Genomic DNA, 57,671 nt, shown 5'->3' on the forward strand with positions numbered 1-57,671 from the left:
GCGCAAAGGCAAGCAGCTGGAAATCTTCCAGGCGATCAACACCGCGCAGGCGGATGAAGTGCCCCAGTTCACGCCAGGCCCGCGCCAATGGCTGCTTGAAAAGCAATAACCGCTGCGACACAGATCCAAATGTGGGAGTGGGCTTGCCCCCTCCCACATTTTTAATCGAGTTCAGCCCTTCAGGATCGCTGCATAGCCTTCGCGATAAGTCGGATACGTCGGCTTCCAGCCCAGCGCCTTGATGCGCGCATTGCTGCACTGCTTGCTGCCCGCACGCCGCACACTGGCGTCCTCGGACCACTCCGTCACGCCCAGATACTCGCGCAACCAACCCACCACCTCGGCCAATGGCGCCGGCGCATCGTCGACCCCGATATAAACCTTGTCCAGCGAACCGCCCTGCTCCACATACCGCAACAAAAACGCCAACAAGCCCGCCGCGTCATCGGCGTGAATCCGGTTGCCATATAAAGGCGGGTCGACGGCTACGCGATAACCCTGCCGAACCTGTGTCAGCAGCCACTCGCGGCCCGGGCCATAAATGCCGGTCAGCCGCACGACGCTCGCGGGGATGCCACCATTGAGTGCCACTTGCTCGGCTTCGAGCATGACTTGGCCGGAATAACCCTTCGCCTGTGTTTCAGAGGTTTCGTCGACCCACTCGCCATTCTGCTGCCCATATACGCTGCTGCTGGACACAAACAGCAAATGCCTGGGCGTCTGGCCGTAATCGCCCAGCCACTCCAGCACATGCTGCAACCCCTGCACGTAGGCAGCGCGGTAACCGGTCTCATCGTGGTCGGTGGCCGCAGCGCAGTACACCAGGTAATCCACCCCGCCGATCGGCCAGGTATCGGGACAGGCTTTATCGAACAGATCACCGGCGATGCCGATCACGCCGGCGGGAAGGCGCGAAATATCGCGGCGCAGGCCATGCACCTCCCATCCTGCGGCCAGCAATTGGCTAGCCAGCCGACTACCCACATCGCCGCAACCGGCAATCACAACAGAAGGCGCAGACATCATAAAACTCCATTCTCAAAGGCGCAGATTAGCCGCGCGAGAGGATCAACGGCCAGTAAAAAGCGAAATAAAGTAACAGTGCCACTTTAGTTAACAAGAATTACTTGCAATAATAACCACCCATTTGTCCTCGACCCACAGGGGTCTGGCAGGACGATCACCCATTATTTTCTCTCAGGTCCGGCCAGCATGACACGTCATACAAACCCCGCTTCGCCAACCAAGCCTCACAGCCCATCCCGCGCCTGGCGTGCGATTGCTGCGATGCTGTTCAGCGTACTGCTGGCGCCGACCGCCGCCTTCGCTGATGCCACCGCACCTGCCGCGCCAGCCGCTGCCGAGCAGAATACCGCCACCCCGGCTGCGCCAACCGACCCGGCCCAGGCTGCAGCTCCTGCCGACGGCACTGGCGTAGTGCTGGAAGAAGACAACACCCTGGGCATGGCCCATGACCTGTCCCCGTGGGGCATGTACCAGAACGCCGACGTGGTGGTGAAAGCCGTGATGATCGGCCTGGCTATCGCCTCTATCATTACCTGGACCATCTGGATCGCCAAAGGCTTCGAGCTGCTGGGCGCCAAGCGTCGTCTGCGCACTGAAATCGTCCACTTGAAGAAGGCCGCCACCCTCAAGGAAGCGAGTGAAACCGCCACCAAGAAGGGCACCCTGGCCAACCTGCTGGTGCATGACGCCCTGGAAGAAATGCGCCTGTCGGCCAACACCCGCGAAAAAGAAGGCATCAAGGAACGCGTCAGCTTCCGCCTGGAGCGCCTGGTGGCCGCGTGCGGTCGCAACATGAGCAGTGGCACCGGCGTGCTAGCGACCATCGGTTCCACCGCCCCCTTCGTCGGCCTGTTCGGTACCGTGTGGGGCATCATGAACAGCTTCATCGGCATCGCCAAAACCCAGACCACCAACCTCGCCGTGGTTGCTCCCGGCATCGCCGAAGCCTTGCTGGCTACGGCCCTGGGCCTGGTTGCCGCGATCCCAGCGGTGGTGATCTACAACGTCTTCGCCCGTTCGATCGCCGGCTACAAGGCCCAGGTATCGGACGCGTCGGCAGAAGTCCTGCTGCTGGTCAGCCGCGACCTCGATCACCTGCCTACCGAGCGCAGCTCGCAACCGCACATGGTGAAAGTGGGGTAATCGGCCATGGGCCTGCATTTGAATCAAGGCGACGACGAGCTCGTCGAGAATCACGAAATCAACGTCACGCCGTTTATCGACGTGATGCTGGTGCTGCTGATCATCTTCATGGTGGCGGCACCGTTGGCTACCGTGGACATCAAGGTTGACCTTCCCGCGTCCAGCGCCAAGCCGGCGCCACGCCCGGAGAAGCCGATTTTTCTCAGCGTGAAGGCCGACCAGCGCCTGTTCCTGGGCGAAGAAGAAGTCAAGGCTGAAACCCTGGGGCCGGTGCTCGATGCCAAGACCCAAGGCAAGAAAGACACGACGATCTTCTTCCAGGCCGACAAGGGCGTGGACTACGGCGACCTGATGAGCGTGATGGACGCCTTGCGGGCAGCCGGCTACCTCAAGGTAGGCCTGGTCGGACTTGAGACGGCAGCCAAGAAATGATCACGACGCGCCACAAACTGACGCGTTATGGCAGCAGCCTCGCAGTCGTGCTGGGCGTGCATGCCGTCGCGATCATCATCGCGCTTAAATGGTCCGCGCCGCAGGCGATCCCGTTGCCTCCGGCCGCGATGGTCATCGACCTGGCGCCCCTGCCGGCGCCACCGCCGCCGCCTGCACCGCCCAAGGTCGTTGCGCCACCGCCACCACCGGTCGAAGAGCTGCCGCTGCCGAAGTTGGCCGAGGCGCCCAAGCCGACGATCCAGGTGCCTAAGCCGGTCAAGCCAAAGCCCAAGCCACAACCGCCTAAGCCGGTGGAGAAGAAGCCCGAGCCGCCCAAGGAGAAACCTTCCGAGGAGCCACCGAGCGACACGCCGCCGAGCAACGCGCCTGCGCAGAAATCCGCCCAGCCCGCTCCGGGCCCGTCGGCGCAACAGCTTGCCGCCCAGGCCTCCTGGCAAAGCACCCTGCTGGCGCACCTGCAGAAGTACAAGAAGTACCCGCCGGGCGCCCAGCAACGTGGCAAGGAAGGCATGAACCGCTTGCGCTTCGTGGTCGATGGCGAAGGCAATGTGCTGTCCTACGAGTTGGAGGGCCGCTCCGGCAACGCCGACCTGGACCGCGCCACGCTGGAGATGATCCGCAAGGCTCAACCCCTGCCCAAACCACCGGCCGACCTGTTGAAAAACGGCAGTGTGGAGCTCGTCGCACCGTTCGTTTACAACATCGATAAACGTCGCCGCTAGCAGGGCAATGTGGAAGGGGGCTGGCTCCCTTCCACATTCAGCGGCAGCGAATCAGCAAAATTACCGACAGTCCTCGCTCAATCCCCAGCAAAGTTCTGATAACGTGCGTCTATCGATTGCAGCCGGTATGCTTGGCCCGCAACCTCATGGACGCCCGCTATGACTCTTACAGAATTACGCTACATCGTGACCCTCGCCCAAGAACAGCACTTCGGCCACGCGGCCGAGCGTTGCCACGTCAGCCAGCCGACGCTGTCGGTGGGCGTGAAAAAGCTCGAAGACGAACTCGGTGTGCTGATTTTCGAGCGCAGCAAGAGCGCCGTGCGCCTCACCCCGGTGGGCGAAGGCATCGTTGCCCAGGCCCAGAAGGTGCTGGAACAAGCGCAAAGCATTCGCGAGCTGGCCCAAGCCGGCAAGAACCAGCTGACCGCACCGCTCAAGGTCGGCGCCATCTACACCGTCGGCCCGTACCTGTTCCCCCATCTGATCCCGCAACTGCACCGCGTCGCGCCGCAGATGCCGCTATATATCGAAGAAAACTTCACCCACGTGCTGCGCGACAAACTGCGCAACGGCGAGCTGGACGCGATCATCATCGCCTTGCCGTTCAACGAGGCGGACGTGCTGACCCTGCCGCTCTACGACGAGCCGTTCTACGTACTGATGCCCGCCTCGCACCCATGGACCCAGAAGGAAACCATCGACGCCGGCCTGCTCAATGACAAGAGCCTGCTGCTGCTCGGTGAAGGCCACTGCTTCCGCGACCAGGTGCTGGAAGCCTGCCCGACCCTGACCAAAGGCAACGACGGCGCCAAGCACACCACGGTGGAATCCAGCTCCCTGGAGACCATTCGCCACATGGTCGCGTCCGGCCTGGGTATTTCGATCCTGCCGTTGTCGGCGGTAGACAGCCATCACTACGCCCCCGGCGTAATCGAAGTGCGCCCACTTACGCCGCCGGTGCCCTTCCGTACCGTGGCAATCGCCTGGCGCGCCAGCTTTCCACGGCCAAAAGCCATCGAGATCCTCGCCGACTCGATCCGCCTGTGCTCGGTGGCCAAACCGTCTGCTGCGAGCTGAGTAACGGTATGACTGAGCTGTCGCAGGTGCCGGTGACGGCACTCAAGGGTGTCGGTGAGGCCATGGCCGAGAAACTCGCCAAGGTCGGCCTGGAAAACCTTCAGGACGTGCTGTTCCACCTGCCGCTGCGCTATCAGGATCGCACCCGCGTCGTGCCCATCGGCCACTTGCGTCCCGGCCAGGACGCGGTGATCGAAGGCACCGTCAGCGGCGCCGACGTGGTGATGGGCAAGCGCCGCAGCCTGGTGGTGCGCCTGCAGGACGGCACCGGTGGCCTGAGCCTGCGCTTCTACCATTTCAGCAATGCGCAGAAAGAAGGCCTCAAGCGCGGCACCCGCGTGCGCTGCTACGGCGAAGCGCGTCCGGGGGCCTCGGGCCTGGAGATCTACCACCCGGAGTACCGCGCCATTACCGGCGATGAACCGCCGCCGGTGGACACCACCCTCACGCCGATCTACCCGCTGACCGAAGGCCTCACCCAGCAACGCCTGCGCCAGTTGTGCATGCAGACCCTGACGATGCTCGGACCGCAAAGCCTGCCCGACTGGTTGCCGCTGGAGCTGGCCCGCGATTATCAGCTGGCGCCTCTGGCGGATGCGATTCGCTACCTGCATCACCCGCCGGCCGACGCCGATGTCGACGAACTCGCCCTCGGCCACCACTGGGCGCAGCATCGCCTGGCCTTCGAAGAACTGCTGACCCATCAACTGTCCCAGCAGCGCCTGCGCGAAAGCATGCGCTCGCTGCGCGCACCGGCGATGCCCAAAGCCACGCGCCTGCCCGCGCAATACCTGGCCAACCTGGGCTTCGCACCGACCGGCGCGCAGCAACGCGTCGGCAACGAAATCGCCTACGACCTCAGCCAGCAGGAACCGATGCTGCGCCTGATCCAGGGCGATGTGGGCGCGGGCAAGACCGTGGTCGCCGCCCTCGCCGCCTTGCAGGCCCTGGAAGCCGGTTACCAGGTCGCGTTGATGGCGCCCACGGAAATTCTCGCTGAGCAACACTTCATCACCTTCAAACGCTGGCTCGAGCCGCTGGGGCTGGAAGTCGCGTGGCTGGCCGGCAAGCTCAAGGGCAAGACGCGCGCAGCAGCGCTGGAGCAGATTGCCGGCGGCGCACCGATGGTGGTGGGCACCCATGCGCTGTTCCAGGATGAAGTGCAGTTCAAGAACCTGGCCCTGGTGATCATCGACGAACAGCACCGCTTTGGCGTGCAACAGCGCCTGGCCCTGCGCCAGAAAGGCGTGGGTGGGCGCATGAACCCGCACCAGTTGATCATGACCGCCACGCCAATCCCGCGCACCCTGGCGATGAGTGCCTACGCCGATCTCGACACCTCGATCCTCGACGAACTGCCGCCCGGCCGTACGCCGGTCAACACCGTGCTGGTCACCGACACGCGACGCGTCGAGGTGATCGAACGCGTGCGCGGCGCCTGCGCCGAAGGCCGCCAGGCGTACTGGGTGTGTACGCTGATCGAAGAGTCCGAGGAGCTGACCTGCCAGGCCGCCGAAACCACCTATGAAGACCTCACCAGTGCCCTGGGCGAGCTCAAGGTCGGGCTGATCCACGGCCGTATGAAACCTGCCGAAAAAGCTGCAGTGATGGCCGAGTTCAAGGCCGGTAACCTGCAATTGCTCGTGGCCACCACCGTGATCGAGGTCGGCGTGGACGTGCCCAACGCCAGCCTGATGATCATCGAGAACCCCGAACGCCTGGGCCTGGCCCAACTGCACCAATTGCGCGGCCGTGTCGGGCGGGGCAGCGCCGCCAGCCACTGCGTGCTGCTGTATCACCCGCCGCTGTCGCAGATCGGCCGCCAACGGCTGGGCATCATGCGCGAAACCAACGACGGCTTTGTCATCGCTGAAAAAGACCTCGAGCTGCGCGGCCCGGGAGAAATGCTCGGTACCCGCCAAACCGGTTTGCTGCAATTCAAGGTCGCCGACCTGATGCGCGACGCCGACCTGTTGCCCGCAGTGCGCGATGCGGCGCAGGCGCTGCTGGAACGCTGGCCTGAGCATGTCAGCCCGCTGCTCAACCGTTGGCTGCGGCACGGGCAGCAATACGGCCAAGTGTGACAGCCGACTCACTTATCCGACCTACACCTCTACCAAGCTGGTTATACTCCAATGAATGAAAAAAATTGGATCAGGCCATGTCAGAAGTTGCCCTCGCTACCGCCCCACTGACCGCCCCGCCGGTCATTCGGGCGTTGCTCGCAAAGCTCGCCATCCCCTACACGGAAGTCGCTGAACAGACGGGCCTGAACCCTGCGCGAAAGGTCCAGGCGGTACTGCTCGAAGATGCCGTTGGCGCGCTCATGGTGCTGTTCCCCCAAAGCCAGTTGCTCGACCTCAACCGCCTTACCGAGCTCACCGGTCGCCGCCTCACCGCTGTGGCGCCGGAGCGCGTCGAGCGCATGCTGGGCAAGCATGAGCTGAACCTGCTGCCGGGCCTGCCGCCGCTCACCAGTTCGCCGTGCCTGTATGAAGGCAGCCTGCTCAACGAGCCGAGTCTATTGGTGCATTCGGGCGAAGCCGGGTTGCTGCTGGAAATCGCCAGCGAGCACTTCAAGACCATGCTGACCAAGGCCAGTGCGGCTCAGTTCGGCGAGCCCCTGAGCAACATTCGCCCCAACCTCGACCGCCCCAATGATGATCGTGAGGAAATCACCCAGGCGATGCAGGCATTCACTGCCCGCCGTATTCAGCAACGCCTGGAAGCGACCATCGAGATTCCGCCACTGGCCGACACCGCGCAGAAGATCATCAAGCTGCGTGTCGACCCCAACGCCACCATCGACGACATCACCGGCGTGGTGGAAACCGACCCGGCCCTGGCCGCCCAAGTAGTGAGCTGGGCGGCGTCGCCCTACTACGCTTCGCCGGGCAAGATCCGCTCGGTGGAAGACGCCATCGTGCGCGTGCTGGGCTTCGATCTGGTGATCAACCTGGCGCTGGGCCTGGCCCTGGGTAAAACCCTGAGCCTGCCCAAGGACCGCCCGCATCCGTCCACGCCGTACTGGCACCAGTCGATCTACACCGCCGCCGTGATCGAAGGCCTGACCCGCGCCATGCCCCGCGCCCAGCGCCCGGAAGCCGGCCTCACCTACCTGGCAGGGTTGCTGCACAACTTTGGTTACCTGCTGCTGGCCCATGTGTTCCCGCCGCACTTTTCGCTGATCTGCCGCCACCTGGAGGTCAACCCGCACCTGTGCCACAGCTACGTGGAACAACACCTGCTGGGCATCAGCCGCGAGCAGATCGGCGCCTGGCTGATGCGTTACTGGGACATGCCGGACGAACTGTCCACCGCCCTGCGCTTCCAGCATGACCCGAGCTATGACGGGCAGTACGCCGAATACCCGAACCTGGTGTGCCTGGCCGTGCGCCTGTTGCGCAGCCGAGGAATCGGTTCCGGGCCGGATGAAACCATCCCGGATGCACTGCTTGAGCGTCTGGGCTTGAGCCGGGAAAAGGCTGAAGACGTAGTCGGCAAGGTGCTGGATGCCGAAGTGTTGTTGCGCGAACTAGCCTCGCAGTTCAGCCAGCACTGAATCTGTCGACAGTCACACCGCTATCGGGGGCAAGCCCCCTCCCACACTTAACCGAGTTCCAGCTGTGGAATGCGGTCGAATGTGGGAGGGGGCTTGCCCCCGATGAATCCACCTCGGTTTAACTGAACGCTTACTTCTTTTTCTTCGGCTTGGCTGGCGCAAAGCCAAACAACTGTCCGTTCGGCTAGAAACAGAAACGTCTTACAAGGCGTTGAGGTTGCCGCTAGGACACTCAATCTCTAGTCTCAGTGCACCGTTGCACAATCAGCGGTCGGGCGTCGCGGCCCGTATTTCTTCAGACGCAAAAGCGTCATCGTGTCCTTTCAGTTGGCGCTTTTTTGTCGTCTACTGTGCGGCGCTATGGCGGCTGTGCGCGGGATACCTTCGGGTATGCCGATGTTCTGGAGAGTCGGTCCGCGAACCTGCGTACAGCTGCCACCCCCATCGCGTCGCGGCGATCAATGGCAGCTCCTTTAATATCTCCGGAGTTTCACCATGATCAAACCCACCCCAAATCCCCCAATCGATCCAGCACCCAGCGTGCTATTCACCGTGAAAGACGGCATCCCCACGCAAGACCTACTGGTCAACCTCAGCGAAACACTGGCCTCGGCCAATGCGCTGAGTTGCGACCTGGCCTTTGACCTTGAAGGACCGAAACGAGAGGAACTGCTGGGCGTTACGCAGTTAATCGAACTGGCACAGTTGCTGGCTGATCGAGTACTCACTGTCTCGGGGCAAGTAAACCCATGAGATGTCGGGCAGTACGCCGAATACCCGAACCTGGTGTGCCTGGCCGTGCGCCTGTTGCGCAGCCGGGGGATCGGTTCCGGGCCGGATGAAACCATCCCGGATGCACTGCTCGAGCGCCTGGGCTTGAGCCGGGAAAAGGCTGAAGACGTGGTCGGCAAGGTGCTAGATGCCGAGGTGTTGTTGCGGGAATTGGCGTCGCAGTTCAGCCAGCACTGAACCTGATCATTCCCACGCTCCGCGTGGGAATGCATCCCGTGACGCTCCGCGTCACCACTTAAGAGCGGACGCGGAGCGTCCAAAGCGGCATTCCCACGCAGAGCGTGGGAACGATCACTGAACGCTTACTTCTTTTTCTTCGGCTTCAGATACTTGGTCAACCCCTGAAACCAGATCACCAGCGCCGGGTTGCCCTTGATCTGGATCGACTTGTCCTGAATCCCCGTCATGAACGCCAGTTGCTTGTTCTTCGCCTGCATCGTGGCGAAGCCGTAGGCGGCGTCTTTGAAGGCAATCGCAAAGGCAGGCTCAGGGTGTACACCCGAGCGGCTGGTGATGCGCTGGTCTTTGACGATGAAGTGACGGGCAACCTTGCCGTCGAGGGTCTGCAACTGGAAGGCCAGGTCTTTGTCACCTAGCTGCTGCTGGAAGGCGGGGTTGGTGCGGCTGGCTTTGCCCATCATCAGGCCCAGCACCCACAGGAGAAGACGAAATTTCATGCACACGGCCTCGGTGTAATTATTGAGTGGCCGCAGCAGTGTAACGATTTGCAAACAGAACGCCACCGATCTCGCGCTTTAGCGGGAGATCGGTTGACGTTTAACGCTTATAGCAACAGGTTACTTAAACGTTAGGGCAAGGCACCGGCGCCCAATCGGCCAGGTTTGGATCGCGGCAGCTGCCTTCGAGCTGAGCCTTGCCGGAGCTGGCGACCTGCTTGCTTTCAGCCTGCTTGGCCTGAACGGTCTGGATGCTCTTCTCGGTGGTCACCGCTTCTTTCGGCACGGTCGGGAGCACGGGTTTCTTGGCCGGCTTCACGGCTTTCTTGCCTTTGACCGGAGTGACCACAGGCGTGGTGTCGGCGGTGGCCACGGTCACCACGTCGCTACGCTGCACGCCAACCTGCTGCAGGTCTTTCTCGTAGGCCTGGGTGTAGTTGTTGAGGTCTTCGCTGGCTTTGCCGTTGACCGCAACGATCAAGTCATTGGATTCCTTCAGGCCCGCAACGATTTCCGCCAGGCGCTTGCGGCCCTCGGTGTCGTTGACGGTCTTGGCCTTGCGGTCTGCGACCAGCTTGCTGAATGCGCTCTGGTAGCACTGTTGCGAGGCCTTGGCATAGGCGGTGCTGCGGTCGATGTCCGAGGCGCTTTTGTTGAAGTCGGTGGAGTAGGAAGCGATGCGCTGGTTGTCATCGCTGATCTGCTTCTGACGCTCGGTGTAGTAGCCCGCCGCGCCACCCGCCAGGGCGCCGCCCGCTGCGCCGATAGCGGCGTTGCGGCCGCGCTTTTCCTTGTCGCCGGTCAGGGCGCCCAGCAAGGCACCGCCGGCCGCGCCGATGGCTGCGCCGGTCACCACCGACTTGGTCATGTTCGAATCGGTAGCACGCAGGTGCTGCACCGGCTCGTAGCAGTTGGGGTAGTACTCAACCTTGGTGCTCGACGCGACCTTGGACGCAGGCGACGTTGCGCAACCGGTCAACACGGTGCTGAAACCGGCCGCAATCAGCAGCAGGTGACGCTTGGAAACCAACTTACGGGAAAAAAGCATAGGTGTGATCTCTATTAAGTTTGACTTGCCCAGCACGGCCCACCGCCGCCTGAGTCCCTTCCAAGCTCGCTAGACAGCCAACGATCAAGACCGCTGACCGCTCGCTGCGAGCAATTCCTTCAGGATCGTCGCCGGGTCGGCCCGCTGTTGCTTGCGGTAGTTGCCGACATGGCGAACGAACAGTATCGCGCGCGTCACCAGGCTCTTGCCGAGCACCGGCTTGCGGTCCAACTCTTCCTTGATTCGTTGAAACTGGGCCTGGATCACCGCATCGGTATAGCGCGTGCCGGTAGCCAGGTTGTCGATGTAGATCGCCACGGCGCCGTCCAGCGCGCTGCGCCCGTTGGCGATGGCCATGTCGAACAGCTGCGCGCTGGCCTGGTCTTTGTTATCCACGGCCTGCTGGCGACTCTTCTGCAGGTTGGCCAGGCGGATGTTGTAGTTGCTGATGGTCTCGGCCACCAACGCGGCGGACTGAATCAGGTTGCCTGCCGCTTCCTCGCGCTGCTGGGCGATCAGCGAAACGTTGCGCTTGAGCTCTTCGTTGACCAGCCCCAGTTCGGCTTGCAGCTTGGGGTCGACGCTGGCGGCGATGATGCTGTCCAGGCGCTTGGTCGGGTCCTGGGCGTCGTCGATGGCGTCGGTCAGCGACGCCAGGCGGCCCTCTTTCTGCCACTGCGCAAACAGCTCCTTGTAGCGCGAGCGCGGCGCCGACAGCGCGCCAATCGCCACGCGAAACCCGGTGGTCTCGTTGCTTTGCTCGGTGCCATCGGCGGCAAACAGCGGGTACTCACGGCGCATGCCGGTGAACAAGGTGCCTTCGCCCTCCAAGTAATTGCCGCCCTTGACCACGAAGCCGCCATAGGTGCCCTGGCGGCGCCCGGCGTGCACCAGTTGGAAGGATTCCTGGACCATTTCGGCGGCGTTGCCGATCACATCGAACATCCCGATCGGGTTGGGCAGCTTGGTGCCGATAGGCATCAGCCGTGCCGCCTGGCCGGTGCCGCCGGCGACCTGGTTGAACACCGCGTAATCGCTCAGTGGCCCGTCGTTCTCACTGCCCTCGACGCGGCGCGGAAACAGGCGGCCTTCCAAGTCCTGGCGACTCACTGCCTGGCCACCGCGCGCGGCGAATTCCCATTCCACTTCGGTGGGCAAGCGCACAAAGCCCAGGCCGCCGTCTTCAGTCGAGGCACCGCGCCCACTCACCGGCAGCAACTCGCGGTGGTATTTCATCAGCCAGGCGCTGTACACCGCCGAGAAGCGCTCGGCTTCAAAGCGCGACAGTTTCACTTTGGGCAAGCGCCCGGCCATACCCTCAGGCGCATCACAGGCCGGCGCCGGCTCGCCGCTGGCCAGCGACTGCGCCTGGGACATCACCTGGGCGTACTGGCGGGCGGTCACTTCGTACTTGCCGATGAAGTACAGCATGGGCTTGAGCGGGGTCTTGGCGTCGGTCTTCGGCATCAGCGGCGCGATGACGGTGTTCCAGTCCTTGGGCAGATCCTTGAGGGTGAACTGGCCATTGATGAAGTCGCGCCGGTAACCGGAGATAAACGATTGCTGGTAGCCCGCCTCGCCTTCGGCAAAGGGATAGCCGAGGCTCACCTCACGGTCGTCCAGGGTGCCCTGGGCCAGCACATAGGCGTAGCGGAACACCATATTGCCTTCGCATGGCAGCGGCAGGCTCACGTCGTCCGGCAACGGCTTGGGGTTGTCGAGCTTGTCGCTTGCCTCATCGGCCCAGGCCAGCGAGGCCAGGCTCAGCGCCACACAGGCGCCCAGTAACTTAAACATCTCTGATTCCTTCAGAAGCCTGGATACGCGCCACTCGCCAACCCCCACATGCCGCCGCCACGGCGCTGACGCCGAGCACAGCCGCCAGGGCCAGGCCGTAGTGACGCGCCAACAGATGGCTGGCGTATTCGCCCGGCACCTGCACGAATAATCGATTCAAACCCGCCTCGGCCAGGCTATACAGCCCGGCACTGAGTACGACGGCAAAACTTGCGCTGTACAGCGCCTGCATCACGACGAACAGCAACAGCGCAGCGGTGGAAAAGCCCAGCAGGCGCAACACCGACAACTCCCGGCGCTTGCGCGCCACCGCCGCCAACGCCCCGGCGAAGGTCGCCGCAAACGCACCGGCCAACGCCAACCCGCAGATGATCCAGAATACGAGCGACAGGTTGCGACTCAACGACTGCACCTGGGCGATGGTTTGCGCCTGGGTCGACACCAGCACGTTCTGCCCGGCGAAATACAGCCGCAGCCGTTCCACATCGCTGAGCGTGCGCGCATACAAACGAAACGCCGGGTACACCCGCTGCTCGCCCACACCCGCCGCCTCACCTTCCCATTGCAACGCCGGCACAGCGCGGCCATCGCGATAATCTTCCACCGCCTCCAGCAACGCCAGGTCAGCAAACAACCCGTCACGGGCGAAGGCTTCCAACGGCAATACCGCCAGCACCTGCACCCGCGTGCGCTGCGCCTCGACGCGCCCTGCCAGTTGCCGCGCAAAGCGGGGCTCCAGCCAGTCGCCAGGCCGCGCCGCGAGCTTTTCGGCGGCGGTATGGCTGAGCACGATCTGGTCCAGGCCCTTCGGCATCGGCAAGCCAGCCAACAACGGGTCGCCCGCAGCGGTCGGCAGCATCTCCACTACCACGGTGCCCACCTGCGCGGTCGCCGCAATCTGCCGCGTACGCGGGATGGCAAACGCCACATCACTACGCTGGGCAAGCTGCTCGACGAGGGCGCTGCTGAATCGACCGCCGCCCAACGGAATAATTTCACGGGTGGCGGGGTCGGTCTCCAAGCGTTGGGTCAAACTGCTAACCAGTCCAAACTTCAGGCCAAATAACACCAACAATGGCGCGATGACCGCCACCAGCGCCAGCACCGAACAGGCCGACAGCCACGCATCGTTGCGGTAGTCCTGCCAGGCGAGCGACGAGACCAGGCCGATGCGCATCAGCACGCCTCCCCAAGCGTCGCCGTGACGCCACCGTCCGCATCGCGACGGCAACCGATGCGGCGCACTTGCAAGCCACTGGCGCGGGCCAAGGGTTCATCATGGGTGGCGATCACGCAGGCGGCGCGGTGTTCACGGGCCTGGGCCAGCAGCGCCTGCATCACGCGCTCGGCATTGAGCGGGTCGAGGGATGCGGTCGGCTCATCGGCCAGCACCAATTGCGGCGCATGGGCCAAGGCGCGGGCACAGCTCACGCGCTGGCGCTGGCCCACCGACAACGCGGCCGGACGCTTGTCCAACTGGTCACTGATTTCCAGCTGCTCGACCAGGCGCGCCACGCTGCCGTCGTCCTTTAACCCCAGCAACTGGCGGGACAAGGCGATATTGCCGCGCACATCGAGAAACCCCAGCAGCCCGCCGGTCTGCAGTACATAGCCCAAATGCCGGCTGCGCAACTGGGCCAAGGCGGTTTGGCTGTCTGCGCGCCAAAGCCCGCCGATGTCGAACTGGTTGAACTCAAACTGGCCGATCCGATCCGGCGCCAACACCAGCGCCAACATATCCAGCAAGGTGCTCTTGCCGCAGCCGCTGGGCCCGACAATCGCCAATTGTTCACCCGCGCGCAGCTGCAGCGCCGGAATCACCAGGCTATAGCGCTGGCTGCCGACGCCCCGGCTCTTGTGCACCGCGTTCAGGCTCAGCATCACGGCAACGTCGACAACGGCACGCGGTACAACGCGTCGCCCGGTTCGGCATCGCCGAAACGCACCCAATTGGCCAGGTCATTGTGGAAGGTCTCGTAGAGGCGGATTTTCGAATCCAGCTCGTCGATGAAGTCTTCCTGCTCGGCCACGCTCAACGACAACCACAGGTCCTGGGTCATGTTCAGCGACTTGCTGCGATACGGCAGGCCTTCCAGGTATTCGCCCAGCAGGCCGCCGTCGGCCAGGTTGCCGCCCTTGCGCAGGGCTTGCGGGTCGCGGCTCATATAGGCCGAGGCGCTGGCGATTTCCTGGAAGAAGTCCTTGGGTGAGCTTTGGGTTTTGCGCGCCGCATCGACGATCAGTTTCAGCGACTGCTGCAGGTCGTTCAATTGCAGCTTGGTCAGCATCACGCACACCTGGAACGCCGGCAGCGCCGGGTTGGTCAGGTCGCGGTCGGCAGTCCAGGCGCTGACCAGCTGGGGCGCCTGGCTCGCGGTTTTGCGACCAAGGAAATCCATGTGCATCGCATAACCGACCGCGGCGGATTTATCCGCCAGGCTCGGCGTGGCACTGAGCAGCGGCACCGGCTGCGGCGTGTTGCTGCGCACCTGATGCACGAGGTTGGCGAACACCGTGCCAATCTCGTCGACGCGCTCACCGAGCTTGTGCACGTCACCACCGGGCACCGGCGTGTACAGGTCGCCGATTCGTGGGTTGGCGTCGGCGGTCAGGATGCGGTACTGGCTTTCGGCGCCGGCATGGGTTTTCTTGCCGGCGTCGGTGCGCAGATGCAGCGCGTAGATCTTGATCTGCTTGCCCAGCGCCGCCTGGCGCACTTCGGCTTCGTTCATCTGGGTGGCGGCGAACGGGTCGTTCTTGCGCAACGCACCGGCATCGGAGACCAGCAGGATGATGCGCCCGCCGTAGCCGGACCAATCCATGCCGTCCACAGCCTGCATCACCCCGGCAAACGCGTCTTCGTTGAACGAATGGCTGGACACCGTCGAGGCCTTGACCTGCCGCGCCATGTCGAGAAAGCGTTGCGGATCGCGGCCCTGGTCGAGGGTGATCAGGGTCTTGGCCACGTATTCCAGGCCGGGGGTTTTCTTGATGCTGTTGCGAAAGCCCACCAGGCCGAAGCTGACACTGTCCAGCTCGCCGCGCTCGGCAATACGGGTTTGCAGCTCGTGTACTACGTCGCGCACTTGATCGATATACGGCTGCATCGACACGGTGGTATCGACCACCAGCACCACCGCCGTGCGGAAGGCGTCGGCATTGGCTCTGGTCACGGGCGTCGCCGGCTTGGCGATCGCGCTGCTGCCAGGATCGATGGAGGCGACATTGAGCAGCTGCACCGGCTGGCCGTTTTCGTCGAAGCTCTCTTTAGCATCGAAGATCGGCAACAAGTAGAACTGGTTCTGCGGTACCGCGCTGGCAGTGGGTTCCAGGGCCAGCACTTGTTGATTGTCTTCGCGGTTGTTCTGCGCCTTGGCCAACACCGTTTTCGCCGCAGCCGGATCGGCCAGCAGTTTCTCCACCTCAGCGGACTGGCGCAGGAACATCACCGGGGCCCGGCCTGAGCGCTCGGTGAACTTGAGCACCAGGCTTTGCTTCCAGTCACTGACCTGCGAGGCCGGCAGCCAACCCTCACTGCGACCGTCGGTAGCGGCGCCGACACGCACCCAAGGGCTGCCGTCGACCTCTTTGCGCTGGTACACATAGAGCACGGAAAACGCCGGCAGCGCCTTGCCCGGCGCGCTGCCGGCGTCCGCTGAAAGCTTGGCGCCGGGCTTGCTGAGCACGCGCTGGAACAGGGTTTTCTTGCCCGCCATCAGCAACGGTCGTTGACCACCGTCCACTTCAGCGACGGCTGCGGGCGGCGTCACCTTGGGAACTACGGCAGCCGGTGGTTGGGCAGGCTCATCGCCACTGCTCAACCACCAATAGCTGGCACCACCAATGGCCAGTGCCACCGCAACCGCCACGACGGCCAATGCCAACACCGGCCCACGGCGCTGTTCGGACGGGGCATTGTGCTGCGTTGGCGTCACGACCGGTTGGCGCACTATCGGCTGCGGCTGTGGTTTGTCGGTGGGTATGTCGACGGTGACAGGCGTCATGCCCGCCAGGTCAAAACTCAGTGGAATCGGCAGCGGCCGCACCAAGGTGGCCTCCGGCGACTCCGCCGGCAGGTTGTCCAGGGCCCGCAGTAATGCATCGGCATCCGCGAAACGCTCCGCCGGGTCCTTGGCCAACAACTTGCGCAGCACCTCCTGGTAACGGCCGTGATGCACCGGCAATTCCGGCAACGGCTCAGTCAGGTGTGCGAGGGCCGTGGAAAGCGCATCGGTTCCACGGTAAGGCAGCTCGCCGACCAGAATCTCATAGAGCACCACGCCCAGCGCATACAGGTCGGCGCGACCGTCGATCTCCTGGCCGCGTGCCTGTTCCGGGCTCATGTAGCTGGGCGTGCCCACGGCAAAGCCGGCCTGGGTGAATTGGGTGCGGTCGTCCAGGGACTTGGCGATGCCGAAGTCCGACAACACCGCCGTGCCATCGGCGCGAAACAGAATGTTCGCCGGCTTCACGTCGCGGTGCACCAGGCCCTGGGCATGGGCATAACCCAGCGCCGAGGCGATCTGGCGGATCAGCGTCACGCCCTGCTCCGGGGTCAGCCCGGCGGCGATGCGCTCCTTGAGCGTGCCGTTGGGCAGGTATTCCATGGCCATGTAGTACAGCTCATCGACATTGCCGATGTCATGGATGGTCACCGTGTGCGGGTGCGACAAGCGCGCCAGGGTCTTGCCTTCGCGCAGGAAGCGCTCGCAGAAGCTCGGGTCAGCCGCCAGCGCCGCCGCCATCACCTTCAATGCTACCTTGCGCTCCAGCGAGCGCTGGGTCGCCAGGTACACGTTGGCCATGGCGCCTTCGCCGATCTCGCCCTCGATGTCATAGCCGGGGATGACGATGTTCATGGCGACACCTTCACGACGATGGTGGTGATGTTGTCCGGTGCGCCGCGATTGAGCCCCAGGTGCACCAGGCTGCGCACGATTTCATCCGGCGCGTCGTGGCCGAGGACCTCACGGATTTCGTGGTCCTCGACGGTCTTGGTCAGGCCGTCGCTGCACAGCAGGAAACTGTCGCCGGGGGCGATCAGCAGATCGACTGCCGCCACGTCCAGTTGCGCTTCCACACCCACCGCGCGGGTCACGATATTGGCGCGCGGGTGTACGCGGGCATCGGCTTCGCTGAGCAGGCCGCTGTCTTGCAGGTCCTGCACGTAGCTGTGGTCGCGGGAGATGCTTTCCAACTCGCCGTCGCGCAGGCGATACAGGCGGCTGTCGCCGGCCCACAGGCACACCCCGCGCAAGCCGCGCGCCGCCAGCACCACGACGGTGCTGCCCATCATGGTCACGCCCCGATTGGCGGTTTCTTCACGGACCGCCGCATTGATGCGGATCAGGTCGTTGCGCAAGGCGGCCGCGTATTCCTCAAGGGAGCGCCCAACCGGCACATTGCGCAGGCTGTCGACAATCAGGCTGCTGACATAATCCCCCGCCGCGTGCCCGCCCATGCCATCGGCCACCACCCACAGGCGGTTTTGCGGCAGGTCCAGGCATGCGTCTTCATTGACCTGGCGCACCATGCCTACATGGCTTTTGCTCGCCGATTGATACGTCGCCCCCATCTACACCACACCTTCTTGTCCGAGCAAAAACTGCGCAAAATCGCTGGCGGCAGGCAAGCCCTGACACCGTAATAAACCGGGTGAAATACGCTGCGAACCCCGGCCCCACCAGAGGCTGGCCCCTTCGCAGGCCTGTTCGGCGAGCGCCGCCATGCGCCCGTGGGGCACGCTGGCGTCCACCCGTTGCAGGCCGGCGAAACGGCTGTCGAGCGCACGCGGTTCGGTCGCCGGCACGCCCAGGCGGTCGAGGCCATCGTTGAACCCTTCGAACGTCGCGCCCGCGTCCAGAGTGCTGAGCAGCAGCTCTTCGGTTTGTTCGAACCAGGCATCCGGCCCGCCCACCAGGGCGGCGGGGTTGGTGTCGTGATCGAGCACCGCCACCACCGCCAGCGGAAAATAACGCCCGACCCGATCGATACTCGGCATCACCACACCCGCCGCCGCGTCCGGCCCGCACACGCCTGGCGCGAGTACGAAGCGCCACAGCGGGCTGACCAGATAAGCGTTGAGCCAATCAGCGCCCAGGCTGTTCTGGCTGGCGAGCAAACCCGCCGCCAGCCAGCTGTCCCAAGGGCCGATAAAACTCTGGGGCAAGGCGCGGCTGACGAAATCACCGCGGCTGGCCAACTTGCCGTAGAAACCCAGCGTGGTCATAGCCGCTCCGGCAGGCTGAAGCCGCTGAGCACACGGCTCTTGAACGGGTTGAAGGCACTGTTGGCGCGCAGCTCGTAGGCGATGCTCGCGCCGTCGACCCGCAGGCGCAGGTTGAAGCGGTCCGGCGAGTTGCCGGCGGTCAGGTCCGATTGTTCCAGCAGGCGGAACCAGGCCCAGGGGCCGTCGAGGGTCACGCCGGAGCGTCCGCTGGCCGCTGACGGCATGATCGAGATACGCACCACGCCACTGCTGCCGGGGTTCGGCCATTGCATCGCCACCGGCCGGCTCGGGCCGTGGTCGTAGCTCAGTTGCTGGCCGTCGAGATCAAGCAGGAACTGGGTGATGGTCGGGTCCATCGACACCGGCTTGAGTTCGAAGCGCACGATGGGCTGGGTGCCCCCCGATCTGAAGAACGCGTCACGGATCGTCGCCGCGCGCTGGAAGGTTTGCAGCACGCCCGGCGCGATGCCGAGCTTCTGCGCCGCGCCCGGCTGCCAGCGCCAGGTCTGGGCCGAGGTGTCGACGTAGGGCTGCAGGTACTTGCGGAAGTAGTTATCCATCACCCCGCCGACGCCGAAGAACTGGCCGAAGTCATCCAGGGTCGCGTCCCGCGCACTGCCTGGCGACATCGGGTAGCGCCCGGCCAGGGACTGGCGATACACGTTGACCACTTCGCTGACCCAGGCCGCGTTCAGCTGGTTGCGCACGCCGCCCATCATGCTGTTGGTGGTGGAATTGACCACCGACTTGACCATGCCCTGCACCAGCGCAGGCTGGCGCTCGGCGTTCAGGCTGACCCGCGTGGCCGCCGCTGCCGCCTGGTTCTTCGCCTCGCCCAGCAAGGCATCGCCGCTGGCACCGACCATGGCGCTGACCTGCACATACAGCGCATTCATGTCCGACAGCAGGCCGTCGATCGCCGCCGGCTCGCCCTCGTTTTTGCTGACGATGCTGTTGAGTTCGGCAAAGTGCGCGGTGACCGGGTCATCCGCAGCCGCAGGCGCGTTGGCGCTCGCTTGCTCCTGGCCGAGCAGGCTGCCCAGGCGCTCCTTGAGCTTGTCGACACCGCCCTCCACCGGCACGCCCTTGGCGGCCAATTGGCGCTCTTCGGCTTGCAGGTCGGTCTCCCTGGCCACCGCGACCAGCAGCTTTTTCAGCGGCGAGGTCGGCCCCGAGATCACGCGCAGCACATCGGCCGCCTGGGCCACGCTGGTGATCGGCACAAAGTCGATGTCCGCCAGCAACGCATCCCATTGGCGCTGGTAATCCTGGAAGTACAAGCGGCGCACATCGGCGGCCAGGCTCACCACGTTCTGTTGATCGGCCTGTGCCTGGCCGAGCACCCATTGTTCTTCAGCCAGGGTACCGGTCTGGTTCAGGCTGCTCAGCAGAAACCCCTGGCGATAGCCCTTGGCGGTGAAAAACCCGCTCAGCGGTTCGCCCAATGGCTTGCCGCTCTTGCGGCTGAACACCAGCGCGGCATCGCGGCCGGCCGCTTCGTTGAGGCGAAAGTCCGGGATGCCGTCGGGCAGTTTCTGGCGCTTGACCCGGTCGTAGACACGCTGGGCCACCGGCAGTTGTTGCAGTTGACGGCGCAGGTCATCGATCAGGCGTGGATCAAGGCGCGCATTCGGTGGGTGGCGGTCAAACAGTGCCTGCAAATGCCCGGTCAACGCCTGGCGCTGATCGGCCGGCAGGTCGCGTGGCAGGTTGCGGTCCCAGTCGAGGGCGATCCAGGCCTTGATGAAGTCCGGGTCGTAGTGCTCGCTGTCGGCCAGCATCAGGTAGGCCTTGAGGCCTTCGTAGAGAAAGTCCGAGTTGCCGCCGCCATGCAATTGTTCTTCGATGCGCGTGACCAGGCGCGGCGCGAACACCGCAATCAACAACTTGCGATAGACGCTCGCCGACTCGGCTTCGAGCATGTCGCCCTGGTACAGCCCCAGCCCTTCGGACCAGCTCGGCGAATCGCCTGCCAGGTTCTTCACCGCGTTGAGCAGCGGCAGTACGGCCAGGACTTCACGCTGCGCCGGGCTCAGGTTCTGCACGGCTTGGCCCAGGGGCGCGACCTTCTGATCGACCTGGGCGATATACGCCTGGTTGGCGCGATAACTCACCCACCACAGGCCGCTGACCACCACCACGGTGGCCACGGTGGCGGCCAGCACACCCCGGGCGATCCACTTGCGGCGGCGCTCGACTTTCGGGTTCACCCCCACCAGGCCACGCTCGGCGAAGGCCACGGCAGTGAACAGCTTTTCGATGAAGTAACTGCGCCCGGTGCCGCTCTGGCGCGCCAGGTGCTGACGGTCCAGGTTCATGCTCTGGGCCATGGCACCGATCAGGCGGTCAATCGGGCTGCCTTCCTGGGTGCCGCTGGTGAAGTACACGCCGCGCAACAGCACACGCTCTTCGAAGGCGTTGGGTTTGAACACGCCTTCGAGGAAGCTTTGCAGGCAGTCTTTCAGCGCACCGAACTGTTGCGGGAAGCCATAGATCAGGTCGCGGCGCGCCGGGTCGCGCTCTTGTTGCAGGCGTTCCACCAGCCGCTCGTTGAGGCGTTGCTCCAGGCCGGCGAATTCGCTCTGCAGATGGGCCAGCGGGCTGTCGCTGTGTTTGCCGTCGTCCAGGGCAAAGGTCATGCCCCACACCTGGGCGCGGTCTTCCTTGCTCAGGTTGTCGAAGAACTCCATGAAGCCCGGCACCAGGTCGAGCTTGGTCAGCATCAGGTAGATCGGGAAACGCACCCCCAGCTGGGTGTACAGCTCCTGGATACGCAAGCGAATCGCGGCCGCGTGGGCGGCGCGTTCGGCGTCGGTGCCGAGCAGCAGATCCGAGAGGCTGATGGCAATGAACGCACCGTCGATGGGGCGGCGTGAACGCTGCTTTTTCAACAAGTCGAGAAAGCCCAGCCAGGCGGCCTTATCCACCGTGGAGTTGCTGTCCTGGGTGGTGTAGCGCCCGGCGGTGTCGAGCAAAACGGCCTGGTCGGTAAACCACCAGTCGCAGTTGCGCGTGCCGCCGACGCCGCGCACCGCACCGGCGCCCAACTGCGCAGCCAACGGGAAGTGCAGCCCGGAATTGACCAGCGCGGTGGTCTTGCCCGAACCGGGTGGGCCGATGATCACGTACCACGGCAGCTCATAGAGATTGCGGCGTTCGTCGCCACCCAGCTTGGCCTTCTTGAGCAGCGCCAAGGCCTCGTCCATGCGCTGGCGCAGGGTGCTGAGCTCTTCGGCGGTGGCGACGCTGTTGGGGTCGGCCGGGGTTTCTGCGGCCAGGCTGCGCATCACTTCGGCGGCCTGACGGCGCGCCTGGATGATGCGCAGCACGCGATAGGCGATCCACAGCGCAAACACCAGGATGATCAGCGCCCAGCGGCGCCCTTCCGGCACCAGCACATCGAGCAACGGCCCGACGAACCAGATGATCAAGCCCAGGGCGATCAAGCCCAGCACGGGGATCACCCAGCGAATCATGAAACTGAACAACGCCTTCACTCGACGCCCTCCGCCAATACGGTGATTTCAACCCGACGATTGCGGGCACGGCCTTCGGCCGTACTGTTGGTCGCCAACGGCTCGGTGTCGCTGCGGCCTTCGGCGCTGAAGCGCTCGGCCTGGCCGGTCTTGGCCGCAAGGATTTCCAGTACCGACTTGGCCCGCGCTTCGGACAGCGCCCAGTTCGACGGGAAGCGCAGCGTGGCAATCGGGCGATTGTCGCTGTGGCCGGTCACCCGCACCTGGCCCTTGACCTTGCGGATCGCGTCGGCGATGCGCAGCATCAGCGGCTGGTAGTCATCGACGATGCTGGAGCTGGCGGACGCAAACAGTTCATCGCCACGAATTGTCACCACCGAGCGATCAACCTTGTCTTCCACGGCCACGCGGCCGGCCTTGATGTCTTCGGCCAGGAACCCGGCCAGGCGCGGCCGTTCGATCACTTTTGGCTGCGCCACCGGACGGTCGATGGCCTGCACCGGGATCTCGCCCAGGGCATGGATATTCTTGAACACCGGTTCAGCCTGCGACGCCAGCAGCATGCGCAGGCCAAACAGCAACGCCAGCAGCAGCGCCAGGCCGATCGCCACGGCAATCCACGGCGGCATGAATTGCGCCAGGCGATCGCGGGCCACGGTCACGCCGCGCCAGTGCGGCGACAGCTCACGCTCGTGCTCGCCACGCGCAGTGCGAATCGCGGCGGCGGTGCGCTCGCGCAAGGCTTCCAACTGGCTGCGCCCGTCGGTCATCACGCGGTAGCGGCCTTCGAACCCCAGGCACATGCACAGGTACAACAGCTCCAGCAGGTACAGGCGTTCCCGTGGGCTTTGCAGGCAGTGGTCGAGTAACTGGAAGACCTTTTCGCCGCCCCAGGCTTCGTTGTGTACGGTGATCAGCAAGCTCTGTTTGCCCCAATCGCTGGTACTGCCCCAGGGCGTGCTCAACACGGCTTCATCCAGGGCGGTGCACAGCGCGTAACGGGCCAGCAGCACTTCGTTGCGCGCCACACCGGCGGCTTCAGCGCGCTCTTCGAATTGGCGCAGATAAGCCAGCAACTGCGCGCGCAGGCTGGCCGGCGCCGGGTGCGCGATGGTGTTGCGCAACCGCGTCAGCAAGGCCAGCAGCGGGCCGGCGGCGCTTTCCAGCGGGTTCAGGCCCTGGCTTTTACCGGTGAGCATCGGCGCGGCCGGCATCGACAAGGGCGCCGGCTCCGCACGCGCAGGTTCCGGCGCACGGCCGCCTGGGCGCGGCATGAACTGAGTGCGGTCATCATCATTGGGATGCATCGCGGTTTATCCTCGGATCGCCCAGAAGGCCAGGTTCAAGCCCGGGAACTGCCCGGCGATGTGGAAGGCGAAACCGCCGGAATTGCTCAACTGCTGCCAGTGCTCGCTGCCCCGGTCCAGCTCGTAATAGGTGCTGCCCGCGTGATACGGCAACTGGCGTGGCGCCACCGGCAACGGCAGCAGGCCAATGCCCGGCAACTGCAGGTTGACCAGGTCGCGGATGTGCTCCACCGAGCCGACCTTGCTCTGCTGGCCGAAGCGCGCACGCAGGGTTTCGCCGGGCACGTCGGCACGCACCACGAGGATGAAGCTGGCGTTGTCGAGCAGGGTCTTGTCGGCCAGCATCGCCACGTGGATGCCGTAGGCCTTCTCCACAATCGGGATCGGCGTGGCCTTGCTGTCGATCAGCATCGACAGCGCTTCGCGCAGGGCCGCCATCACCGGGGCGAAGCTCAGGGCCAGGTCGTCGTGCTGGTAGTGCGGGTATTCCTGGGGGCGCCGGCCGGAGGTGGAAAACGTCGAAAACTCACCGGCAAGGCTGACCAGCTCGCTGAAGAGGCGTTCCGGGTGCAGCGGGCTCAACTGGCTGAAGTGCTGGATCAGCGGCTGGGCGCGGTTGACCAGTTGCAGCAGCATGAAGTCGGCGATTTCCGAAGCGCCACCGGCACCCGAGGCCACCACACGTCCGGCCAGGGCTTCGCCACGTTGGTGCAACAGGCCGAGCAACTCACTGCGAAATGCGCTCAGCGGTTTGCTCGCGGCCACGTCCAGCACCGGCGGGATGTAACTGTCATCGAGCACCAGTGCGCGGTCGGCGCGCTTTTCCTTGATGCGCACCAGGCCAATGGCGGCGTAGTCGCTGATGCCGTCCTGGGCGGTCAGCAAACGCAACGCCCGCGAGCCCACGGCCACCGGCGCGCGGTTTTCGAAGGGCGCGTTGTCGTCGCGCACTTCACGCACCTGGCTCACGTAGCGCGCAGCTTCGAGGGCCTCGCCGGCATCCACCGTGTCACGCGCTCCGGCGCGTTTGAGCGGCAGGGCCAGGTACACCAGGCCGTCGCGCAGGTTATCGTCGATATTCAGCGGGCTCGGCGCCAGGTCGTCCTGGGGAATATTGAATGGCGTGCCGTCGGGCAACAGGCCACGCGCCGACACAATGGCCAGCTTGCCCTGGGCGAGCAGGCCCTGGTCGATCAGCAACTCGGAAAACCCCCAGGCGCCAGCGGACAGGGGACGACTGCGGGCGTCGATCAGGTTTTCCAGGTAACGGTCATGCTGCTGGAAGTGCTGCGTTCCGATGAACATGCCTTCCGACCAGACCACGCGATTGTTCCAGGACATGGGGGCTCCGATTGCTTGTTATGGGGCTGGGCTGGCGGGGGTAGCCACGACGTCTGCGCGCACGGCACGCACATCGAGGCTGATCTGATATTCGGTGTATTGGCGTGGCGGCACGTTGATAACGGTGCGCCATTGCGCGCGGTCCAGCTCGCGATAGCCCACCAGCAAGCCGATCTGGCGCGTGGCCGGGTCGAGATCGCGCTGGATGCTCAGCTGTTGGCCAGGCTGGATCACCACTTCGTCCTGGTCGAGCAGGTCCAGGCCAAGGGTGGATTGCGCACGATCAGCCAGGGCGAAGTAATCGGAGCGGGCGAAGGTGGCGGCGTTTTTCAGCTCGAAAATACGCACCCGTACCGGGGCAGCCTGGCCATTGGCGCCGGGGTTGAGCCCGGCAATCGCGTGAAAATGCAATTCGACGGCAGCCGTGTCCGCTTCAGCCTCGGCAGCGGCTTCGGGTTTGGCCGCGTCCTTGGCACACGCCGCCAGCAGCAGCGCGGTGGCGGCTACGAGTAAAAACCTGGGAATCATCCTGCGTCCTCAATGACGTGTTTAGCTATCCGTTTTATCCATCAGTGCGACGCGGTTCAGCGTCGCTGTCGTGCGCTGTGCTCTTCGTAGGCCCGGCTGAATTCGCGGCCGAACAGGTCCTGGAAATCTTCCTGGGCCTCGCGGGAAATAGTGTTGTAAAGCTCGGTGAATTGCTGCCAGTACTGGGCCTGGCGCGGGCCATTGAAAATACTCGAGAGGCCAGCGGGCTTGCCCATGCGCTCTTCCAACTGCGCCGGTTCAAAGCGCAGCAGCAGGTGCTTGAGCGCGGCTTCCACGCCGGCCATCACCGCCAATTGGTGGGTGCGCAGGTCGTCGAAACTGTCACGTACCGCGACATCAGGCGCCATAAACGCCTGGTTGCCGTGACGAAGCAGCAGCAGTAACGCTTCGTCGGCATTCGGGGCGAATTTCAACGGGTTGTTTTCGGCGGGGCGGATCATGGTTTGCTGCATGCGGAACTCGCCCTTGAGGCTGGCGCGGGCACGCAACACGTCGATCAGGCCTTCGACCATCAGCCGGTAGCTGCGGCCGATGCTTTCCATCTGGGCGCAGGCAGCGGCCTGGTCCAGGCGCAGCTGATCGAGGCCGGCACCGCGCAGGAAGGCTTGCAGCAGGTCGGGCTGTGACTGGGCGTCGCCGACGGGGCGCGCAACAGGCTCAACCACGGGCGGCGGTGGGGGAATCGGCGCGCGAGCTGGCGCAGCATTGATGAGCGGCGCGGGCGCGTCGCCAAACGGGTCCCAGTCTTCGGGAATCACCGAACCTTGCACCACAGGTGTGTCGACAACCGGCACGGCGACCGGCGCCGGCGCACGGAAGTCGTGTTGTTCGGACGGCACATGGTCCGCCACAGTGGGCGGTGGCACGGCGGCGGGGCTGAGGAAGTCGAACAGGTCCGGCAGGGTTTCCATCGATGAGGCGCCATGGAACTGCGGCGCGATCATTGGCGTCGGCGCGGGCGGGCTCGCCACCGCGCCCATCAGCGCTTCAAAGCTGTTCGGCGACTCACCGGCAAACGGCTGGCTGTCGACGGCCTGCACGTTGAAATCAATACGCGCCTGGATTTCGTAATCGCCGATCCGGATCAGCTCGCCATCCTGCAGCGGCTCGCTGTTACCCCGGCGCAAACGGATACCGGCGTTAACCAACTCCACGCCGTTGGTACTGTTATCGGTCAGGTAATAACGGCCATCTTTGTATTGAATAACGCAATGTTGGGAGGAGACGAGGCGCTCGGGGTCGGGCAATACCCAGTCGTTTTCCGAACTGCGGCCGATCGCCATCGAGCCCTGGTTCATGGACTTTTCGGAGCACTGCCCAGGGGTAATCTTGTGATAACTAGTGATAGTCAAACACAGCGACATCTTGCCTCCTTGCTGATACATCGCGCGCGGTCGATCCAAGGGCTACGCTTGCCTGGATACTCCGCCAGGTCGTGGGGACGACCGTCTCAATCTGCAATTGCCAGCATGATCGCTGATCTTATCTGGCTTGCATGACAAAAATCCTCTGCGGGCGCACCGTTCGACCCACCAGTCGCGCAGGTTGTTAAACACCGCACATCTGTCACAGAGGGCGAATAGCTTACCTTGACAAGGCATAAGTACTACACCAAAAATGCACAACTTCTTGAACATCAATGATGGCACGATAGTGGCTTTCTGATGGTATCACCAAGAACATGCAAAGTTCACCACGCAACTAATGCATGCATTGCCCGGCATCTAACGGGCTGATAGGGAGATCGAACTCAGTGGATGTGCCATTGTTGCTCACCGCCGTTTCCGCGTCCTCGCCCTGTGGCGAAGACATGGAATATGACGCGCAATTTCTGCAATTGGAACGTGATGCCAAGGGCCAGCCCGAGCGCAGCATGGGCGATTCGATCCTGCCCGCTGAGCCACCCGAATGGCGCAGCATCCAGCAGCAGAGTCTCGACTTGCTGCAGCGCAGCAAAGACCTGCGCATCACCCATTTCCTGCTGCAAAGCTCGCTCGCCCTGCAAGGCGTGGTCGGGCTGGCCGACGTCCTGACCCTGATCGATGCGTTATTGCGCCAATACTGGGCCGACCTGCACCCGCGCCTGGATGCCGATGACGATAACGACCCCACCGTGCGCATCAACGCGCTGTCCGGCTTGACCGGCGACACCACGATTCGTCTGCTGCGCGAGAGCATCCTCACGCGTTCGCGCACCTTCGGCCCGGTGAGCCTGCGCGCCGCGTTGAACGCCAGCGGCCTGCTGAGTTTCCCCGATGAACAACTGGGCGCCCAGCAGCTCAACGCCGCGTTCCTCGACAGCGACCCGGAGCAACTGCAGGCCACCCGCGACGCCTTGAGCGCGGCGCGTGCCGCCTGCGAAGCCATCGAACAACAGATCAACGAGCAGGTCGGTTCCGCCCGGGGCGTGGACCTCAGCGCGTTGAAGCAGCCGCTCAAACAGGCGCTGCAACTGCTCAATCAAGCGGTGCCAGGCACCGACAGCAGCAGCGAACCCGAGGCCGTCAGTGAAGACAACGCCCCCTCGGTGGACTACGCCGCCGCCCCTGCAGCACCCCGCCCTGCCGGCGATATCGCCAGCCGCGATGAGGTGCTGCGCAGCCTCGACAAAATCCTTGCGTATTACACCCGGCACGAGCCTTCGAGCCCGCTGCCGGTGCTGTTGAACCGCGCGAAGAATCTGGTGCACGCCGATTTCGCGGCCATCGTGCGCAATCTGATTCCCGACGGCATGTCCCAATTTGAAAACCTGCGCGGCCCGGACAGCGAGTAAGCCGCCGGACCGTGCAGTAACAACACCGTCGCTCAAGCGACCAGGAGCAGCAACGTGGCGAAGCAAAGTTCTCAGAAATTCATCGCGCGCAACCGCGCGCCTCGAGTGCAGATCGAGTACGACGTCGAGCTCTACGGCGCCGAGAAAAAGGTCCAGCTGCCCTTCGTCATGGGCGTGATGGCCGACCTCGCCGGCAAGCCTGCCGAGCCGCTGGCACCCGTGGCCGATCGCAAGTTCCTTGAAGTGGACGTCGACAACTTCGACTCCCGCCTCAAGGCCATGCAGCCACGCGTGGCGTTCCACGTACCCAATGAGCTGACCGGCGAAGGCAACCTGAGCCTGGACATCACCTTCGAAAGCATGGACGACTTCAGCCCGGCCGCCGTGGCGCGCAAGGTCGATTCCTTGAACCAGCTGCTCGAAGCCCGCACCCAGCTGGCCAACCTGCTGACCTACATGGACGGCAAGACCGGCGCCGAAGAAATCATCATGAAGGCGATCAAGGACCCGGCACTGCTCCAGGCACTTGCCAGTGCGCCCAAGCCTGCAGGGGAGCAGTAAGCATGACTGACAATACCGTTCGCGAAGGCGCGTCCAACCTGGGCGCCACCGAAGAAACCAGCGAGTTCGCCTCGCTGTTGATGCAAGAATTCAAGCCCAAGACCGAGCGCGCCCGCGAAGCCGTGGAAACCGCCGTGCGCACCCTGGCCGAACAGGCTTTGGCGCAAACCGACCTGGTGTCCAACGACGCGATCAAGTCGATCGAATCGATCATCGCCGCCATCGACGCCAAGCTCACCGCCCAGGTCAACCAGATCATCCACCATCAGGATTTCCAGCAGCTGGAAAGCGCCTGGCGTGGCCTGCACTACCTGGTCAACAACACCGAGAGCGATGAGCAACTGAAGATTCGCGTGCTCAACATCTCCAAGCCGGACCTGCACAAGACCTTGAAGAAATTCAAAGGCACGGCGTGGGACCAGAGCCCGATCTTCAAGAAGATGTACGAAGAAGAATACGGCCAGTTCGGCGGCGAACCCTACGGCTGCCTGGTAGGCGACTACTACTTCGACCAGTCGCCCCCGGACGTGGAATTGCTGGGCGAGCTGTCGAAAGTCTGCGCCGCCATGCACTCGCCGTTCATCGCTGCGGCTTCGCCCACCGTGATGGGCATGGGCTCCTGGCAGGAACTGTCGAACCCGCGCGACCTGACCAAGATCTTCACCACCCCGGAATACGCCGGCTGGCGCTCGCTGCGTGAATCGGAAGACTCACGCTACATTGGCCTGACCATGCCGCGCTTCCTCGCGCGCCTGCCGTATGGCGCCAAGACCGACCCGGTGGAAGCCTTCGCTTTCGAAGAAAACACCGACGGTGCCGACAGCTCCAAGTACACCTGGGCCAACGCCGCGTACGCGATGGCGGTGAACATCAACCGTTCGTTCAAGCACTACGGCTGGTGCTCGCGCATCCGTGGCATCGAGTCCGGCGGTGAAGTGGAAAACCTGCCGGCCCACACCTTCCCGACCGACGACGGTGGCGTGGACATGAAGTGCCCGACCGAAATCGCCATCAGCGACCGCCGTGAAGCGGAACTGGCGAAGAACGGTTTCATGCCGCTGTTGCACAAGAAAAACACCGACTTCGCCGCGTTCATCGGCGCCCAGTCGTTGCAGAAACCGGCCGAATACGATGACCCGGACGCCACCGCCAACGCCAACCTGGCCGCGCGCCTGCCGTACCTGTTCGCCACCTGCCGTTTCGCGCACTACTTGAAGTGCATCGTGCGCGACAAGGTCGGCTCCTTCAAAGAGAAGGACGAAATGCAGCGCTGGTTGCAGGACTGGATCCTCAACTACGTCGACGGTGACCCGGCGCACTCCACCGAAACCACCAAGGCCCAGCATCCCTTGGCAGCCGCCGAAGTGATCGTGGAAGAAGTGGAAGGCAACCCGGGGTACTACAACTCCAAGTTCTACCTGCGCCCGCACTACCAGCTCGAAGGGCTGACGGTATCGTTGCGTTTGGTATCGAAGCTGCCTTCGGCCAAGAGCGCTTAAGTAACTCGCTCGTTCCCACGCTCCGCGTGGGAATGCCGCCCGGGGACGCACTACGTCCCAGTAACGCAGAGCGTCACAGGATGCGTTACCACGCAGAGCGTGGGAACGATCACCAAATCAAGTGGCCTGGGCCACACAGGGAGAAAACATGGCTGTTGATATTTTCATCAAGATCGGCGACATCAAGGGCGAGTCCATGGACAAGACCCACAAGGACGAGATCGACGTGTTGAACTGGAGCTGGGGCATGGCCCAGTCCGGCAACATGCATGTGGGCGGTGGCGGCGGCGCGGGCAAGGTGAATATCCAGGACCTGTCGCTGACCAAATACGTCGACAAGGCGTCGCCGAACCTGATGATGCACTGCGCCAGCGGCAAGCACATCGACAAGGTCAAGCTGACCGTGCGCAAGGCCGGTGGCGAAAGCCAGGTCGAGTACATGGTGATCAACCTGGAAGAAGTCCTGGTGACCTCGCTGAGCACCGGCGGTTCGGGCACCGATGACCGCCTGACCGAGAACGTCACCCTGAACTTCGCCCAAGTGATGGTCGACTACCAGCCGCAGAAAGCCGACGGCACCAAAGACGGCGGCGCGATCAAATTTGGCTGGAACATCCGTTCCAACACCAAGCGCTGATAGCCCTTGTGACCGTGGTTTCACGCCACGGTCGCAAACCTTGTGTTCCTCTCGCAACCCGTCCGTGGAGCTGCTTTGGTGGTAACTGAAATCGCTTCCCGCGACCGTCTGCAACCGTCCCTGCTGGACCGGCTGACCGACGACGACCCAACCAATCCAAAGGAAAGCGCCGACAAACGCGTGCTGTCCCTGACCCAATTGAAAGCCTCGGTATTGCGCGACCTGGCGTGGCTGCTCAACACCACGTCGTTGCTCGATGCCGATGCCACGCTGCACACCCCGGCCGGCACCTCGGTGGTCAATTACGGCCTGCCGGCGCTGGCGGGCAACAGCGTTTCCAGCGTGGACATCAAGGCCCTGGAAGCGCTGATCTACCAAGCCATCGCGACGTTCGAGCCGCGCATCCTGCGCCACACGCTGCGCGTCAAAGCCCGCGTCGGCCAGGGTGAAATGAACCACAACGCCTTGAGTTTCGAGATCGAAGGCGACCTGTGGGCCCAGCCGGTGCCGTTGCGCCTGCTGCTGCAAACCGACCTGGACCTGGAGTCCGGCCATGTGCGTATAGTGAACGCCGACCAACGGAGGCGCCCATGAACCCGCGCCTGCTGGAGCTGTATAACCAGGAACTGCACCATGTGCGCGAAAGCGCCGCCGAGTTCGCCAAGGAATACCCGAAGATCGCCAGTCGGCTGACCCTGTCCGGCATGGACTGCGCCGACCCGTACGTCGAACGCCTGCTCGAAGGCTTTGCCTACCTCACGGCCCGCGTGCAGCTCAAGCTCGACGCCGAGTACCCGACCTTCACCCACAACCTGCTGGAAATCGCCTACCCGCATTACCTGGCGCCCACCCCGTCGATGACCGTGGTGCAACTGCAGACCGACCCCGACGAAGGCTCCCTCGCCAGCGGCTTCCCCCTGCCCCGCGACACGGTACTGCGCGCCGCCCTGGGCCGTGAAACCCAGACCTGCTGCGAGTACCGCACGGCGCACCCGGTGACGCTGTGGCCGTTGCAGGTGAGCAATGCCGAATACTTCGGCAACCCTGCCGCCGTGCTCGGCCGCCTGGCCGCCAGCGAACCGAAAGCCAAGGCCGGTTTGCGCCTGACCCTGCGCACCGGCGCCGAGTTGCCATTCAACAGCCTCGACCTGGATAACCTGCCGCTGTACCTCAGCGGCGCCGATGAGCAGCCGTTCCGTCTCTATGAACAATTGCTGGGCAATGCCTGCGCGGTGTTCGCGCGCAAGCCCGGCGGTGATTGGGTTGAGCGCTTGCCTCAGGACGCCTTGCGCTCACGGGGCTTTGACGACGCCGACGCGGCCATGCCGGTGGTGGCGCGTGCGTTCCAGGGCTATCGGTTGTTGCAGGAATACTTCGCCCTGCCCCACCGCTTCCTGTTCGTTGAATTCGCCGAACTGAGCCGTGCGGTCAAACGCTGCGACGGCCAGGAGCTGGAACTGATCGTGCTGTTCGACCGCCACGAGCCGAGCCTGGAAGGCAGTGTTGGCGCGGCGCAGTTCCTACCGTTCTGCACGCCGGCGATCAACCTGTTCCCCAAACGCGTAGACCGCATCCACCTGTCCGACCGGGTCAACGAACACCATGTGATCGCCGACCGCACGCGGCCGATGGATTTCGAGATTCATTCGTTGAGCGGCATCACCGGCCATGGCACCGGGCCGGAGCAGCCATTTTTGCCGTTTTACGCGGTGCGCGATCCGTCCCGCTACGGCCGCGACCAGGCCTATTACACGGTGCGCCGCGAACCGCGTGTGCTGTCCAGCGACCAGCGCCGCAACGGCCCGCGTTCCACCTATGTGGGCAGCGAAACCTTCGTCAGCCTGGTGGACAGCCAGCAAGCACCGTACCGCCATGACCTGCGCCAGTTGGGCGTGACCGCGCTGTGCACCAACCGCGACCTGCCGCTGTTCATGAGCGTGGGCAACGGCAAGACCGATTTCACCCTGGCCGACAGCGCCCCGGTGCTCTCGGTGCGGTGCGTCGCAGGTCCCAGCCGCCCGCGTCCCAGCCATGCCCACGATGCCAAGGCCTGGCGGCTGATCAGCCAGTTGTCGCTCAACTATCTTTCCTTAAGCGAACAGGGCCAGGGCGCCGGCGCCTTGCGTGAGCTGTTGCGCCTGTACGGCGACAGCAACGATGCCGCCCTGCAATTGCAGATCGAAGGCTTGCGCGAAGTCAGCAGCAAGGCGGTGACCCGACGCCTGCCGATGCCGGGCCCGATTGTGTTTGGCCGGGGGTTGGAGATCACCCTGGAATTCGATGAAAACGCGTTTCGCGGCACCGGCGTGTTCCTGCTCGGTGCGGTGCTGGAACGCTTCCTGGCACGCTACGTGTCGATCAACAGTTTTACCGAGACGGTGATCCGTACCACCGAACGCGGCGAGATCATGCGATGGAAAGCCAAGCCCGGACGTCGTCCGACCCTGTGAGTACCCTGGACGCGATGCACCAGGAGCCCTGGGAATATGACTTCTTCCAGGCACTGCGGCGTATCGAGTGCGAATCGCCGGACCTGCCGCGCCTGGGCCATTCCCTGCGCCTGGCGGATGACCCGCTGCGCCTGGGGCAACAGGCCGATTGCACCTTCGCCCCGGCCACACTGGCCTCGGTCGACCCCGGCGGTGACGGCAAGCCGGCGCGGCTGGAGCAATTCTTCTTCGGCCTCGGCGGCCCCAACGGCCCGCTGCCGCTGCATATCACCGAGTACGTGCGCGAGCGCCAGCGCAACAATGCCGACAGCGCCAGCAAACAGTTCCTGGATGTGTTCCACCATCGCCTGCTGACCCTGTTCTACCGGGCCTGGGCCGAGGCACGCCCGACGGTCAGCCACGACCGCCCGGACGATGACTACTGGTCCGCACGCCTCGCCGCCTTGAGTGGTCGCGGCATGCCGAGCTTGCTCAACCAGGGCTTGATCCCCGACACGGCGAAGCTGCATTACAGCGGCCATCTGTCGGCGCAGACCCGTTACCCGGATGGCTTGAAGGCCATCCTCAGCGAGTACTTCGGCTTGCCGGTGGAAATCGAAGAATACGTTGGCCAATGGCTGGAATTGCCCGAACGCAGCCGCGTCCGCGTCGGCGTCAGCGCCAACCGGCTCGGCGTGGATTTCTGCCTGGGCAGCCATGTGTGGGACCGCCAGCACAAATTCCGCATTCGCCTCGGGCCGCTGAAACTCGACGATTACATGGGCATGCTGCCCGGCCACCAGCCGTTCAACGAACTGGTGGCATGGGTGGCCGAGTACCTGGGCCATGAACTGGACTGGGACTTGAACCTGGTTCTGCAGCAACCCGAAGTCCCGGCGCTGCAACTCAACGGCCAGTTCCGCCTGGGCTTCAACACCTGGCTCGGCCAACCTGCGCATGACGCCAACGACCTAATCCTGGCACGGCATTACGCCGATCACGCCACCACCTCAAGGAATCCAGAGCATGGGTGAAATCAGTCGCGCCGCACTGTTCGGCAAACTCAACAGCGTGGCCTACAAGGCCATCGAAGCCGCCACCGTGTTCTGCAAACTGCGGGGCAACCCGTATGTGGAACTGGCTCACTGGTTTCACCAGTTGCTGCAACTGCAGGACTCGGACCTGCACCGCATCATCCGCCAGTTCAACGTGGAGCCGGCGCGCCTGGCCCGCGACCTCACCGAAGCCCTGGACCGCCTGCCGCGCGGCTCGACCTCGATCACTGACCTGTCGTCCCATGTGGAAGAAGCGGTGGAGCGCGGTTGGGTGTACGGCAGCCTGATGTTCGGCGAAAGCCAGGTGCGCACCGGTTACCTGGTGCTGGGCATCTTGAAAACCCCGAGCCTGCGCCATGCGCTGCTGGGCCTGTCGGCCGAATTCGACAAGATCAAGCCCGAGGCCTTGAGCGAGCGTTTTGATGAATACGTCGGCGACTCACCCGAGAATGCCCTCGGCGCCAGCGATGGTTTCAATGCCGGTGTGCCTGGCGAAGCCAGCGGCGCCATGGCCCCCAGCGCGATGGGCAAGCAGGAAGCGCTCAAGCGGTTTACGGTCGACCTGACCGAACAGGCGCGCAGCGGCAAGCTCGACCCTATCGTGGGGCGCGATGAAGAGATTCGCCAACTGGTGGATATCCTCATGCGTCGGCGCCAGAACAACCCGATCCTCACCGGTGAAGCCGGGGTGGGCAAGACGGCCGTGGTCGAAGGTTTCGCCCTGCGCATCGTCGCCGGCGATGTACCGCCGGCGCTCAAGGACGTGGAACTGCGCAGCCTCGACGTGGGCTTGCTGCAAGCCGGCGCGAGCATGAAAGGCGAGTTCGAACAGCGCCTGCGCCAGGTCATCGAAGACGTGCAGGCCTCGGCCAAGCCGATCATCCTGTTTATTGACGAAGCCCACACCCTGGTCGGTGCCGGTGGCGCTGCCGGTACGGGCGACGCGGCCAACCTGCTCAAGCCTGCCTTGGCCCGTGGCACCCTGCGTACCGTGGCCGCGACGACCTGGGCCGAGTACAAGAAGCACATCGAAAAAGACCCGGCCCTGACCCGCCGCTTCCAGGTGGTGCAAGTTGCCGAGCCGTCGGAAGACAAAGCGCTGCTGATGATGCGCGGCGTGGCCTCGACCATGGAGAAACACCATCAGGTGCAGATTCTCGATGAAGCCCTGGAAGCCTCGGTGAAGCTGTCCCACCGCTACATCCCGCGCGCCAGTTGCCGGACAAATCCGTGAGCCTGCTGGACACCGCCTGCGCCCGCGTCGCCATCAGCCTGCACGCCGTGCCTGCCGAAGTGGACGACAGCCGCCGCCGTATCGAAGCGCTGGAAACCGAGCTGCAAATCATCGCTCGGGAACATGCAATCGGCATTGCGATTGGCGCGCGTCAAACCAACAGCGAAGCGCTGCTGACGACCGAGCGTGAGCGCCTGGCCACTCTGGAAAACCGTTGGTCCGACGAGAAAGCCTTGGTGGATGAGCTGCTCGCCACCCGCGCGACGCTGCGCGAAAAAGTCGGCGACGTCGACAGCGGCAACGATGAATTGCGCGCCCAACTGGTGGACCTGCAACAGCGCCTCAGCGCCCTGCAAGGCGAAACCCCGTTGATCCTGCCCACCGTGGATTACCAGGCCGTCGCCTCGGTGGTCGCGGACTGGACCGGTATTCCGGTGGGCCGCATGGCGCGCAATGAACTGGAAACCGTGCTCAACCTCGACCAGCACCTGAAGAAACGCATCATCGGCCAGGACCACGCCCTGCAGATGATCGCCAAGCGCATCCAGACCTCCCGCGCCGGCCTCGACAATCCGAGCAAGCCGATTGGCGTGTTCATGCTCGCCGGCACCTCGGGCGTGGGCAAGACCGAAACCGCCTTGGCCCTGGCCGAAGCCATGTATGGCGGCGAGCAGAACGTGATCACCATCAACATGAGCGAGTTCCAGGAAGCCCACACGGTTTCCACCCTCAAAGGTGCGCCACCGGGCTATATCGGCTATGGCGAAGGTGGCGTGCTGACTGAAGCGGTGCGGCGCAAGCCTTACAGCGTGGTGCTGCTGGACGAGGTGGAAAAAGCCCACCCGGATGTGCATGAAATCTTCTTCCAGGTGTTCGACAAGGGCGTGATGGAAGACGGCGAAGGCCGGGTGATCGACTTCAAGAACACCTTGATCCTGCTGACCACCAACGCCGGCACCGAGCTGATTTCTCGCGTCTGCAAAGACCCGGCGAACATCCCCGAGCCCGAGGAAATCGCCAAGGCCCTGCGCCAACCGCTGCTGGAGATCTTCCCGCCCGCGCTGCTCGGCCGCCTGGTAACCATTCCGTACTACCCGCTGAGCGACGAAATGCTCAAGGCGATCACCCGCCTGCAACTGAACCGCATCAAGAAGCGCGTGGAGAATACCCACAAGGTCGCCTTCGACTACGACGAGGCGGTGGTCGACCTGATCGTCTCGCGTTGCACCGAAACCGAAAGCGGCGGGCGCATGATCGACACCATCCTGACCAACAGCCTGCTGCCGGACATGAGCCGTGAATTCCTCACGCGCATGCTCGAAGGCAAGGCGCTGGCGGGGGTGCGCATCAGCAGCCGGGATAATGAATTGCACTACGACTTCAGCGATTAACCTGACGGAATGCTGCTCAAAATGTGGGAGGGGGCTTGCTCCCGATAGCGGTGCACCAGTCACCCAATGTATCAACTGACACACTGCTATCGGGAGCAAGCCCCCTCCCACATTTGGATTCGGTTTCTTCAGTTATTAAGGCGTTTACGGGACTATCGATGCTATTCAACCAAGCCTCACGCCTGGCCAAGATCACCAGCCCCCTCGGGCCGGATGTGCTGCTGCTCAATGAAATGGGCGGCGGTGAAGAGTTAGGACGGCTGTTCAACTATGAGCTGCAACTGACGTCCCTGGACGCCAACATCGACCTCAACCAGTTGCTGGGCAAGCCGATGAGCGTCGGCCTGCAACTGGCCGACGGTGGCGAGCGGCACTTCCACGGCATCGTCGCGCGCTGCAGCCAGAACATCGACCAGGGCCAGTTCGCCAGTTACCAGGTGACGCTGCGCCCCTGGCTGTGGCTGCTCAGCCGCACCTCCGACTGCCGGATTTTCCAGAACCTGAGCATCCCGCAGATCATCAAGCAGGTGTTCCGCGACCTGGGTTTTTCCGACTTCGAAGATGCCCTGAGCCGGCCGTATCGCGAGTGGGAATACTGCGTGCAGTACCGCGAGACCAGCTTCGATTTCGTCAGCCGCCTGATGGAACAGGAAGGCATCTACTACTTCTTCCGCCATGAGCAGGACCGTCACGTGCTGGTGCTGGCCGACGCCTACGGCGCCCACACCACGGTGCCGGGCTACGCGTCGATCCCGTATTACCCCAAGGACGAGCAGCAGCGCGAACGCGACCATATGCACAACTGGCACCTGGCGCAGGAGGTGCAGCCGGGGTCGCTGGAGCTCAACGACTACGATTTCCAGCGCCCCAGCGCCAGCATCGACGTGCGCTCGGCCATGCCGCGCCCGCACACCGCCGGCGACTATCCGCTGTACGACTACCCCGGCACCTACGTGCAGAGCGCCGACGGCGAACACTACGCGCGCACCCGCATCGAAGCCCTGCAAACCCTGCATGAACAGATCGAGTTCGCCGGTAATGCCCGTGGCCTGGGTTCGGGCCACTTGTTCAGCCTCACCGGCTTCAGCCGCCAGGACCAGAACCGCGAATACCTGATCGTCGGCTGTCGCTACTACATCGTGCAGGAAAGCCTGGAAAGCGGCGGCGGCGCAGGCGGCGCGCAGTTCGAAAGCAGCCTCACCTGCATCGACGCCCAGCAAAGCTTCCGCCCGCTGGCCAACACCCACCGCCCCGTCGTCAAAGGCCCGCAGACCGCACTGGTAGTGGGCCCCAAGGGCGAAGAAATCTGGACCGACCAATACGGCCGCGTGAAGGTGCACTTCTACTGGGACCGCCACGACCAGTCCAACGAGAACAGCTCGTGCTGGATCCGCGTGTCGCAATCCTGGGCCGGCAAGAACTGGGGCTCGATGCAGATCCCACGGATCGGCCAGGAAGTGATCGTCAGCTTCCTCGAAGGCGACCCGGACCGACCGATCATCACCGGGCGCGTGTACAACGCTGAGCAAACCGTACCTTACGACCTGCCGGAGAACGCGACCCAGAGCGGCATGAAAAGCCGCTCCAGCAAAGGCGGCACGCCGGCCAACTTCAATGAAATCCGCATGGAGGACAAGAAGGGGTTGGAGCAGTTGTACATCCATGCCGAGCGTAATCAGGACATCGTGGTGGAGGTGGATGAAAGCCATTCGGTGGGGCATGACCGTAATAAAAGCATCGGGCACAACGAGACGGTGACCATCGGCAATAATCGCCTGCGCATCGTCAAGCAGGAGGACATCCTCTCGGTGGGCCAGCGCAAGACCGACAGCATCAGCCAGAGCTACGTGATCGAAGTGGGCGAAAACCTGCGCCTGGTCTGTGGCGAAAGCATCCTCGAGCTCAACGCCAGCGGGCAGATCAACCTGACCGGTGTGCAAATCAGCTTCTACGCCAGCGGTGATGCCGAGTTCAATACCGGCGGCGTCCTGCACCTGAACAACGGTGGCGGCGCGGGCGCAACGCCTGATGGCCAGGGCGTGAAAGCCAGCATCGACGCCAATATCAAAGCCGCGTTTCCCACGCCTAAGAGCTCCTGACGAGACCTGTTTTTATGACGTACCGAATCAATGAATTCCAGTTTCAGTTGCCTGCCGGCGAGCTGCAGGACGCGACGATCAACATCCTCAAGTTTCCCGAGCTGGGCACGTCCCTGATCGTCAGCCGTAGCTTGCTCGCCGAAGGCGAAACCCTGCACAGCAACTTCAACGACCAGCTCCAGCGCCTGGAAAAACAGGTGCAGGAGTTGCGCTATCAATCCGGCGTCGATGTGCGCTTGGGGGCGAATCAAGAGGTGGAAGGCATCGAGCTGCGCAGCCAGTTCAACAAGGGTAATGACAAGGTCTTCCAGTTTCAGTTGGCGCTGGTGATTCCCGGCACGCGCAAGATGCTTGCCTTGAGTTACGTGAAGGCGGACGCGCTGGGTGATGCCGAGGCGGCGCATTGGGCACTGATAAAAAACTCGCTGTCGTTCGACGCTGTGTCCTGATGAGCAGCCTGCATGTCTGACGCGTTATGGGCAGCCCGAATGGGCGATGCGCTGGCCCACACCTCGATGATGGCCGACATCCTCGGCGGGGTGCTGGAGGTGGCGGCGAACGTGGCAATCACGGCGCTGGCGACTGCCGCTGTCGCTGCTGCCGTGGGGGTGACCATTGCTACCGCCGGTATCGGCGGCTGCATTCTCGGTGCGGTGGTGGGCATCGTCGTTGGTATGGCCATGAGCAAGACGGGGGCCGACAAAGGCCTCAGCAAGATGTGCGAGAGCTTCGCCAACGCACTGTTTCCACCGGTGGTGGAAGCCACGATTGCCGTTGGCTCGACCGATACGTTTGTCAACAACACTCCCGCTGCACGTGCGGCGGGCTCCGTTCCCTCGCACGTGGCTCCCGCAGGCACGGAGCTTGAGCAAGTACCGCCTGAACCTGAACCCGAGCCACAACCCGAGCCTGGCTTCCTGGATATGGCCGAGGGTTTCTTTTCCCAGCTATGGCGGCCCACCGTCGCCACGCCTGCACCGGGCGTAGTACCGGCCCTCACCGACATGGTCTTGTGCGCCCGTCATCCGCCGATGCCACCGCAACTTCTGGCCGAAGGGTCTGACAAAGTCACCATCAACGGCCAGCCCGCCGTACGCAGTGGCGACCGCAGCATGTGCGATGCGACGGTGGTTTCGTCGGGGCTGATCTCACCGAACGTCACGATTGGTGGTGGAACGGTAGTGGTGCAGGAAATTCGCAGCGGAAAAACCCCAGGGGTAGGGTTGGCGATTGAAGCCTTGATGATGCTTAAAGGAGCCAAGGGCAAAACGTTGAGTAATTTGCCGTGCATGTTGCTCAGTGGGGTGACGTCCTACGCGGTCAGCCAGGCAATGGGCGCTGCGGCGAATGCGACGATGGGATCACCCAATCCGGTGCACGCAGCGACTGGAGCAAAGGTACTGGGTGGGGATGCCGATCTGGATTTCGCATTGCCGGGCGTTCTTTCCATCGATTGGCAACGGTTCTACAACAGCCGTGATGAGCGCAAAACCGGGATGTTTGGCGCTGGTTGGAGCGTTCCCTATGAGATCAGCGTCGAAGTTCTCCCCCATGTCGATGGCGGCGAAGAACTGATTTACACGGACGAACAAGGGCGAAGAATTAACCTCGGATCAGTTGCACCGGGGAGTGCGATATTCAGCCCTGGAGAAGGACTGAGCATCCGGCGCCATAGAAATGGACAACTTTTGATTGAAAGCGATGAAGGCTTGTATCGGTTGTTTGAGTCAAGCCCTCACTCTCCGTCGTTATTACGACTGACTCAGTTGGGAGACAGGAACGACAACCGAATTTACCTCGACTATAACGAGACGAGTCAGTTACTTCGCTTGCGCGATACTTTCGATCGAGTGAAGGTCGAGCTGATCCGAGAGCAGGGTCGGGTGACGTGTATTGAGCGCGTTTTTCCTGACGAAAGTAGAGAGCTTCTCGTCAGTTACCGCTATGACATCGCCGGTAGCATCACAGAAGTAGGTGATGCCTGCGGACAACTGAAGCGGCAATTCGCCTACGACAAAGGCCGGCGCATGGTGGAGCATCAGTTACCTACCGGCCTTCGCTGTTTTTATGAATGGGCGTTTATCGATGGGACGGAATGGCGTGTGGTCCGACATTGGACTGATGAAGGAGAAATCTATACGTTCGACTACGACCTAAAAGCCCGGTACGCACGCATTTCCGATGGTTTACAGCGGACAAGCATCCGCTTCTGGAACGATCAACATCAGATCATCAAGTACACGGACAACCTGGACAATTCGTGGTTGTTTGACTGGAATGATGAGCGTCAATTGCTCAGTGCCACCGACCCACGGGGTGGACGCTATGAATACAGCTACGATGAGACCGGCAATCTGATTGGCGAGCAAGACCCACTCGGGCGGCGCGATTCGACGGTGTGGCTTGGTCATTGGGCTCTCCCTCTAGTCGAGACCGATGCAGCGGGCAACTGTTGGAAGTATCGTTATGATCCGCGTGGCAACTGCATCCGTGAGACTGATCCTTTAGGACACACTACTCAATATCGATACGATGTCCGCGGGCACGTCACTGAAATTATCGACGCGACCGGCAAAAGCAAAAAGCTCCGATGGAATGAGTTTGGTCAACTCACTGAACACATTGATTGCTCGGGCTACCCAACGCGATTTGGCTATGATCATCGCGGTAACTTGGAGACTATAACGGACGCAATGGGGGAACGAACTCAGTTCCACTATGACGTTCAGGGCCGGCTTCTCGGCCGACTGTTCCCAGATGGTCGCGCAGAGAGTTATCAACGCGATAGCAGCGGCCAATTGATCGGTTATACCGACCCGGTCGGATACACCACGCGTTACCAACACAATCGCAGAGGCCAGGTCCGTCAGCGTATCGACGCACAAGGAAGACACGTTCAATTTGCCTATGACCAGTACGGACGCCTGCTCGCGCTGACAAATGAGAATGGCGAGAGTTACCGCTTTACCTGGGACGCCGGAGACCGACTGACGGAACAGAAAGACCTGGATGGGAGCGTTAAGCGTTTTGCCTATGACTCGCTCAATGACCTGGTTGCCGTTAAAGCTATCCCTGTAATTGATAGCCGCAACGAAGTCGGTGCTGTATCGGAACTCGGCACGCCGATTGTTCATATTCTGGAGCGCGATCCTGTAGGTCGGTTGACAGCCAAGGTGACCGATGACGGTCGAACTGAATACAGTCTGGACCTGCTCAACCAAATGACGAGCGTCACCTTCACCGACAATCACGGCCAATCAAGTACGCTAGGTTTCGCCTACGACGCCTTGGGTCAGTTGCTCGAGGAACACAGTTCTACGGGCAGACTACGCCATCACTACGACGAACTCGGGAACCTGATCCAAACGCACTTACCGGACGGGCGCTGTGTTAATCGCTTGTATTACGGCAGTGGTCATCTGCATCAAATCAATATCGATGGGCAAGTCGTCAGTGACTTTGAACGAGACCGCCTGCACCGCGAAGTGCTTCGCACACAGGGGCAAATCAACACCCGCAGTGAATACGACCGGGGTGGCCGACTCCGGTCTCGCCAAAGAAGAAACAGCGGCCAATTGACGTTACAACCAGCGGCGATGCAAAGAACATTTGAATACGATCCTGCTGACAATCTGATTGGGAAGCTCGACAGCCAGCCCACTGCTCAAAACCAGCATCTGTTTCATTACGATGCGACCAGCCGGATCATCGCCAGCCAACAGGCTCCGCATGGGCAAACCGAAACCTTCGCCTATGACGCAGCCGCCAATCTGCTTAACGGTCCTCAAGCAACAACAGGGTTAGTCGTTCACAACAAACTGCTGACATATCAAGACAAGCGTTACCAATATGACGGCTTCGGTCGAATGATCGAAAAGCGTAGTGGTCGTCGCGCAGTGCAACGCTTCGGCTATGACGCAGAAAGCCGTCTGATCACCGTTCACAATGACAGCGCCTCTGGAAATCGGACAGTGCGTATGTCCTATGACCCATTGGGTCGGCGTATCGAGAAAGTAGAATGCGCCGCCGACGGGGGAGTTCTGGGCAAGAGTCGATTCAGCTGGCACGGCCCCCGCCTGCTACAGGAACATCGCAATACTCAAACCACCCTGTATCTGTACGAGCCAGATAGCTTCGAGGTGTTGGCCCGGGTCGATGGTGCGGGGCCGCTGCAAAAAATCCGCTATTACCACAACGATCCTAACGGGCTACCTGCTGAACTCACCGAGTCTGATGGTCAATCAGTCTGGCGGGCGACGTATCAGGTGTGGGGCAATACTTGCGAAGAAGTGCGCAAGCCCTATTACATTGAAGAGCAAAACCTACGGTTTCAAGGCCAATACCTTGATCGTGAGACGGGGTTGCACTACAACACCTTTCGCTTCTACGACCCAGATGTTGGCCGATTCACGACCCCCGATCCCGCAGGGTTGAATGGCGGTCTCAATTTTTACACCTATGCGCCAAACCCCGTCGGCTGGTTGGATCCTTATGGACTATCCAATGGCCCACTGAAATGTATGGCCGTGAAGGATTCGGGTCACCACGTACCCGCAGTACGAAAATCGAAGGGGCGGCCATTTGAGGTTTCTCGTTCGGATAAGACACGGCCTACGATATTTCCCACAGGGAAAAATCCGGAGCATGATCATTGGCGTCTGCACGATGCTGAGCGGGGCATCATCGGCCCGAGACAAGGTGACTTTGCGGGTACGGACAAACAGCTGTTCTCTGCCTATCGCAAGGCTTATTCCAAGTTGGATGATATAAAAGTGGATGTCCGGTCACCCAACGGAACACACAATCTAGGCACAAATGTCACACCGAAGAAGGCAGTGACACTCATTGAAAAATGGCTGAAAGGTGAAGGGTTAATGAAATGAAGAACTCCCATTTGCTCGAGATGAACACGCTGCTTTCAAAGAGCGATTACTTTGATTTTCTACAAGGCTTGGATAGTGATGAAGCGTTGGACTCAAGAGATGAAGACCCATTTGATAGTGCCTGGATGGATGATTTCAATGCCGTCGAGGCAGAAAAAGCCAAGCTTTCAAAGGATGATTTGAGCTTCATTGATAGTTTGCGGGAGTTGGCATTTAAAGGTGCTCTCCGGGCTTCGGATGACTCTGAGGTTTCCGCGCGCGTTTCCGACGATATTGAACTGATCGCTAAAAGCTTTCTGCTACATAAAGAAGATAGCTGGAGTATTCAGGTCCTTTGGCAATCCTATAAAAATCGAAAATTCCCCACCTAAACCTCACTCATTATCGTAGCGCTTGCCCCATAAAAAATGGGCGCCCGACTCAGTCGGCATGCCCATTATGCGTTAGCGGTTCTTGCCAGTGCGGGCGCCGCGATGGCGTTGCAGGATTGCCTGAAAACGTCCAACTTGATCAAGCGCCTGAGAACCGCTTTGATGCGCATGCCTGAGTACGCCCCGTAGAGGTCAACCATGGACGGTTCAGCATTCAACACGCCAGGTACAGGAACTTAGCCTTGTCAGACGCACTTTGGGCAGCCCGAATGGGCGATGCGCTGGCCCACACTTCGATGATGGCCGACATCCTCGGCGGGGTGCTGGAGGTGGCGGCGAACATCGCGATCACCGCCGTGGCCACCTTTGCCGTGGTCGCAGCTACCGGCATTACCGTCGCTACCGGCGGGCTGGGATGCATCCTGCTGGGCGCGGTGGTGGGCACGATCGTCGGCCTTCTCATGAGCAAGAGCGGGGCGGATAAAGGGCTGACCAAATTATGCGATGCCTTCAGCAACGCCCTGTTCCCCCCACGGTGCAGGCAAACATTCTCACCGGCTCCACCGACACGCTCACCAATAACATTCCCGCCGCCCGCGCCGCCGGGGCGATCAGTTCCCATGTCGCGCCGGCCGGTACAGAGCTGGAGGAACCCGAGCCAGCACCCGAAGCCAGCTACCTGGACATGGCCGAGAGTTTCTTCTCGCAGATGTGGCGCCCGACCGTCGCCACCCCAGCGCCCGGCGCCGTGCCCAAGCCATTGGACCTGGTCGTGTGCATGAAGCACCCGCCGATGCCGCCGCAGTTTCTGGCCGAGGGCTCGGACAAAGTCACGATCAACGGCCAGCCGGCGGTGCGCAGCGGTGATCGCAGCACCTGCGATGCGACCGTGGTGTCATCCGGGCTGATTTCCTCCAATGTAACCATCGGCGGTGGTTCAGTGGTGGTGCGCGAGATTCGCAGCGGCAAGACGCCTGGCGTGGGGCTGGCGGTCACAGCGCTATTGATGCTCAAGGGCGGCAAGGGCAAGTTCTTCAGCAAGCTGCCGTGCATGCTGATCGGCGGCGCCACCTCGATGGCCGTCAGCAGTGCGATGGGCGCGATGGCCAATGCGGCGATAGGTTCATCGAATCCGGTGCATGCGGCGACGGGTGCGAAAGTGTTGGGCGGCGATGAAGAGCTGGACTTCGTGCTGCCCGGCATCTTGCCGATTGACTGGCAACGCTTCTACAACAGCCGTGACGAGCGGACCGGTAGCCTGTTTGGTGTGGGCTGGAGCGTGCCGTATGAGGTGTGCGTCGAGGTCCGTGCTCATCCCGAAGGCGGTGAAACGCTGGTGTACACCGACGAGCAGGGACGCCCCATCGACATGGGTTCCATTCCCTTGGGTGGCGCAGTGTTCAGCGACGGTGAAGGGCTTGCGGTGCGCAGACACCTCAACGGGCAGTTGTTGATCGAAAGTGATGACGGCCTGTACCGCTTGTTTGAACCCACGCCGACCCATGCTGCGCGGTTGCGCCTGGTTCAGCTGGGTGATCGCAATGACAACCGCATTTATGTCGACTATGACGCAGCCGGGCGCCTGCTGCGCCTGCGCGATACGTTTGACCTGGTGCAGGTTGAGCTGGTTCGCGAGCTCGACTGCGTTACCCGGATCGAACGCCTGTACCCCGATCAACGTCGCGAAGTGCTGGTCAGCTATGGCTATGACGCGGCCGGTCAGTTGGCCGTGGTTCGCGATGCAACCGAGCAGGTACAACGGCGCTTCGCCTACGATTCCGGACGCCGGATGGTGGAGCACCAGTTGCCCACTGGGTTGCACTGCTTCTATGAGTGGGCCTTGGTTGAAGGCCTGGAATGGCGAGTCGTTCGACACTGGACCGATGAGGGCGACGCTTACCAGTTCGACTATGACTTGCAGGCTGGCCTCACCCGCATCACCGATGGCTTGCAGCGCGTCAGCACGCGCCTGTGGAACACTCAGCACCAGATCATTCGATACAGCGACAACCTCGGCCAGACCTGGCTGTTCGATTGGAACGACGAACGCCAACTGCTCAGCGCCACTGACCCGTTGGGGGGCCGCTACGAATACAGCTACGACGACGCCGGCAACCTTATCGGTGAAACCGACCCGCTGGGCCGCAGCGACTCCACCTTGTGGCTGGAGCATTGGGCGCTGCCGCTGGTGGAAACCGATGCCGCCGGCAACAGTTGGCAGTATCGCTATGACCAACGCGGCAACTGCATCGCCGAAACCGACCCGCTGGGCTACGTCACGCGTTACCGCTATGACGCCCACGGGCAGGTCGTCGACATCATCGACGCTACCGGCAAGCGCAAAAAGCTGCGCTGGAACCCGTTCGGGCAATTGGTCGAGCATGTCGATTGCTCGGGTTACCCAACGCGGTTCAGCTACGACGAGCGCGGTTATCTGCAGGTCATCACCGATGCCCTCGGCGAGCGCACGCAGTTCAGCTATGACGCCCAGGGCCGTTTGCTCAGCAGCCAACTGCCGGACGGACGCACCGAACAGTTCCAGCGTGATGCCAGCGGGCAGTTGGTGGGCTATACCGATCCCGCCGGGCACACCACGCTTTATCAACACAACCGGCGTGGCCAGGTACGCCAGCGCACCGATGCCCATGGCCGACAGGTGCAGTTCGGCTATGACAGCTACGGGCGATTGCAAGCGCTGGTCAATGAGAACGGTGAAAGCTATCGATTTGCGTGGGATGCCGGCGATCGGCTGGCTGAACAGCAAGACCTCGACGGCAGCGCCAAACGCTATGCCTACGACCCGCTCGACAATGTCACTGCGGTGACGGCCATGCCTGCGCCGTTTGGCAATGGACTGGCGATTGTTCCTGAAACGCCACCCGCCCCCATCGTTCATCGGCTGGAGCGCGATGCGGTCGGCCGACTGGTTGCTAAAACCACCGACGATGGTCGTACCGACTACAGCTACGATGAAGTGGATCAACTGACGGCCGTCACCTTCACCGACCTGCAAGGCAATGCCCAGGCCCTGGGGTTCAGTTACGATCCGCTCGGCCAGTTGCTTGCCGAACAGAGCTCGGCAGGCAGCCTGCAACACCACTACGACGAACTCGGCAACCTGATCCAGACCCAACTGCCGGACGGCCGTTGGCTCAATCGCCTGTATTACGGCAGCGGCCACCTGCACCAGATCAACCTCGACGGCCAGGTCATCAGCGACTTCGAACGCGACCGCCTGCACCGCGAAGTGCTGCGCACCCAGGGCCAGCTCAGCACCCGCAGCGAATACGACCGCAGCGGCCGCCTGCGCGCACGCCAACGCCGCCTTGCCAGCCAACCCTCACTGATGCCGGCAGCGGCGCAAAAGCACTTCGAGTACGACCCCACCGACAACCTGATCGGCAAACTCGACCAGCAACCCGCCGCACAACACCGCCAGCTGCTGCACTACGACGCCACCGGCCGCATCATCGCCAGCCAGGACAGCCTCCATGGCCAGCGCGAAACCTTCGCCTATGACGCCGCCGCCAACCTGCTCGACGGCCCGCAGGCCGGTGCGGGGCTCGTGGTGCATAACAAGCTGCTGACCTATCAGGACAAGCGTTACCGCTATGACGCGTTTGGGCGGATGATCGAGAAACGCAGTGCCAAGCGCGGCGTGCAGCGCTTTGCGTATGACGCTGAAAGCCGATTGGTTGAAGTGCGTAATGACAATGGCAGCATCGTCAGGATGACGTATGACCCGCTGGGCCGACGCATCGAGAAGACCGAGCACGGCAGCGATGGGTATCCGCTGGGGGAGACGCGGTTTACCTGGGATGGTTTGCGGTTGCTGCAGGAGAATAAGCACAGTCAGACGAGTCTTTATGTTTATCAGGACGAAGGCTACGAGCCCCTGGCCCGCGTCGACGGAAGCGGGCCGCTGCAGAAAATTCGCTATTACCACAACGACCTGAACGGCCTGCCGGAACAGCTCACCGAGGCCGACGGACACAACGTCTGGCAGGCGACCTATCGGGTGTGGGGCAATACGCTGGAAGAGGTGCGCGAGCCTTATTACATTGAAGAGCAGAATGTGCGGTTTCAGGGACAGTACCTGGACCGGGAGACAGGGCTGCATTTCAATACGTTCAGGTTTTATGATCCGGATGTGGGGCGGTTTACGACGCCGGATCCGATTGGGTTATTAGGCGGCATAAACCTTTATCAATATTCACCGAATCCCATTACGTGGATGGATCCACTGGGGTGGGCACCGGCAAAACCGGGTGACATTATTGATTATGGAAAAAGCGCTCCGGGCTTCGAAAAGCATCATGGGATACTCGATGCTTGGTCCAAGCACAATATAAAGGATTACGTATCTCGAAACGGCCAGACGCCGACCGTAGTGATGACGGTAGATCAACACAACGCGACCAAAGACGTCGCTAAAGACTGGGTTGAGAAGAAAACCGGGAAGCGCGGTTTTAAAGGTTTCGATTGGAAGAAGGTATCGAAATTCGAAATACTCCGACTGTCCAACAAAATGTTTGCAGCCGCCGAAGCCAAAGGCTTCCCAAAGGCCTCACGCCGTTTGTACAACAAGGCAATGAAAAATTACCTGCGTAAAGGATGCGGAAGATGAGTCTGATAAATATCGTTGATTTAATAGAAAAGTCTGACTGCCGGAAGACTCCCTCCACGGGGCTGCCAAGCCAACCTGTTCCCGATGACTTAGCTGATTTTTATCAGCATTACAGCAGCGTAGTTTTCTATCCACAGGCACGTTACAGCTTCATAATTCAGCCACCACCGCTTGAACGTTCCGACCTTGTCGTAATGAACGAGGATCTGGAAGATCCGGACTCAGCAAACTGGTACGTGCTGGTTAAATGCGAAGATCAGGTGATTTCAATAGACCTGACGCCAGGTCCCCATTTTGGTTATTGCTACGACTCGTTCTGGGACAATTATCCGACAGCCGACGCAAGCACACTGATCGCAAAATCTTTCACCGAACTGGTCGAGAGAATCATTAAGTCCGGTGGTAAAAACCTGTTCTGGATACCAGGCCATACTTGAGTCCAAGCAATACCTGCTTTATGACCAACTTGATCCTGATCCAATGCCGGGAACGAGTAAACAAAGCCGTCATCAGCGCGCAGACCTTATTTAACGCCCACTAAAAATGGGCACCCAACCCAGTTGGCGTGCCCATTCTTCTTACCCTCCCCGCCTCCCTTCGAGAACGGCACCGCTTTTTACGGGTTGACGCTGTCTTTGAGCGACTTGCCCGGCTTGAACGCTACGGTGTTGCTGGCCTTGATCTTCACAGGCTCACCGGTTTGCGGGTTTTTGCCGGTGCGGGCGCCGCGATGGCGTTGCAGGAAAGTGCCGAAGCCGACCAGGGTAACGCTGTCCTTGCGGTGCAGGGCGCCGGTGATTTCTTCGAGAACGGCGTTGAGTACGCGGTTGGCCTGTTCTTTGGTGAGATCGGCTTTTTCAGCGATGGCGGCTGCGAGATCTGGTTTACGCATATATGAAGCCTCTTTGACGGTTTTTTGTTGTTATGTCCGTGCTGCTCTCTGGTGGAGCAGCGCCAAGGCGCCGCAGGCTCTACTCTGCGGCAGACGGGAGTGAGGATGGCATGCCCTCGCACGCTCCGCCAGTCTCGCCGCGACCTTTCTATGGGTAAGAAGGGGCTGATTCCGACAGAACGACCAGCATTTACGCCAGCAGCGGCGGAAGTTCCTTGTTCAATGCCAGTTTTTCCATGACGGCGGTACCGGTCAGCGCGTAGCCCAGCAGGCGACCGCTGGCGTCGCGGCACAGGGCCTTGATGTCGGCACCCTCGCCTTCGACACTCCACACGCCTTCGCTGCCGCGTGGAGGCGGTGAGACCACCAGCGGGCAGACGGGGGTTTTCACGGTGATCGGCATCGGCCCGTAGCTGACGGCCGTGGCGTTGCCGGCCAGGGTCTGGGCCAAGGCGCGGGCGCAACTCATCAAGGGCATGACGTACAGCAGGTTCAAGCCATCGACTTCGGCGCAGTCGCCCAAGGCGTAGATATTGGCGTGGGAGGTCTTGAGGTGACGGTCCACCATGATGCCGCGGTTGACTTGCAGGCCGGCCGCCGCCGCCAGGTCTATGCGCGGGCGCAGGCCGATGGCGGACACCACCAGGTCGCACTGGATCACTTCACCGTCGGACAAATGGGCTTCGAGACCGTCAGCGCTGCGCAGCAGGCGGTTGAGCACCGGCCCCAGGTGGAAACGCGCGCCAAGCCCCTCCAGCCCGGCTTGCACAGCAGCCGCAGCCGCCGGATGCAGCAGGGTCGGCATAACCTGTTCGCACGGCGCGACCAGATCGACTTCATAGCCGCCAAGGATCAGGTCGTTGGCAAATTCACAGCCGATCAGGCCGGCGCCGAGCAGCAGCACGCGGCGCTTGCCGGCAGCTGCGGCGCGAAAGCGGGCGTAGTCTTCGAGATCATTGATCGGGAAAACCAGCTCGGCGCCGTCACCCTCCACGGGTACGCGGACAGTCTCTGCGCCCCATGCCAGGATCAAGTCACGATAGGCCACCGATTCCTCGCCGATCCACAGACGCTTGTGGCCTGGGTCAATGCCGCTGATACGCGTGTGGGTGCGCACTTGCGCCTTGAGTTGCTCGGCCATGGCACCAGGTTCAGCCATGCTCAGGCCATCGGCTTCCTTGTTCTTGCCAAACCCGGTGGAGAGCATGGGCTTGGAGTAGGAGCGCCCGTCATCTGCGGTGATCAGCAGCAATGGGGTGTCGCCGTCGAGCTTGCGAAACTCCCGAGCTACGTTGTAACCGGCCAATCCTGTGCCAATGATCACGACAGGTGCGTTCATTCCTTTCTCCTTGTAGTAGGTTTCGTAAACTTCGAATTAGCCGATTTCGATCATTTCGAAATCCATCTTGCCCACACCGCAGTCCGGGCACAGCCAATCTTCCGGGACGTCCTGCCACGGGGTGCCAGGCGCGATTCCGTCATCCGGCCAGCCATCCGCTTCGTTGTAAATCAGGCCACAGACGATACATTGCCACTTCTTCATTACTTGCTTCCTCAGGGTCCAGGCATCTTGGCCGACGGTCGATAAACCTGCGCTGCCGCTCGGCTCAGGGCGTTTTGTACTGATCGCGGCCGGCAGATGCAAGCACGATCGGCGCAAACGGCCGGTTCAGCGCGGCAAAAGTTCAGGTCGCCATGGTAAGCTCGCCGCCTCTTTTGCTGCCAATATTGACTCGCCGTGCCGCACTCAATTGCCCCTTCCGATGCTCGCCAATGGCTGCCCCAGAGCCTGCTGAGCCCAATGCCTGCGCCCCTGACCCTCGATTGGCTGTTCGATGAAGGCTCGCTGACGCGGCGGCTGACGGGGCTGTCCGAGAACGGCTTCAGCGTGACGCCGCTGCTCGAGGGCTGGCAAGCGTTGCGCGACGATGAATGCGCGGCGCTGGACCTGCCCCCGGCGACTATCGGCTGGGTACGCGAGGTGTATTTGCGCGGGCATGGCCAACCCTGGGTATTTGCCCGCAGTGTCGCGTCGCGCGACGCGTTGCAGGGCGACGGCTTGCATATGGATGAGTTGGGCAGCAGGTCGCTGGGCGAGTTGTTGTTCTGCGACCGCGCCTTTACCCGCCAGCCGATCGAGGTGTGCCATTACCCAGGGCCATGGCTACCCACGGCGGATCAGGCCGACGGGCTGTGGGCACGTCGCTCGCGCTTTGATCGCGGATCGCTGAGCGTGCTGGTGGCGGAAGTTTTCCTGCCGAGTTTCTGGCAGGTGCTGCATGACCATCCGGAGAACCGCTGATGTACCAACGTGCACTCAAATCCTTGAATCGCCTGAACCCCAGGGCCTGGGATTTCATTCAGCTGACGCGCATGGACAAGCCTATCGGCATCTACCTGCTGCTGTGGCCGACGCTATGGGCGCTGTGGATCGCCGGCAAGGGCTCGCCGTCGCTGCTCAATATCATGATTTTCGTGCTGGGCGTGGTGCTGACCCGTGCCGGTGGCTGTGTGATCAATGACTGGGCCGATCGCAAGGTCGACGGCCATGTGAAACGCACCGAGCAACGTCCGCTGGTCAGCGGCAGGATCAGTTCGAAAGAGGCGTTGGTATTTTTTGCACTGTTGATGGGCGTCAGCTTCCTGCTGGTGCTGCTGACCAACGCCAGCACCATCCTGCTGTCCCTCGGCGGGCTGGCGCTGGCGGCGAGCTATCCGTTCATGAAGCGCTACACCTATTACCCGCAGGTGGTATTGGGCGCGGCGTTTTCATGGGGCATGCCGATGGCGTTCACGGCCGAGACCGGCCACCTGCCGGCCGAGGCGTGGCTGCTGTACATCGCCAACCTGTTGTGGACGGTGGGTTACGACACCTATTACGCGATGACCGACCGCGACGACGACGTGAAGATCGGGGTGAAATCCACCGCGATTCTGTTTGGTGATGCTGACCGTGTGATCATTCTCACCCTGCAGGGCCTGGCGCTGGTGTGCCTGTTGCTCGCGGGGGCTCGGTTCGAGCTGGGCGGCTGGTTCCAACTCGGGCTGCTGGCGGCGGCGGGCTGTTTTGCCTGGGAATTCTGGTACACCCGGGACAGGGATCGCATGAAGTGCTTCAAGGCCTTCTTGCACAACCATTGGGCGGGGTTGGCGATTTTCGTGGGGATTGTGGCTGACTACGGGTTGCGATGAGAGGATTGCGGTGACTGTTCTGGCGCTATCGGGGGCAAGCCCCCTCCCACATTTGAAAGCGCTCACAAATCAATTGTGGGAGGGGGCTTGCCCCCGATGGTCTTGGAGGCGCAACAGCCTCAAGGCTTGATGATGTGCCAAACCCCACCCTTGCCATCACCGGTCTTGTCCCCGGCCTTCTTGTCATCCTTGTAGGTGTAGACCGGCTTGCCTTTGTAGGCCCATTGGCTGGTCTGGTCGTCGCGGGTGATGACTGTCCAGTCGCCAGCCTTGGTATCGGTAGACTCCGCCTTCAGTGGCGGCCAGTTGGTCGCGCACTGGTCCTTGCACACTGATTTGCCATCGGCATCCTTGTCGAAGGTGTAGAGGGTCAAGCCCTTGTGATCGACCAACATCCCATCTTTCGTCATCGCAGGTTCTGCGGCGAAGGCTAGGCCCGGCAGCGTCAATGCGGCCGCTACCAGCAGGGCTTTCCAGGAAATCGTGCTGTAAGTCATCGGAACCTTCCTTTTGTGGTTGTCAGGATTCGGACCCAAAGGGTAGTCCAGAGTGCCATGAATTGCCCAAGCGACTAAATTACTGTCACACGACTGCAATAATTCCGTTATCTAATGCGGCGCAAGACAGTTAAATGACAAGAGGATTTTGAGCATGGTTGGCAGGAGCATTCTGATTGTTGACGACGAAGCGCCCATTCGCGAGATGATCGCCGTTGCGTTGGAAATGGCCGGCTACGACTGCCTGGAGGCGGAGAACTCCCAGCAGGCCCATGCCATTATCGTCGACCGTAAGCCGGACCTGATCCTGCTCGACTGGATGCTCCCCGGCACCTCCGGCATCGAACTGGCCCGGCGCCTCAAGCGTGACGAGCTGACCGGGGATATCCCGATCATCATGCTCACCGCCAAGGGCGAAGAGGACAACAAGATCCAGGGCCTGGAAGTCGGCGCCGATGACTACATCACCAAGCCTTTTTCCCCTCGAGAGCTGGTCGCGCGCCTCAAAGCCGTACTGCGCCGGGCCGGTCCGACCGATGGCGAAGCGCCGATCGAAGTCGACGGCCTGATCCTCGACCCGATCAGCCACCGGGTGACCATCGACGGCAAGCCGGCCGAAATGGGCCCGACCGAATACCGCCTGCTGCAGTTTTTCATGACCCACCAGGAACGCGCCTACACCCGCGGCCAACTGCTGGACCAGGTGTGGGGCGGCAATGTGTACGTGGAGGAGCGCACGGTCGACGTGCATATCCGCCGCCTGCGCAAAGCCTTGGGCGATGCCTATGAGAATCTGGTACAAACCGTGCGCGGCACGGGCTACCGGTTTTCCACCAAGGGCTGAGCCGGCCCGCCGTCTCCTGACTTAACAGCTGACAAGGACGCATGTTCAAGTGAACCAAAACTGGCATGGCACCCTGATTCGCCACATGCTCCTGCTGATCACCGGTTGCCTGCTGGTCGGGCTGATCAGTGGTTATTACGGCTGGAGCCTGGCCATCGGCATCGCCCTGTACCTGGGCTGGACCCTCAAACAATTGCTGCGCCTGCATGAATGGCTGCGCCAGCACAAACCCGACGAAGCACCGCCTGATGGCTATGGCCTGTGGGGCGAGGTGTTCGACAGCATTTACCACCTGCAACGCCGCGACCAACGGGTGCGCGGGCGCCTGCAAGCGGTGATCGACCGGGTACAGGAGTCCACTGCCGCCCTCAAGGACGCGGTGATCATGCTCGACAGCGACGGCAACCTGGAATGGTGGAACCGCGCCGCCGAGACCCTGCTGGGCCTCAAGACGCCCCAGGACAGCGGCCAGCCGGTGACCAACCTGGTGCGCCATCCGCGCTTCAAGGAATACTTCGAGCAGGACAACTACGAAGAAGCCCTGGAAATCCCCTCGCCCACCAACGACCGCGTGCGTATCCAGCTGTACCTGACGCGCTACGGCAACAACGAGCACTTGATGCTGGTGCGCGACGTGACCCGCATCCATCAGTTGGAACAGATGCGCAAGGACTTCGTCGCCAACGTTTCCCACGAACTGCGCACACCATTGACGGTGATCTGCGGCTATCTGGAGACGCTGCTCGACAATGTCGAGGCGATCAACCCGCGTTGGAGCCGTGCCCTGCAGCAAATGCAGCAGCAAGGCTCACGCATGCAAACCCTGCTCAACGACCTGTTGCTGCTGGCCAAGCTTGAAGCCACTGATTATCCGTCGGACAACCACCCCGTGGCCGTGCAGAGCCTGCTGTACACCATCAAGAATGACGCCAAGGCCCTGTCCGGCGAGCGCGGCCAGCACATTACCCTGGAAGCCGACCCGCTGGTGTTGCTCAAGGGCAGCGAAGGCGAGCTGCGCAGTGCGTTCTCAAATCTGGTGTTCAACGCGGTGAAATACACCCAGGACAACGGCAATATCCGCATCCGCTGGTGGGCTGACGCACACGGCGCGCACCTGAGCGTGCAAGATTCCGGTATCGGCATCGACGCCAAGCACCTGCCGCGCTTGACCGAACGCTTCTACCGCGTCGATTCCAGCCGCAACTCCAACACCGGCGGCACCGGGCTGGGCCTGGCGATCGTCAAGCATGTGCTGCTGCGCCATCGCGCCCGCCTGGAAATCAGCAGCGTGCTGGGGCACGGCAGCACGTTTACCTGCCACTTCCCCCCCGCGCAGGTGACCCGTTCGCAGGTGATCGGCACCGACGAATAATTCACATGCAGCACAAATTCAAATGTGGGAGGGGGCTTGCCCCCGATAGCGGTGTATCAGTATCAGATGTGCTGACTGACCCACCGCTATCGGGGGCAAGCCCCCTCCCACATTGGATTTGTATGCTGTTGGAGAACCGGTTCCAGGCCCCGCCCGGCAGCAGGCACTAGGCAAGCGCCCCGTCAGCCGCTACATTGGCCGACTTGCGCCTGCTTTTCAGGCCTGCTCCCCCCTTATTGAACATACGGAACCTGCAAAACCCCATCATGGACCCTTCCCCTGGTATCACCCTCGCTACACTTTTCGCCGATTTCGGCATGATTCTATTTGCACTGGTCCTGGTACTGCTCAACGGTTTCTTCGTTGCGGCGGAATTTGCCATGGTCAAACTGCGCTCGACGCGAGTCGAGGCCATCGCCCACACCAACGGCTGGCGCGGGCAGATCCTGCGCACCGTGCACAGCCAGCTCGACGCTTACCTGTCGGCCTGCCAGCTGGGCATCACCCTCGCCTCCCTGGGCCTGGGCTGGGTCGGTGAGCCGGCCTTCGCCCATATCCTCGAGCCGTTGCTGGGCGCCGTAGGCGTTGAGTCGCCGGAAGTGATCAAGGGCGTGTCGTTCTTTGCCGCCTTCTTCGTGATTTCCTACCTGCACATCGTGGTCGGTGAGCTGGCCCCCAAGTCCTGGGCCATCCGCAAGCCCGAATTGCTGTCGCTGTGGACCGCCGTGCCGCTCTACCTGTTCTATTGGGCGATGTACCCGGCGATCTACCTGCTCAACGCCAGCGCCAATGCTATCTTGCGCATCGCAGGTCAAGGCGAGCCCGGCCCGCATCACGAACACCATTACAGCCGCGAAGAACTCAAGCTGATCCTGCACTCCAGCCGTGGCCAGGACCCCAGCGACCAAGGCATGCGTGTACTCGCCTCCGCCGTGGAAATGGGCGAACTGGAAGTGGTGGACTGGGCCAACTCCCGGGAAGACCTGGTCACCCTGGACTTCAACGCACCCCTCAAGGAAATCCTCGCGCTGTTCCGCCGCCATAAATTCAGCCGTTACCCGGTGTATGACGCGGTGCGCAATGAGTTTGTGGGCCTGTTGCACATCAAGGACCTGCTGCTGGAACTGGCGGCCCTGGACCATATCCCCGAGTCGTTCAACCTGGCCGAACTGACCCGCCCGCTGGAGCGCGTATCGCGCCACATGCCGTTGTCGCAGTTGCTGGAGCAGTTCCGCAAAGGCGGCGCGCACTTCGCCCTGGTGGAAGAAGCCGATGGCAAGATCATCGGCTACCTGACCATGGAAGACGTGCTGGAAGTGCTGGTGGGCGATATCCAGGACGAACACCGCAAGGCCGAGCGCGGCATCCTCGCCTATCAGCCGGGCAAGCTGCTGGTGCGTGGCGACACCCCACTGTTCAAGGTAGAACGCCTGCTCGGCGTCGACCTGGACCACATCGAAGCCGAAACCCTGGCCGGCCTGATCTACGACACCTTGAAACGGGTGCCGGAAGAAGAAGAAGTGCTGGAGGTTGAAGGCTTGCGGATCATCATCAAGAAGATGAAAGGGCCGAAGATCGTGCTGGCCAAGGTGTTGATGCTGGATTGACTACCCATTGTGGGAGGGGGCTTGCTCCCGATAGCAGTGTGTCAGCCACCCGATTCAGTGACTGATACTCCGCTATCGGGAGCAAGCCCCCTCCCACATTGGTTACTGGCCATCCTTTGGATCAAGCACCCGGCACGAAATGCTTCTGGGCCGTGCCCCGCGCGATCAGGCGGGAGATGTAGTCCAGCTTCTGCGCATCCTGGTCGATAAACCGGAAGGTCAGTTGCAGCCAGTCGCTGTCGGGCTTGGGCTCGTAGGCAACGATCGCGTGCAGGTAGCCATTGAGGCGTGCCACTTCAGCGTTTTCGCCTTGTTCGAGGTCGAGCACGGCGCTTTCCAGCACCTGGGGCAGGACCTCACCGCGACGCACCACCAACAACGCCTCCTTGATGCTCAGCGCCTTGATTACGCACTGCTGGGTGCCGCTGGACAGGCGCAACTGGCCCTGACCACGTCCGCCGGCAGGCGAAGGGGCCGGGGCAGCGGTGACAGGCGCGCTGTTGAGC

44 protein-coding genes and 3 pseudogenes (2 of these 47 cut by a window edge) are annotated in these 57,671 nt (G+C 62.2%); 28 read left to right on the forward strand and 19 right to left on the reverse strand.

All coding sequences use genetic code 11. The features are described from left to right. A protein-coding gene (locus C4J88_RS26590; protein WP_124408504.1) for a hypothetical protein crosses the window boundary here: on the forward strand, positions 1 to 109 show its final stretch. It extends 635 nt beyond the left edge of the window; the window shows 109 of its 744 coding nt (coding positions 636-744); the start codon falls outside the window, past its left edge; the stop codon is at positions 107 to 109. A gap of 62 nt (positions 110 to 171) precedes the next feature. Here C4J88_RS26590 and C4J88_RS26595 read toward each other — a convergent pair whose 3' ends face one another. After that, on the reverse strand, positions 172 to 1,023 hold the full coding sequence (locus C4J88_RS26595; RefSeq protein ID WP_124408505.1) for an SDR family oxidoreductase: 852 nt from the start codon (positions 1,021 to 1,023) through the stop codon (positions 172 to 174). A 189-nt stretch (positions 1,024 to 1,212) separates the two neighbouring features. On the opposite strand from C4J88_RS26595, the gene exbB reads away from it, so the two are divergent. The 8 genes and pseudogenes from exbB to C4J88_RS26635 form a co-directional block, all read left to right on the forward strand. Next, a complete protein-coding gene (gene exbB, locus C4J88_RS26600) occupies positions 1,213 to 2,169 on the forward strand; it encodes a tonB-system energizer ExbB (RefSeq protein ID WP_124368826.1) in 957 nt (318 codons plus the stop codon). A gap of 6 nt (positions 2,170 to 2,175) precedes the next feature. Further along, positions 2,176 to 2,601 (forward strand): TonB system transport protein ExbD, encoded by a 426-nt coding sequence (gene exbD / locus C4J88_RS26605; protein ID WP_003195519.1) that lies wholly within the window; start codon positions 2,176 to 2,178, stop codon positions 2,599 to 2,601. Continuing rightward, positions 2,598 to 3,344, forward strand: coding sequence for an energy transducer TonB (locus tag C4J88_RS26610; RefSeq protein ID WP_124364984.1), 747 nt, complete (start codon positions 2,598 to 2,600; stop codon positions 3,342 to 3,344). The genes exbD and C4J88_RS26610 overlap by 4 nt, the downstream gene beginning before the upstream one ends. A 159-nt stretch (positions 3,345 to 3,503) precedes the next feature. Continuing rightward, entirely contained in the window at positions 3,504 to 4,424 is a 921-nt protein-coding gene (locus tag C4J88_RS26615) for a hydrogen peroxide-inducible genes activator (RefSeq protein WP_124368827.1), read from the forward strand. An 8-nt stretch (positions 4,425 to 4,432) separates the two neighbouring features. Then, positions 4,433 to 6,508, forward strand: coding sequence for an ATP-dependent DNA helicase RecG (gene recG, locus C4J88_RS26620; protein ID WP_124368828.1), 2,076 nt, complete (start codon positions 4,433 to 4,435; stop codon positions 6,506 to 6,508). A gap of 77 nt (positions 6,509 to 6,585) precedes the next feature. Then, positions 6,586 to 7,986: an aminoacyl-tRNA deacylase and HDOD domain-containing protein gene (locus C4J88_RS26625; protein WP_124368829.1), complete on the forward strand. Its 1,401-nt coding sequence runs from the start codon at positions 6,586 to 6,588 to the stop codon at positions 7,984 to 7,986. Positions 7,987 to 8,481: 495 nt separating this feature from the next. Next, on the forward strand, positions 8,482 to 8,739 hold the full coding sequence (locus tag C4J88_RS26630) for a DUF6124 family protein (protein ID WP_124368831.1): 258 nt from the start codon (positions 8,482 to 8,484) through the stop codon (positions 8,737 to 8,739). 6 nt (positions 8,740 to 8,745) lie between these two features. Next, positions 8,746 to 8,955, forward strand: a pseudogene (locus tag C4J88_RS26635) (histidine kinase); the annotation flags it as partial. Between the two features lie 125 nt (positions 8,956 to 9,080). Here the strand turns inward: C4J88_RS26635 and C4J88_RS26640 are convergent. The 13 genes from C4J88_RS26640 to tagH all read right to left on the reverse strand — a co-directional run bounded on the left by C4J88_RS26640 (position 9,081) and on the right by tagH (position 26,566). Further along, on the reverse strand, positions 9,081 to 9,455 hold the full coding sequence (locus tag C4J88_RS26640) for a hypothetical protein (protein WP_032803751.1): 375 nt from the start codon (positions 9,453 to 9,455) through the stop codon (positions 9,081 to 9,083). 124 nt (positions 9,456 to 9,579) lie between these two features. Further along, positions 9,580 to 10,503: a type VI secretion system-associated lipoprotein TagQ gene (gene tagQ, locus C4J88_RS26645; RefSeq protein ID WP_124408506.1), complete on the reverse strand. Its 924-nt coding sequence runs from the start codon at positions 10,501 to 10,503 to the stop codon at positions 9,580 to 9,582. Positions 10,504 to 10,587: 84 nt separating this feature from the next. After that, on the reverse strand, positions 10,588 to 12,300 hold the full coding sequence (locus C4J88_RS26650; RefSeq protein ID WP_124408507.1) for an SUMF1/EgtB/PvdO family nonheme iron enzyme: 1,713 nt from the start codon (positions 12,298 to 12,300) through the stop codon (positions 10,588 to 10,590). Continuing rightward, positions 12,293 to 13,477 carry an ABC transporter permease gene (locus C4J88_RS26655; RefSeq protein WP_124408508.1) on the reverse strand — a complete coding sequence of 395 codons (1,185 nt, stop codon included), beginning with the start codon at positions 13,475 to 13,477 and terminating at the stop codon, positions 12,293 to 12,295. The genes C4J88_RS26650 and C4J88_RS26655 overlap by 8 nt, the downstream gene beginning before the upstream one ends. Then, positions 13,477 to 14,181 carry an ABC transporter ATP-binding protein gene (locus C4J88_RS26660; protein ID WP_124408509.1) on the reverse strand — a complete coding sequence of 235 codons (705 nt, stop codon included), beginning with the start codon at positions 14,179 to 14,181 and terminating at the stop codon, positions 13,477 to 13,479. The genes C4J88_RS26655 and C4J88_RS26660 overlap by 1 nt, the downstream gene beginning before the upstream one ends. Then, complete coding sequence (locus C4J88_RS26665) at positions 14,181 to 17,159, reverse strand: serine/threonine-protein kinase (RefSeq protein ID WP_124408510.1); 2,979 nt, start codon at positions 17,157 to 17,159, stop codon at positions 14,181 to 14,183. Before C4J88_RS26665 ends, C4J88_RS26660 begins: the two co-directional genes overlap by 1 nt. Continuing rightward, entirely contained in the window at positions 17,156 to 17,875 is a 720-nt protein-coding gene (locus C4J88_RS26670) for a PP2C family serine/threonine-protein phosphatase (RefSeq protein ID WP_124364994.1), read from the reverse strand. The genes C4J88_RS26665 and C4J88_RS26670 overlap by 4 nt, the downstream gene beginning before the upstream one ends. Next, entirely contained in the window at positions 17,876 to 18,529 is a 654-nt protein-coding gene (gene tagF, locus C4J88_RS26675) for a type VI secretion system-associated protein TagF (protein ID WP_124408511.1), read from the reverse strand. Then, on the reverse strand, positions 18,526 to 22,026 hold the full coding sequence (gene tssM, locus C4J88_RS26680) for a type VI secretion system membrane subunit TssM (protein ID WP_124408512.1): 3,501 nt from the start codon (positions 22,024 to 22,026) through the stop codon (positions 18,526 to 18,528). Before tssM ends, tagF begins: the two co-directional genes overlap by 4 nt. Next, the gene (locus C4J88_RS26685) at positions 22,023 to 23,312 is read right to left on the reverse strand and encodes a DotU family type VI secretion system protein (protein ID WP_124408513.1); all 1,290 of its coding nucleotides are present in this window, start codon (positions 23,310 to 23,312) and stop codon (positions 22,023 to 22,025) included. Before C4J88_RS26685 ends, tssM begins: the two co-directional genes overlap by 4 nt. Positions 23,313 to 23,318: 6 nt before the next feature. Beyond that, positions 23,319 to 24,653, reverse strand: a complete 1,335-nt coding sequence (gene tssK, locus C4J88_RS26690) for a type VI secretion system baseplate subunit TssK (RefSeq protein WP_124368840.1) — start codon at positions 24,651 to 24,653, stop codon at positions 23,319 to 23,321. Positions 24,654 to 24,671: 18 nt separating this feature from the next. Next, positions 24,672 to 25,181: a type VI secretion system lipoprotein TssJ gene (tssJ, locus tag C4J88_RS26695; protein ID WP_124408514.1), complete on the reverse strand. Its 510-nt coding sequence runs from the start codon at positions 25,179 to 25,181 to the stop codon at positions 24,672 to 24,674. A gap of 56 nt (positions 25,182 to 25,237) precedes the next feature. After that, positions 25,238 to 26,566 carry a type VI secretion system-associated FHA domain protein TagH gene (tagH, locus tag C4J88_RS26700; protein WP_124408515.1) on the reverse strand — a complete coding sequence of 443 codons (1,329 nt, stop codon included), beginning with the start codon at positions 26,564 to 26,566 and terminating at the stop codon, positions 25,238 to 25,240. 389 nt (positions 26,567 to 26,955) lie between these two features. On the opposite strand from tagH, the gene tssA reads away from it, so the two are divergent. The 14 genes and pseudogenes from tssA (at position 26,956) to C4J88_RS26770 (ending at position 49,198) form a co-directional block, all read left to right on the forward strand. Continuing rightward, on the forward strand, positions 26,956 to 27,975 hold the full coding sequence (gene tssA / locus C4J88_RS26705) for a type VI secretion system protein TssA (protein ID WP_124408516.1): 1,020 nt from the start codon (positions 26,956 to 26,958) through the stop codon (positions 27,973 to 27,975). A gap of 54 nt (positions 27,976 to 28,029) precedes the next feature. After that, positions 28,030 to 28,536, forward strand: a complete 507-nt coding sequence (tssB, locus tag C4J88_RS26710; protein ID WP_003195557.1) for a type VI secretion system contractile sheath small subunit — start codon at positions 28,030 to 28,032, stop codon at positions 28,534 to 28,536. 2 nt (positions 28,537 to 28,538) lie between these two features. After that, positions 28,539 to 30,035, forward strand: a complete 1,497-nt coding sequence (gene tssC / locus C4J88_RS26715) for a type VI secretion system contractile sheath large subunit (RefSeq protein WP_065953261.1) — start codon at positions 28,539 to 28,541, stop codon at positions 30,033 to 30,035. Between the two features lie 148 nt (positions 30,036 to 30,183). Beyond that, positions 30,184 to 30,672, forward strand: a complete 489-nt coding sequence (locus C4J88_RS26720) for a type VI secretion system tube protein Hcp (RefSeq protein ID WP_124368844.1) — start codon at positions 30,184 to 30,186, stop codon at positions 30,670 to 30,672. 78 nt (positions 30,673 to 30,750) lie between these two features. Beyond that, complete coding sequence (gene tssE, locus C4J88_RS26725; RefSeq protein WP_124408517.1) at positions 30,751 to 31,266, forward strand: type VI secretion system baseplate subunit TssE; 516 nt, start codon at positions 30,751 to 30,753, stop codon at positions 31,264 to 31,266. Then, complete coding sequence (tssF, locus tag C4J88_RS26730; RefSeq protein WP_124408518.1) at positions 31,263 to 33,122, forward strand: type VI secretion system baseplate subunit TssF; 1,860 nt, start codon at positions 31,263 to 31,265, stop codon at positions 33,120 to 33,122. Before tssE ends, tssF begins: the two co-directional genes overlap by 4 nt. Then, a complete protein-coding gene (gene tssG / locus C4J88_RS26735) occupies positions 33,086 to 34,135 on the forward strand; it encodes a type VI secretion system baseplate subunit TssG (RefSeq protein WP_124408519.1) in 1,050 nt (349 codons plus the stop codon). The genes tssF and tssG overlap by 37 nt, the downstream gene beginning before the upstream one ends. Continuing rightward, positions 34,128 to 36,781: pseudogene (gene tssH, locus C4J88_RS26740) on the forward strand (type VI secretion system ATPase TssH). Before tssG ends, tssH begins: the two are co-directional and overlap by 8 nt. 158 nt (positions 36,782 to 36,939) lie before the next feature. Further along, positions 36,940 to 38,880 (forward strand): type VI secretion system Vgr family protein, encoded by a 1,941-nt coding sequence (locus tag C4J88_RS26745; RefSeq protein ID WP_124365006.1) that lies wholly within the window; start codon positions 36,940 to 36,942, stop codon positions 38,878 to 38,880. 14 nt (positions 38,881 to 38,894) lie between these two features. Beyond that, positions 38,895 to 39,329: a DcrB-related protein gene (locus tag C4J88_RS26750; RefSeq protein ID WP_124408520.1), complete on the forward strand. Its 435-nt coding sequence runs from the start codon at positions 38,895 to 38,897 to the stop codon at positions 39,327 to 39,329. Between the two features lie 12 nt (positions 39,330 to 39,341). After that, positions 39,342 to 43,763, forward strand: coding sequence for an RHS repeat-associated core domain-containing protein (locus C4J88_RS26755; RefSeq protein WP_124408521.1), 4,422 nt, complete (start codon positions 39,342 to 39,344; stop codon positions 43,761 to 43,763). After that, the gene (locus C4J88_RS26760) at positions 43,760 to 44,134 is read left to right on the forward strand and encodes a hypothetical protein (RefSeq protein WP_124408522.1); all 375 of its coding nucleotides are present in this window, start codon (positions 43,760 to 43,762) and stop codon (positions 44,132 to 44,134) included. The genes C4J88_RS26755 and C4J88_RS26760 overlap by 4 nt, the downstream gene beginning before the upstream one ends. A 242-nt stretch (positions 44,135 to 44,376) precedes the next feature. Continuing rightward, positions 44,377 to 48,761 (forward strand): annotated as a pseudogene (locus tag C4J88_RS26765) (RHS repeat-associated core domain-containing protein). Next, complete coding sequence (locus tag C4J88_RS26770; RefSeq protein WP_124368848.1) at positions 48,758 to 49,198, forward strand: hypothetical protein; 441 nt, start codon at positions 48,758 to 48,760, stop codon at positions 49,196 to 49,198. Before C4J88_RS26765 ends, C4J88_RS26770 begins: the two are co-directional and overlap by 4 nt. Before the next feature lie 179 nt (positions 49,199 to 49,377). Here C4J88_RS26770 and C4J88_RS26775 read toward each other — a convergent pair whose 3' ends face one another. The 3 genes from C4J88_RS26775 to C4J88_RS26785 all read right to left on the reverse strand — a co-directional run bounded on the left by C4J88_RS26775 (position 49,378) and on the right by C4J88_RS26785 (position 51,196). Further along, complete coding sequence (locus tag C4J88_RS26775; protein ID WP_003195589.1) at positions 49,378 to 49,653, reverse strand: HU family DNA-binding protein; 276 nt, start codon at positions 49,651 to 49,653, stop codon at positions 49,378 to 49,380. A 190-nt stretch (positions 49,654 to 49,843) separates the two neighbouring features. After that, complete coding sequence (locus C4J88_RS26780; protein ID WP_124368849.1) at positions 49,844 to 50,992, reverse strand: NAD(P)/FAD-dependent oxidoreductase; 1,149 nt, start codon at positions 50,990 to 50,992, stop codon at positions 49,844 to 49,846. A gap of 36 nt (positions 50,993 to 51,028) precedes the next feature. Then, the gene (locus C4J88_RS26785; protein WP_095093029.1) at positions 51,029 to 51,196 is read right to left on the reverse strand and encodes a rubredoxin; all 168 of its coding nucleotides are present in this window, start codon (positions 51,194 to 51,196) and stop codon (positions 51,029 to 51,031) included. 195 nt (positions 51,197 to 51,391) lie between these two features. Here C4J88_RS26785 and C4J88_RS26790 point away from each other — a divergent pair, with 195 nt between their 5' ends. Both C4J88_RS26790 and ubiA read left to right on the forward strand, forming a co-directional pair. Further along, entirely contained in the window at positions 51,392 to 51,955 is a 564-nt protein-coding gene (locus C4J88_RS26790) for a chorismate lyase (protein WP_124408523.1), read from the forward strand. Continuing rightward, a complete protein-coding gene (ubiA, locus tag C4J88_RS26795) occupies positions 51,955 to 52,845 on the forward strand; it encodes a 4-hydroxybenzoate octaprenyltransferase (protein ID WP_124408524.1) in 891 nt (296 codons plus the stop codon). Before C4J88_RS26790 ends, ubiA begins: the two co-directional genes overlap by 1 nt. A 119-nt stretch (positions 52,846 to 52,964) precedes the next feature. On the opposite strand, the gene C4J88_RS26800 is transcribed toward ubiA, so the two are convergent. Then, positions 52,965 to 53,342 (reverse strand): hypothetical protein, encoded by a 378-nt coding sequence (locus C4J88_RS26800; protein WP_124368851.1) that lies wholly within the window; start codon positions 53,340 to 53,342, stop codon positions 52,965 to 52,967. 154 nt (positions 53,343 to 53,496) lie between these two features. On the opposite strand from C4J88_RS26800, the gene phoB reads away from it, so the two are divergent. From phoB to C4J88_RS26815, 3 genes are all read left to right on the forward strand, one after another. Beyond that, positions 53,497 to 54,186 (forward strand): phosphate regulon transcriptional regulator PhoB, encoded by a 690-nt coding sequence (phoB, locus tag C4J88_RS26805; RefSeq protein WP_003195617.1) that lies wholly within the window; start codon positions 53,497 to 53,499, stop codon positions 54,184 to 54,186. Between the two features lie 85 nt (positions 54,187 to 54,271). Next, the gene (gene phoR / locus C4J88_RS26810) at positions 54,272 to 55,558 is read left to right on the forward strand and encodes a phosphate regulon sensor histidine kinase PhoR (protein ID WP_256657513.1); all 1,287 of its coding nucleotides are present in this window, start codon (positions 54,272 to 54,274) and stop codon (positions 55,556 to 55,558) included. 266 nt (positions 55,559 to 55,824) lie between these two features. Beyond that, positions 55,825 to 57,165, forward strand: coding sequence for a hemolysin family protein (locus C4J88_RS26815; RefSeq protein WP_124408525.1), 1,341 nt, complete (start codon positions 55,825 to 55,827; stop codon positions 57,163 to 57,165). Positions 57,166 to 57,286: 121 nt separating this feature from the next. On the opposite strand, the gene C4J88_RS26820 is transcribed toward C4J88_RS26815, so the two are convergent. After that, on the reverse strand, positions 57,287 to 57,671 hold the 3' end of the coding sequence (locus tag C4J88_RS26820; protein ID WP_124408526.1) for a response regulator. The gene runs 518 nt beyond the window's last position; the window shows 385 of its 903 coding nt (coding positions 519-903); its start codon lies off the right edge, out of view; it ends in the stop codon at positions 57,287 to 57,289.

The organism is Pseudomonas sp. R4-39-08, assembly GCF_003852275.1.
GTDB lineage: Bacteria > Pseudomonadota > Gammaproteobacteria > Pseudomonadales > Pseudomonadaceae > Aquipseudomonas.

What these genes read in the sequence shown, in the direction of transcription:
- C4J88_RS26595 (WP_124408505.1), bottom strand. Translation starts at nt 1,023, where the DNA reads ATGTCTGCGCCTTCTGTTGTGATTGCCGGTTGCGGCGATGTGGGTAGT.
- exbB (WP_124368826.1), top strand. Translation starts at nt 1,213, where the DNA reads ATGACACGTCATACAAACCCCGCTTCGCCAACCAAGCCTCACAGCCCA.
- exbD (WP_003195519.1), top strand. Translation starts at nt 2,176, where the DNA reads ATGGGCCTGCATTTGAATCAAGGCGACGACGAGCTCGTCGAGAATCAC.
- C4J88_RS26610 (WP_124364984.1), top strand. Translation starts at nt 2,598, where the DNA reads ATGATCACGACGCGCCACAAACTGACGCGTTATGGCAGCAGCCTCGCA.
- C4J88_RS26615 (WP_124368827.1), top strand. Translation starts at nt 3,504, where the DNA reads ATGACTCTTACAGAATTACGCTACATCGTGACCCTCGCCCAAGAACAG.
- recG (WP_124368828.1), top strand. Translation starts at nt 4,433, where the DNA reads ATGACTGAGCTGTCGCAGGTGCCGGTGACGGCACTCAAGGGTGTCGGT.
- C4J88_RS26625 (WP_124368829.1), top strand. Translation starts at nt 6,586, where the DNA reads ATGTCAGAAGTTGCCCTCGCTACCGCCCCACTGACCGCCCCGCCGGTC.
- C4J88_RS26630 (WP_124368831.1), top strand. Translation starts at nt 8,482, where the DNA reads ATGATCAAACCCACCCCAAATCCCCCAATCGATCCAGCACCCAGCGTG.
- C4J88_RS26640 (WP_032803751.1), bottom strand. Translation starts at nt 9,455, where the DNA reads ATGAAATTTCGTCTTCTCCTGTGGGTGCTGGGCCTGATGATGGGCAAA.
- tagQ (WP_124408506.1), bottom strand. Translation starts at nt 10,503, where the DNA reads ATGCTTTTTTCCCGTAAGTTGGTTTCCAAGCGTCACCTGCTGCTGATT.
- C4J88_RS26650 (WP_124408507.1), bottom strand. Translation starts at nt 12,300, where the DNA reads ATGTTTAAGTTACTGGGCGCCTGTGTGGCGCTGAGCCTGGCCTCGCTG.
- C4J88_RS26655 (WP_124408508.1), bottom strand. Translation starts at nt 13,477, where the DNA reads ATGCGCATCGGCCTGGTCTCGTCGCTCGCCTGGCAGGACTACCGCAAC.
- C4J88_RS26660 (WP_124408509.1), bottom strand. Translation starts at nt 14,181, where the DNA reads ATGCTGAGCCTGAACGCGGTGCACAAGAGCCGGGGCGTCGGCAGCCAG.
- C4J88_RS26665 (WP_124408510.1), bottom strand. Translation starts at nt 17,159, where the DNA reads ATGAACATCGTCATCCCCGGCTATGACATCGAGGGCGAGATCGGCGAA.
- C4J88_RS26670 (WP_124364994.1), bottom strand. Translation starts at nt 17,875, where the DNA reads ATGGGGGCGACGTATCAATCGGCGAGCAAAAGCCATGTAGGCATGGTG.
- tagF (WP_124408511.1), bottom strand. Translation starts at nt 18,529, where the DNA reads ATGACCACGCTGGGTTTCTACGGCAAGTTGGCCAGCCGCGGTGATTTC.
- C4J88_RS26685 (WP_124408513.1), bottom strand. Translation starts at nt 23,312, where the DNA reads ATGCATCCCAATGATGATGACCGCACTCAGTTCATGCCGCGCCCAGGC.
- tssK (WP_124368840.1), bottom strand. Translation starts at nt 24,653, where the DNA reads ATGTCCTGGAACAATCGCGTGGTCTGGTCGGAAGGCATGTTCATCGGA.
- tssJ (WP_124408514.1), bottom strand. Translation starts at nt 25,181, where the DNA reads ATGATTCCCAGGTTTTTACTCGTAGCCGCCACCGCGCTGCTGCTGGCG.
- tagH (WP_124408515.1), bottom strand. Translation starts at nt 26,566, where the DNA reads ATGTCGCTGTGTTTGACTATCACTAGTTATCACAAGATTACCCCTGGG.
- tssC (WP_065953261.1), top strand. Translation starts at nt 28,539, where the DNA reads ATGACTGACAATACCGTTCGCGAAGGCGCGTCCAACCTGGGCGCCACC.
- C4J88_RS26720 (WP_124368844.1), top strand. Translation starts at nt 30,184, where the DNA reads ATGGCTGTTGATATTTTCATCAAGATCGGCGACATCAAGGGCGAGTCC.
- tssF (WP_124408518.1), top strand. Translation starts at nt 31,263, where the DNA reads ATGAACCCGCGCCTGCTGGAGCTGTATAACCAGGAACTGCACCATGTG.
- tssG (WP_124408519.1), top strand. Translation starts at nt 33,086, where the DNA reads ATGGAAAGCCAAGCCCGGACGTCGTCCGACCCTGTGAGTACCCTGGAC.
- C4J88_RS26745 (WP_124365006.1), top strand. Translation starts at nt 36,940, where the DNA reads ATGCTATTCAACCAAGCCTCACGCCTGGCCAAGATCACCAGCCCCCTC.
- C4J88_RS26750 (WP_124408520.1), top strand. Translation starts at nt 38,895, where the DNA reads ATGACGTACCGAATCAATGAATTCCAGTTTCAGTTGCCTGCCGGCGAG.
- C4J88_RS26755 (WP_124408521.1), top strand. Translation starts at nt 39,342, where the DNA reads ATGTCTGACGCGTTATGGGCAGCCCGAATGGGCGATGCGCTGGCCCAC.
- C4J88_RS26760 (WP_124408522.1), top strand. Translation starts at nt 43,760, where the DNA reads ATGAAGAACTCCCATTTGCTCGAGATGAACACGCTGCTTTCAAAGAGC.
- C4J88_RS26770 (WP_124368848.1), top strand. Translation starts at nt 48,758, where the DNA reads ATGAGTCTGATAAATATCGTTGATTTAATAGAAAAGTCTGACTGCCGG.
- C4J88_RS26775 (WP_003195589.1), bottom strand. Translation starts at nt 49,653, where the DNA reads ATGCGTAAACCAGATCTCGCAGCCGCCATCGCTGAAAAAGCCGATCTC.
- C4J88_RS26780 (WP_124368849.1), bottom strand. Translation starts at nt 50,992, where the DNA reads ATGAACGCACCTGTCGTGATCATTGGCACAGGATTGGCCGGTTACAAC.
- C4J88_RS26785 (WP_095093029.1), bottom strand. Translation starts at nt 51,196, where the DNA reads ATGAAGAAGTGGCAATGTATCGTCTGTGGCCTGATTTACAACGAAGCG.
- ubiA (WP_124408524.1), top strand. Translation starts at nt 51,955, where the DNA reads ATGTACCAACGTGCACTCAAATCCTTGAATCGCCTGAACCCCAGGGCC.
- C4J88_RS26800 (WP_124368851.1), bottom strand. Translation starts at nt 53,342, where the DNA reads ATGACTTACAGCACGATTTCCTGGAAAGCCCTGCTGGTAGCGGCCGCA.
- phoB (WP_003195617.1), top strand. Translation starts at nt 53,497, where the DNA reads ATGGTTGGCAGGAGCATTCTGATTGTTGACGACGAAGCGCCCATTCGC.
- phoR (WP_256657513.1), top strand. Translation starts at nt 54,272, where the DNA reads ATGCTCCTGCTGATCACCGGTTGCCTGCTGGTCGGGCTGATCAGTGGT.
- C4J88_RS26815 (WP_124408525.1), top strand. Translation starts at nt 55,825, where the DNA reads ATGGACCCTTCCCCTGGTATCACCCTCGCTACACTTTTCGCCGATTTC.